Genomic DNA, 55,679 nt, shown 5'->3' with positions numbered 1-55,679 from the left:
ACCGTAAGCTCAGAGCTTGCTGAAACTCAACAAACATTGGAACAACTAAAGCAAGAAGTTGAAGCACAAGCCTATCAGGAGGGGTTTAATTTAGGTCGTGAAGCAGGTTTTGAGGAAGGCAAACGAGCGGGCTATGAACAAGGGTATCTTCTTGGGCAACAAGAAGGGCGAAAGCAAATTGAACAACAACTTAATGATGAAAAATGCAAAGCTGTTCATGCTATCACCAATTTAATCAGTAATTTTCAGCAATCAATTAATGATATTGATGAGTTAATCGTACCTAAATTATTTGATTTAGCGTTAATTGCTGCACAAAAAACAGTAGGCAGTATTGCTAAAGTAAAACAAAAACAGTTAATTCATACGATACAAACATTAGTTGAACAGTGTTCAATTTTGTCCGAACCTATGTCGTTACACCTTAACCCAACCGATTTACAATGGTTAGAACCCATGCTAAATGAAGAAAACCAACAATATCGCTGGCAACTTATTGCTGACCCCAATATTGAAATAGGGGGGTGCAAAATTTTGACTAATACCAATGAAATCGATGCTAGTGTCAATAACCATTGGCAAATTATGTCTGACTGTTTACAAAGGGATAATCATTAACGTGAAATACTCCTCTTCATGGTCGGATAAAATTAACCAAGCAACACAGAAGCTTGAGTCCTTATCTTTAATTCGCCAATATGGACGTTTAGTCAAAGCATCTGGATTAGTTCTTGAAGCGATAGGATTAAAATTACCATTAGGATCTAACTGCTTGGTCGAACGGCAAACAGAAGGGCGAATTGAGCCTGTTGAATGTGAAGTAGTTGGTTTTAACGACCAAACGCTTTATTTAATGCCCTTTGAATCAACGGACGGCATTTTATTAGGCGCACGAGTTTACACCGAACAATATGATCTAACACACTTTAGCCATAAAGTATTGCCTGTAGGCATGGGGTTATTAGGGCGAGTGGTTGATGCCATGGGTAAACCACTAGATGGCAAACCACTACCAGAACATATTGAACATGCAGGGTTAGCCAGCAAATCACTTAATCCATTGCAACGCACACCGATTCACCAAGTATTAGATGTTGGTGTAAGAGCGATAAATGCTTTGTTAACCATAGGGCAAGGGCAACGGATGGGGTTATTTGCCGGATCGGGCGTGGGTAAAAGTGTTTTACTTGGTATGATGGCGCGTTACACACAGGCAGACATTATCGTCGTTGGCTTGATTGGTGAACGGGGGCGAGAAGTGAAAGACTTTATCGAAAATATTTTAGGCGAAGAAGGCTTAGCCCGAGCTGTTGTTGTTGCTGCTCCTGCCGATGTATCTCCTTTATTGCGCTTACAAGGCGCAGCCTATGCTACTAGAATTGCCGAAAGCTTTCGTGATCAAGGTTTTAACGTTTTATTGATTATGGACTCATTAACACGTTATGCAATGGCACAACGAGAAATCGCCTTAGCAATCGGCGAGCCTCCAGCAACTAAAGGCTATCCACCCTCAGTATTTGCAAAATTGCCTGCGCTCGTTGAAAGAGCCGGCAATGATGATAGCGGCAAAGGCGCTATTACTGCCTTTTACACTGTATTGACTGAAGGTGACGATCAACAAGATCCGATTGCCGATTCTGCTCGCGCCATTTTAGATGGGCATATTGTATTATCACGAGCACTTGCCGAGTCAGGACACTATCCGGCCATTGATATTGAAGCCTCAATTAGTCGAGTAATGACTGAACTTACTGCACCAGAAGACGAAAAAAAATCGCGATTATTTAAACAACTGTTTTCAAGCTTTCAACGAAACCGCGATTTAATCAATGTTGGTGCTTATGTAGCAGGTACTGATCCATTATTGGATAAAGCGATAACCCTATACCCCACTATGCAAAAATTTTTACAACAAGGTATTGACGAACACTGCAGTTACCAAGATGCCTATCAACAATTAGCGGCCATTGTTGAACCGCAATTAGCTCGTTAGGAACACTGCGCAATGAATAAAAATTCATCAAAAATTGCTTTTACCACATTAAAAAAACTGGCACAAAAGTCGGTCGACGATTACTTAATAAAGCTCAAAAAAGCGAATGAAAATCAGCAAAATGCACAATCACAACTTAATGTCTTAACTAATTATTATGCTGAATATCAACAAAAATTAAACTCAGCCTTATCTGAAGGTATAAAAGGCAGTGAGTTAAACAATTTTACATTGTTTATTGCTTCTATTGAGCAAGGAATCGAACAACAAAAAAAGTTGTTGTTATCGTTAGATATCAAACAAAAGCAAATTATAAAAAATCTTAATCAATCACAAAAGAGCTTAAACACTTATAGCACTTTACTAAATAAACAGCATAACCAGTATTTACGTCAACAAAATCGTTTACAACAAAAACTGACAGATGAATTTGCACAGCTACAATTAGCAAGGAGAATATTAAATGAATATTAATCTGATTAATGATTTGAACCTGACCTCTTCACGTCAGTCAGAACTTGTTGAAACAGATGTGATGGCTAACGATAATGATGGCTTTCAACAATTATTGCGACTCAGTGAAAATCAAACAGAACAAGGCAAACAAACCCTTAACACAAAATTAGGTAGAACTGATGATGCACACGAAGAAAACGGCAACGATGTCGATATAGTTATCACAGCTATTCACCCTTTTAATATAGCAACGCCAGAACAAACAAATTTAGCTTTGATTGGTGGTGCACAACATAGCGATACATCAATCGAACAAACTCCATTGGTAACGACCGATTTACATAGTGATTTATTGGATAATTTATTACCAGAAAAACCAATCAATGAGCAGGCAACCCAGTTACTTTCTTCTATTTATGACAGCGAAAACTTAATTAATAACGTAACCTCGCAAAACGACGTTATATCATTAACAAATAAAAAAGAAGCAAAATCGGGACTTGCTCATCAACAAGTATCAACAATTGACGATGACATTAATTTTAATGCAAATCCAACAAGCCATAAGCAATATGCTAATAATATGATGCACAAAATGGCGACTTTTCAAAGTCAATTTATTACCACTAATCGCAATAAAGATGCCATCATGAACACAAATCAAGACTCATTTTTGACAAATAATACCAATAATGGACAAAGCCTGTTATTATCGCCAACGCATGCGAGTACAACATTAGCTACAACGTCAATACACTTGCCAACGCAAGTAAATATCACACAATGGCAAACATCATTAGCTGAACAAATTATTATGTTTAACCGCCAAAGCATTCAAACTGCCGAAATAAAATTACATCCACAAGAATTAGGTGCATTGCACATTAAACTTGAAATGAATGATGATAAAATGAACCTCCACATGATGGCAGCTCATCATGTTGTTAAAGGTATGTTAGAATCAGCATTGCCTTTTTTAAAGGTATCATTAGAAGATCAAGGCATCACACTAGAACAAGCTAATATTGGTGATTTTTCAATGATGAACGATTCGCAGCAATCAGCCATGCACCAACAATCCCAAAATAACCAATCACAGAAGGTGATATCGCTTGATGCAACCGATGAGCATATGGAACCAATCTTATTAGAACATCGCTCACTTAGATCAGGGCTTAGTATTCTTGCTTAACGATTAAAATCGTTATTTATTGGTCAATTTTTAAATCTAAATAAAGTAAAGCGCTTAAATAGGTGATGTTTTATTGCCTATTCTTCAAATCGATTTTAAAAATATGATCTATCATTCTTGCCACTATAGCAACTAAATGGATTATAGATCCTTTAAAATATTATAGAGACAAGAATAAATATGCCAACAACAAAAAAAAAATCAAGTATTGTAAATTTAGTTCTTATTCTTATTACGCTATTAGCGATAGGCGTCGCAGCTTATTTATGGTTTCAAAATAGTTCACAAAACACAACTAAAGAGCCTGAAGAGCCCGAAGTCACATCCCCTGTATTTATAACATTAAAACCATTTACTATTTCATTACCCGCTTCGGAAGAACATCTAGACATCAACAAAACCCTTTATATTGGTGTCGTTTTGCGCGTAGCGAATGAAAATCAAAAAACAGTACTATTAGATTATTTACCCGAAGTAAGAAATAACGTTCTGCTTTTAACTTCAAAACAGTATGTTAATACTCTGAAGCAAGAAATAGGTAAAATTGATTTACAAGAACAGATAAAAAATGCCTTATCACGACAATATAATGCAAAGCATTTTGTAAAGATTGATGAAGTGCTATTTACTGATTTTATTATACGGTGATTAACATGTCTGATAAGCATGAATCAACAGCGAGTGTTGATGAGTATGATAACAAGGAACAAATCTTAGATTATTCATCAACAACAAAAGAAAATCCTAAAAAGAATTCAAATTTTGATTCTTCATTTAATGTACCTACATTGGAAAAATCTCCCGATGTAAAACCTTATGATCTATCTGTCAAACATCGCTTTATTCCTGAGCGTTTAACTGCGTTAGAAATCATTAATGAACGTTTTGCTCGGCAATTTCGAATTGGTTTATTTAACCGATTACGCCGCAATACCGACGTGATTGCTTCACCCATTGAGCCGCTTACGTTTAAAGATTTTTCGGATATGTCATCGGCAACTTATTTAAATCTCGTGCACCTTAACCCATTAAGAGGCACAAGCTTGTTTTCATTTTCGCCAGAATTGGTTTTTATTATTGTGGATTCTTTATTTGGTGGTGATGGGCATTCAACTCAAATCGAAACAGAAGGGCGAGAATTTACCCACACTGAACAACAGATCATTAAAAAAGTCTTAGAATTAGCATTAATCATTTACCAAAAATCATGGGTGGATGTCTATGCGATTGAAACCGAATATGTTCGATCTGAAATACAAAGTAAATTTACCAATATTACTAATTCACCTGATGATATTGTCTTAACAAGTAACTTTAAAGTCGAAGTTGGTAATAGCAAAGCAACCTTCTGCGTTTGTATTCCTTATTCTATGGTCGAACCCATCAAAGAGCTTCTTATCAAGCCGCCGATTGAGCAACAAACTTATCAAGATGATAAAGTTTGGATGAGCTCACTAACCAGCGGAATCAAGCAATCAGAGGTCGAATTAGTGGCTAATTTTGCCACTATTCATACAACCGTAGATAAATTATTAGCCCTAAAGACCAATGATGTCTTAATGATCGAAAAACCTACAAATCTTGATGTTACTGTAGGTGGAGTGCCGATAGTAACAGGACATTATGGTAAAACGAACAAACAATATGCAATTCAAGTCGAACAGGTCATTAACCCTGTATTAGAGCAATTGAATGAAGGAGTTTTTAATGACTGATATCAAACAAAATAGTGACGACAAACAATCTACTAGCCTAAATAGCGACGAACTTATTGCCCAAAACGCTATTTTTGAAACGCTATCGCCACAACAAACAGAAGATAAAAAAAACGATATTAACCTGATTCTTGATATCCCCGTAAATTTGAGCGTTGAACTAGGCCGAACAAAAATGGCCATTAAAGATTTATTAAATTTAACGCAAGGATCGGTTATTGCCTTAGATGGTCAGGTTGGTGAGCCATTAGATATATTAATTAACGGCTACTTAATTGCTCAGGGCGAAATTGTGGTTGTTGCTGATAATTATGGTGTACGCATTACCGACATTATTACTCCAGCAGAACGTGTAAGAAGATTGAGTCGCTAATGGCAATCGAACCCCCCCATTTAGCTCAACCTGTAATTGGTGCAACCAGCACCAACACTTTATCGTCTCCTTCTTCTGAATTGAATATTTATACTGAAGTGGGGACATCCATGGGGCTAATGCTCATTGTTGTCATCGGTTTTATATTGTTGCTAGCTTGGTTAGCTAAACGAATGGGTTGGAAAAAAAAGACCCATCAATGGATCGATGTCAAAGCCACATACAACATTACGCCAAAAGAACGCATTATAGTGGTTCACGTTGATAACCAGCTATTAGTGGTTGGGGTGACGCCACAACAAATGACATTACTTCACACCATTGATGAACAGCGCACTCAAAAGCTATTTTCGCAAAGTGAGGTAAGTAAAAAATTGCCATCAAGTAACACATTTCAACAGATATTACAATCTGCGCTAAAAACCAAAAAGGAGTAACACCAAGTGCGGTCAAATTTAATGATTGTGCTAAGCTTATTGTTGTTTAGCTTACCAAGTTATGCTCAAACACCGGTATTACCAGACATAGCACAACCGCTCAGCAGTGGACAAGCTTGGTCATTGCCAGTTGAAACACTTGTCTTTTTAACCTTACTTACTTTTATCCCTGCTATATTACTCTTGATGACCAGCTTTACGCGCATCATTATAGTATTAGGACTGCTACGCAACGCGCTTGGCACACAATCGGCGCCGCCTAATCAAGTCATTTTAGGGATAGCGCTTTTTATGACCTTTTTTATTATGTCGCCCGTTATTGACAACATTTATCAAGATGCGTATATCCCCTATTCACAAAACCAAATCACCATGCAAGAAGGTTTAAGCAAAGCAAGCAAACCATTACAACAATTTATGCTCACCCAAACGCGAGAAAACGACCTAGCACTATTTGTTAATATGTCCCACATCAATGACATCCAAACACGTGACGACATTCCCTTAAAAGTTCTTGTCCCCGCTTTTGTTGTCAGTGAATTAAAAACAGCATTTCAAATTGGCTTTACTATTTTTATTCCCTTTTTAGTGATCGACCTTGTGGTTGCCAGCACACTTATGGCATTAGGTATGATGATGGTACCACCAGCAACCGTATCTCTACCATTTAAATTAATGCTATTTGTATTGGCCGATGGATGGCATCTATTGCTCGGATCGCTAGCGCAAAGCTTTTTTAGTTGAGTCATATCATGTCGCCAGAATACATAAGTACCTTAGCAATACAAGCCATAAAAGTTGCCGCTTCGCTAGCAGGGCCAATACTGCTAGCAGCGTTAGTCACTGGGCTCATTATTAGCTTATTACAAGCAGCAACACAAATAAACGAAATGACATTATCGTTTATACCCAAAATCATCGCAGTAATTGTCGTGTTAATCCTATGGGGGCCAACAATGCTATCGACCATGATTGACTATCTCCAAATCGTCATTACCGATATACCTAATTTAACGCGTTAAAGATAATGGATTTTGACATTAACGTTTTACTTAATATTGACTTCTTTTCTTTGATTCGGGATGGGTTTTTCCCCTTTGTTCGTATTTTAGCACTCATCATGACCGCTCCCCTCTTGGGCGAAAAAGAAATCCCCAACCGTGTCAAAATTGGTCTAGCATTACTGATTACTATTTTATTGCCATCTTCCCCTCTTGATGACAACATCAAAATTTACTCCTTAATGGGAATTGTGATCATCGCTCAACAAATTATGATCGGCGCAGTGATTGGATTTACCATGCAGTTGGCATTTATGGCGATGCGGTTTGCAGGTGAATTAATTGGAATGCAAATGGGGCTAGGGATGGCGACCTTTTTTGACCCCATCGGTGGGCCAGCGACATCGGTATTATCGCGCCTAATCAACGTCATTGCGTTATTAATGTTTTTGCATTTTGATGGCCATTTATGGTTGTTATATGGCATATCAAACAGCTTCGAAATTATTCCCATAGGGCTAATGTCATTACAGGCAAATGGTTATTTGGTAGTGCTTGATGTCAGCAAACTACTATTTATCAACGGCATTATGCTAGCCTTGCCTTTAATGACCTTACTATTAATTGTCAATATATCACTAGGGCTACTTAACCGAATGACACCACAGCTATCAATATTTGTTGTCGGCTATCCAGCAACCTTATTATTAGGGTTATTTATGCTTACTTACTTAATGACAACTCTACCGGCATTTGCCGAGTTTGTTTTTGAACAAATGTTTGAAAGGGTTTCGAGCGTGCTGTGGTATTTGAAGGGATGATGTTGATAACGTATTGAATTAAAAGAAAAAGCTAAAAATAAAAACTTCAATAAAATCAATGCCTTTCCTGACCGTTTTTTATTGGTAATAAATCATATTAAGTTGTTATGTCTAAAAATACTTATATCAATGCCGATAAATCCACATTGATACAGTATTTAACTTGTTGTTTTTATTAAGCCTTTTTAACAAAGCAGGCTTTTAGCATAATTTTCATGCCGTCAACTTTACAATCGATTTCGTGATCGCCTTCGACTAAACGGATACCTTTAGCTTTGGCACCTTTTTTTAGGACAGTTGATGAGCCTTTTAATTTAAGATCTTTGATCAAAATAATATCATCACCATCAGTCAGTAAATTACCGTTACTGTCTTTAACTTGTAATCCATCGTCAGAAGCCACAACTTCGTTTGGATCCCACTCGTGTGCGCATTCAGGGCAAACATAAAAGGTGCCATCGTGATAAGTATGTTCTGATTGGCAAGCAGGGCAATTAGGTATAGATTCCATGGGTTATTATTCTTCCAAATTAAATAAAATGGCGTTTACTATAGCAAAAAATGCTATTAAGTCATAGCACTCACCGTCAAGTTTCCATTAAACGTTTTTATACACAACCCTAACACCAGCATCAAACCCAAAATAAAGTTACGCTAGCTTATTTTCAAACATTACATTTAATCAACAGAACTTATTTAATGACCACTATTTAAAGAGCCCAAAAATCGGTCAGGAAAGGTATTGATTTTATTAAAGTTTTTATTTTATTGCTTTTAAACAAAAAAACACTCCATCAAAACACGCTAACAAAAATCTTAATCTTATTCACTCAACAAAACTTTACAAATTTAAAAAAAACTAGCGTATTATTAACCAATAGGTTACAATTTGAGCGCTTTTCAAGCAAGGAAAAGCTCATTAGTTGAGCGGATAATTATAAAAAATTGAAATAAAACAAAAATTTACTTGACAGGTTAATCAAAATGCGCTACCATAATCGGCATCTGGCATCTGGCATCTGGCCTGCCAAACCTATGCCTTAAATCTTTTTCAATTTCACCGTAGTCTAAATCAGACACAGTTCTTATTTTCATCACCGAGGTTATCGAGCTCATCGCGTTTGACGAAGTCGCCGAATTTATCGCGGTCTTCGGGCTTGGCATTATTGCCAAGGTTATCGTTGTGGTGTTCGTCGGGGTTAAGTTTTTTACTTAGCTTACTTAACCTTTCTAACATCTCTAGCTTCTTTAGCTTGCTTGAGTTACCTAGCTTATTTAGATTACCTAAATTGTCGTTATTATTTGCGCTGCTGCTCTTGTTGTCGTATTCGCAGAGTTCTGTGGCATTAACGGCACATACATCAAGGGAAATAGTGGGTAGTGCGCCGTATTTGACGTTTGATAGAGGTCGGACAAAGGCAACTTCAACAGATAGTTTATTGTCTATTAAGTTGCGGGATGGTAGAAGGTACACACCGGCAACCAATCCATCAAGTGCTACAAATCCAATAGTTTTACCTTATGCAGGAAGTACTTTGGGAGATATAGATATGTTAATCCCATCATCAGTGAATTCAGTGAGTTTAAGTGATTTAGTCACTAGGTATAATTATTGGGGAGATGATGATGGGGATGGACAGGGAGCTAATGGAGTAACGGCTACAGGGAGTATATCGGTATCGTTTAGGGATAAAAATGGCAATACCGTTAGTCGTAGTGATACATTAAGTATTTGTGGTGCTCCTTATAAGGTAACATTAAGAAGTACAGGAGGAAGTTTAACTACCCAGTATGGAGTGCCAAGGATTAGTAGTTTTAGTGGAGCTACGGTGGATTATTATATCAATCCGTATAACACTGTTCCTCGTGTTTGTTACGCAAGGCCGAAATTGTACTTTGGTGGTACTGGTGATAGTGTTGATGGTGTCCGTGACGATTCCAAGTACGCAGGTCCATCTAACATATGGTCTCCTACAAAGGGTTTTTTAGCTCAGTCTAATGATTCATCATCTTACGACCGAAATTTTCCGACAACGGGTGCTGATGGTTTGTATTTTGATTTAAACATAGGTGGAGTCGATGCACGTCAGTTGACGTGGTCTGTTGTCACGAATGGTAGTAGTATAACAGCTACGGTGACAAGTGTAACAGCTAATATGTTATGGATTCCTCGTGCTGATAGAGGAAAAGTTGTCGCACGTGTTAAGCTAAGCGGTCCTAGGACTGATAGTACTCAGAGAGATTCACGTAATCCTAGTCCTCTAGCTGTACCATCTTTACCACAGACATTTGAGGTAGTGGGTAGGGATAGTGGGGGTAATGTGATGGTTAAATATGGATTTGTGTTAAAGCAGTGGTTCGTCTCGCGAGGAAGGCAGGATACTCAATCTAATCAAATATCTTGGTGTAGACGTTTGGGTTATCGTCTTGCTAGGGTTAGGGATTTAACTAACGCGGTGAAAACAAATGGTAATTCTATTTCTGGCGCAGCGCCTAACTCATCTGCTAATAATTACATGCGTCATATAGGTGCAGGATTTTTCACGGAGTGGGGCGCTAGTGGCAGCCTTGAGTACTGGACCAGCGATGCATCAGGTGGAAATGGCTTCTATGTCGGCTGGGAAGAAGGCATCATCTACGATTGGCCTGGGAACGTCGACTACTTCGCTTTTTGCACCACACCTTAACTTTTATTTCTTAGTCCTCAATCCTTAGGCCGCGGGGGCGGTTATGGTGCCAATAGCGGAGAATTTATCAAAGAATAAAGCCCCCGCGTAAGTGGGGTATTCCCTTAGGGTTGCGCAGTTGTGGCAAAGCCACAATCGCGCCGCCCCCGCCGCCGACGCTGAAAGCGTGGTTGGCAATTCTAGTGATTACGCTGTGGCGGTTTAAATTCGTGGTCTATTTATAGTACGGCAAGGTTTCGGACGTTTTGACCTTTGGTGAATAAAATAGCTACAGTGACCACGTCCGAGCAAAGGGAATTAAAGCGAATTCCCTTTGCAATCCCACGCTTTGGCTACAGAATGTGGCCTACGGCTACCCTCCGCCGTCGCTCGGTCTTAACGCACCGTTTGTGGACGCGCTCCAAGCGCACCACAAACTCGCCAAACATCCTTGTTTGGCGTGCTAACCTCGCTCTGTTGTCGGCACATTCTGACGCCGGAATAAGACAACAACATAACCATCGTTTTTGGAATAGGTTATTGTGTTTTTATAAGGCAGTTTTTGTTAAAAAACATCCGGAAAAACTTTAATAAAATTAATACCTTTTCTGACCGATTTTTGGGCGGAAAATCAGGCCTTTTGGGTTGGTGAATAGAATAAATTGGGTGCGTAGGTTTCGGACGTTTTGACCTTAGGTGAACAAAATAGCTACAGTGACCACGTCCGAGCAAAGGGAATTAGAGCGAATTCCCTTTGCAATCCCACGCTTGGCTGCAGAATGTGGTCTACGGCTACCCGACGCCGTCGCTCAGTCTTAACGCACCGGCTATTATCCGTTCCAGACGGAGAATAGCCTCGCCAAACATCCCTGTTTGGCGTGCTGACCTCGCTCTGTTGTCGGTACATTCTGCCGCCGGAACAAGACAAACCGCATAGCTTTCGTTTTTTGCGGAGTGGTATCGTGTTTTATAAGGTGATTTTTGTAAAAAACGCCCCGCCAAAACTATTTTACCTATCAATTCCCTTATACTCTGGCAATAAAGTAGCAAAACCTTTATACTATGCGGTAATTTTTAGTATCTCTAAATTAGTCTTACTAAATCAACCCGTTCTTTAACATCATCAATTGGAAGAAAATTATGCATCCGATGCTTAATATTGCTATTCGCGCTGCTCGTAAAGCAGGCAATGTGGCCATTAAGGCTTATGAAAACCCTAGTTCAATCGAGATCGAAGCCAAAGGCGCTAATGATTTTGCCACTAATGTGGACCGTGCGGCCGAGGCTTTAATTGTGGAAACAATCAAAAAAGCTCATCCTGACCACACTATTATTGCCGAAGAAAGTGGCCTTGTTAAAGGTAATGATGCGGATACACAATGGATAATCGACCCAATTGATGGTACGACCAATTTTATCAAAAATATCCCTCATTTTGCTGTGTCAATCGCGGCGCGAGTTAAAGGTAAAACCGAAATCGCTGTGGTTTATAATCCAATGAGTAATGAGCTGTTTACGGCTGCTCGTGGTAAAGGTGCTCAACTTAATGGTTACCGCATTCGTGTGAGTAATGCCAAAGATTTAGACGGCAGCGTACTGGCAACAGCTTTCCCGTTTAAAGCTAAACAATACAGCGACAGCTATTTTGCCGTTTTGCAAAAGTTGTTTGTTAAGTGTGGCGATTTTCGTCGCGCAGGTTCGGCTGCTTTAGATTTGGCTTATGTTGCCGCAGGTCGTTTAGATGGCTTTTTTGAAATTGGCTTAAAACCATGGGATATCGCTGCTGGTGAGCTGATTTTGCGTGAGGCTGGTGGCGTTATTACCGATTTTGCTGGTGGTAATAATTATATGGTTTCGGGCAATGTTGTGGCTGGTAATCCTAGAATTGTAAAAGATTTATTAGTTTCTACCCAAAACGATTGGCCAGAAAAATTACGTAACTAATTTCCTTTCTTTTTTCACAGGGTTATATAAGCCCTGTGATCACCGCTTTATTTTTGTGCATAACCTTTAATATTCAGTATATACTAACTTTAAACTCGATAAACCATATAAGGTATATATCATGAAAACGGTCCAATATCATTTTATTGTTGAAGATATGAGCTGCGCATCTTGTGTTGGGCGCGTTGAAAAAGCACTCAAAAAAGTCGATGGGGTGATTGATGTTAGCGTTAATCTGGCGACTGAAAAAGCAACGGTTGACGCTGATGCACATGTAAAGCTCGAAAAATTGATGTCTGCGGTTGATAAAGCGGGTTATCATGCGGTTAAAATTACTGAGTCAGCAGGTGATCCACAAAAATCGAAAAAACCATCACCTCACTGGACTATTGTCACCGCTGTAATACTGGCTGTTCCTTTTGTGCTGCCTATGTTATTAGCGCCGTTTGGGATAAATTGGATGATGCCGGCTTGGTTGCAATGGGGGATTGCATCGGTTGTACAATTTGGCTTGGGGGCTAAATTTTATCGAAGTGGCTTTAGTGCGGTTAAAGCAGGGGCTGGCAATATGGATTTATTGGTTGCTATCGGCACAAGTGCTGCGTATGGATTATCAGTTTATCAGGTGATGACTGGCAAGGGTGAACATCTTTATTTTGAATCGTCAGTTATTATTATTACCTTAATTTTGATCGGTAAATGGCTAGAATCAAGCGCTAAACATCAAACCACCCAAGCAATTGCAGCGCTTGGTGCGCTACGGCCTGATGTTGCGTTAGTTAAGCAAGGTGATCAAGAAGTGAGTTTACCCATTAGCCAAGTGAATGTCGGGGATATTGTTATTGTTAAGCCCGGCGAGCGTATTGCGGTTGATGGTATTGTGATTGAAGGCGCATCAAGTAGCGATGAGTCAATGTTAACCGGTGAGAGCTTTCCTGTAAATAAATCCGTTAACGATGTGGTGACAGGTGGTACGATTAATGGTGAAGGCTTATTGCTTGTTCAAACTACAGCTATTCAGGCCGATTCTACGTTATCCAAAATCATTGCAATGGTTGAATCGGCTCAGGCCAAGAAAGCACCGATTCAACGAATTGTTGATCGCATTAGTGCGATTTTTGTGCCGGTGATTTTATTGATTGCACTAGTTACGCTATTGGCTTGGGGAGTGATATTGCATGATTGGCAGCAAGCATTACTTTATGCCGTTGCGGTGTTAGTGATTGCTTGCCCATGTGCGTTAGGCTTGGCAACACCAACCGCGATTATGGTGGGGACTGGGGTGGCTGCTCGCCATGGTATTTTAATTAAAGATGCCGAAGCGTTAGAAACGTTGCACAATGTTAATACGGTCGCATTTGATAAAACCGGTACTCTCACCATAGGTAAGCCTGAATTAGTCGAAATGGATATTATAGGTAGTGAGACGCCCGATCAAATTTTATCGCTAGCCGCATCATTACAAGCCGGTAGTGAGCATCCACTTGCTAAAGCCATTTTAAGTAAGGCTAAAGAGTATGGTTATGCTCAAAATATTACCTCGGTAGCGGGATCGGGGGTGATGGCAACTGTTGATAATACGCAGTATTATTTAGGTAGCTTGCGATGGATGAAATCATTAAATGCCTATTTTGTTGGCATGGACGATAAGATTAATGAGTTAGCCAGTAAAGGTTACACCATTTCATTTTTAGCTAAACAGCAATTAGAAGGTAATGTGGTGATATTAGCGCTATTTGGTTTTGCTGATGTAATCAAGCCAGAAGCGAAAACCGCCATTGAAGCGTTGCATCAGTTAAATGTAAAAAACGTTATGTTAACTGGGGATAACCAGAAAGCGGCGAATTACGTTGGGCAGCAGTTAGGCTTGGATAAAGTCATTGCTGAAGTGTTACCGCAAGATAAAGCCAATTATGTTTATCAATTACAAAAAGAAAGTCATGTTAATACCCATCATCGAGTGGCAATGGTGGGGGATGGGATTAATGATGCGCCAGCATTGGCGGCTGCGGATATTGGTATTGCGATGGGCACGGGTACCGATGTGGCTATGCATGCAGCAAGTATTACCCTTATGCGTGGTAATCTGTTTTTAATTGCTGATGCAATCGATATTTCGCGCCGAACCTATAATAAAATCAAACAAAATCTATTTTGGGCATTTTTCTATAATTTGATTGGCATTCCGCTAGCGGCATTCGGTTTTTTAAATCCAATGATAGCTGGTGCCGCTATGGCATTAAGTAGCGTGAGTGTGGTTACTAATGCGTTGTTACTTAAATGTTGGAAAGCAAGAGCTTAATCTTGTAGGGTAATCGTTAGGATTTTAATTTTTACACTAAGGCGGCTAATTACCGCCTTAGTTATTTGTGCGTTTGACTGTATAGATAATTAAATTAGGCTAAAACTGATTTGTGTGCCTTTCCCTTGTTCGGTAATAAACACGCCAACCGCGCAGATCAGTTGTTCATTATAGTAAATCAATGGGATTCGTGTACGCATCCACGGTGGAATGTTATGTTCTTGCCATAGCTTTTTTATTGATCGTGAACCATGGCGATTGATAATTTGAAATTGTCCTTGAGCATGAAATCGTACAGTGACTTGTTCATCTGCATGGGGTAAACGGCAAGATAAATCAGTTTGATAATTAGCCTGTAATTGACCAATACTATCAGGAAGAATTAAGGGCAAAGCCAAATCCCAATTAAGGATTTGTTGTTCAATATCTTGATATAACGGTAATAAATAGAGTTGATTTTGATAGCGACGAATTTGCTTGTCGTGTAGTATGAATTTAGGATTGGCATCTTCTTTTGCTAGCACAACCGTTTGCCAAATGAGTGCTAATTGTTTTTGGCTTGGCATAGTGATTTGTTGGGATCGTAGCCACATGCGCATTATAGCATTGCGTTTATATTCTGAACACGCCATTAAAGGCGCTAGATTTAGCTGTCCTTGTTGGCTAACCATCTGTTGAAAATCAGCCAATAATAATTCATTAATTAACGCTTCTTGCTGCTGACATAATTCAGCACTGCGTGCCACCATTTGCGAAAAATGTGGCCAACGTTGATTCAATGTTGGTAAGACCTTTAAGCGTAAAAAATTGCGGTCATAACGATCATCTTGGTTACTTTCATCTTCTATCCAGTTGAGTTGATGCTGATTAGCATAAGTTTCAATTTGTGCGCGTGAAATGGTTAATAAAGGGCGAAGATGTTGCTGATTTTCCTGTGGCATGGCAGCTAGCCCCGCTGGACCACTCCCGCGTTTTAATGCTAAAAGGAATGTTTCGCATTGATCATCAAGGTGTTGTGCAGTGCATAACGTTTCATCATCTGTTAAGTGACGATAGATAGCTTGGTAACGTGCGTTTCTGGCTTGTTCTTCGATGTTTCCTGCGCTAGGGTCGAGTTTGACTTTTTCAATGATTAGCGGCACTTGCCATGCTTGGCATTGTTTTTGGCAATGCATTGCCCAGTTGTCAGCATTGTTGCTTAAACCATGGTGAATATAGATCGCTCTTAGCTTTAAATCAGGTAACAATTGCTGTTTGAGTGCAACTAGCGCATCCATTAATACGGTTGAATCAACACCACCACTATAAGCAACCAGTAGTGCTTTGTGGTGTGTTATTTTATGCATAATTGTTTGTTTGATGCTTTCATCAAACATTGTTGGGTGTGGGTTATTCATCTTCTATTTAATTACACTAAGCTTTGTAATGCATTGGCTTTATTTTTATGTTGTTTGATTCTATCTAAACCAGCAGCAAGATCGGCAATTAAATCATCAGGATCTTCAAGACCTATATGTAGTCGAATAAGTGTTCCTGTAAAGTCTATGCCAGATACAGGTCTAATATTTGCGAGTTCTTCAGGTTGATTGGCTAAAATTAATGACTCAAATCCACCCCATGAATAAGCCATTGAGAAATAAGTTAAGTTATCAAGAAAATCAGACAATTGCACGTCGGTTAATCGATCTTTGAGTATAAATGAAAATAAGCCACTTGCGCCTGAAAAGTCACGTTTAAAAAATTCGTGTCCTTTACAGCTTTCTAATGCTGGGTGATTGACGGTTGCCACTTTTGGATGACTTGCTAGCCATTTTGCTACTTTTAAACCGCTTTCGTGATGTTGTTTTAATCTTATTGCTAATGTGCGTAAACCACGCGCAGCCATATAGGCGGTGTCCGCATCACACATTTGTCCCATTAAGTAAGAACGTTCGCGCAATGTTTCCCAACAGCGCTCGTTAGCAACCGCCGTGCCTATCATGGCATCAGAATGGCCGATAAGATATTTGGTACCGGCTTGTATTGAGATATCAATATCATGCTCTAACGCTTTAAATAAAATACCCGCGCCCCATGTGTTATCTATCATAATGATGATTTCAGGATTAACACTTCGAATGGCTTTAACAATGGCGGGGATGTCTTGAACTTCCATGGTTATTGAACTTGGCGATTCAAGAAACACGACTTTAGTATTTGGCTTAATGTGATTTGCGATATAGCGACCAATTAATGGTGAGAAGTAATCAGTTTGAACACCAAAATCTTTTAAAATGTGTTGGCAAAAATCTTGAGTGGGTTCGTAAACGGCTTCTGATACTAAAATATGATCACCCGTTTTCACAAAAGCCAAAATAGCATTAGTAATAGCTGCTGCACCACATGGATAAAGGTAACAACCGGCACCGCCTTCAATTTCAACCATCGCATCTTGTAGTGCAAAATGAGTCAATGTGCCGCGGCGACCGTAGAATAATGCGCCATTAGCACGGTTTTTTGTGGCTTCTTTTTTGGTTTCAATAGAATCAAAAACGAGTGATGATGCACGTTGAATAACCGAATTAACCGCACCTTGTGTATAACGCTTTTTGCGTCCTGCGTGAACTAATTTTGTTGGTAATGACATAATGATTCCTTTTGCAATTTTATAAATTTTTATATTTTTATAACAGTTAGAATAGCATGCTGCTAAAATAGTAAAAAATAATTTTTGTGAATGCTCACTGACCGATGACACTAATAATTCAACTTGCTAATTTGAATCATACCGAAATTGACTTTTCATTATTGCCTCCACAAATTGTTGCTGAAGCTGATAAATTCAATGATGAACGCAAAAAACAGTTTTTAGTGTGTCGCTCAATATTGGCCAATTTGCTTAAGCAGTACTGTCATATTCCAACTTTACCGGAAATGGTCATTGGCGATAATAGTCGCCCTTGTTTTTTAGAACGTCATTTACCTGACTTTAATATTAGTCATAGCCAAGATGCTGTGGCGGTGGCGATTTCATTAACGGGGATGATTGGGCTCGATATTGAAGTGGCACGCCCGCGCAAAAATTATTTAAACGTGGCTAAAAATTTTTTTGCGGATGATGAATATCAATGGATGCTTAAGCAAGACGATACATTAGCGGCTTTTTGGCAATTATGGACGTTGAAAGAGTCAGCATTAAAACTGTATGCTAAAGGGGTTTGGCAAATAAAATCGGTTAAAGTTAACTTAAAACAGCAGATGATTACAGCGCCTTTTGGGCAAGATTTTTATTATCAATATCGTCAAGTGGGCGATGTTCATCTTTCTGTGAACAGTAATCAACCGATTTCTAAATTGATTTTGTTATCTTAATATAGCCTTTTGCTATTATCTATTAGGGTAAAATAAATCATTGCTATTTATTAAACTAAATAGATATCTTGGATTATTTTTCTATTGCGTGCGTTTAATTGATATTCCTGTGATAACCAATTGTCAATGGTATCGTAACGTGTTTTAATTGCGTCAAATGCGGCCGTTAAATACTCTTTTTTGGCGGCAAAAATTAATTTGCGGTTTTCAAATTCCTCAGGAGTAATCTTATGTTGGTATTGGCGTAATAGATTTTCACGATAATCTGACAATAGTTGTTCAGTCAATAAATAATCTTGCATGATAGCTTCTTCACTCACACCTAAAGCAAACAGCGTTAATGCGACGCCAACACCCGTACGATCTTTCCCCACCGCACAATGTTGCACTAGTGGTTTACCTTGTGAGTTTAGTAGGATTGATGAAAGTTGTTGGTAAGCTGGATTATTAAATGGGAGTAGTTGATAAAGCTTAACCATAAAATCAAATGGCGCATTTTTTTTAAGTGTTTGGTGGGTATTGCCTAGATCGCTTGTTAAACTTGCGGTGACTGTATCGCTCAAAGGGTTAGCAGGTACATTAATATAATGAGTGTTTTGCCATAATTTATCTGGATTTCGGGCAATTTCATCAGGATCGCGATAGTCTAAAATATAATGCAGGTTTAACTCATTAGATAAAAAAGTCTGTTCTTCTGGCGTGATCAGTGAAAATGCACCAGAACGGTATAGCATGCCAGAGCGAATATGACGACCATCAGTTGTTTTGATTCCACCTAAATCGCGAAAATTAATCCCATTTTTTATTTGTACAACGGTTGTCATCATTCACCCTTATTTATTCTTAACTTCGCTTGCTATATTAACATGTTTCTGATTAGAATTAAGCCACTGTTTTGGCTTAACTCATAATTAAGGTATTTATTATGTCGACGTTATCTATTTTACTTTCTGATCAATCAGCTCCAACGCAATGGGGAAAGGATGCTCTTCTGAGTTTTTCCGATAATATTATTACTATTCACTATAAGTCGGAACATCGCTTAGGTGCAATTCAACGCGCAGGAAGAAAGCTAGATAACCAAGGGATAAGTTCAGTTAAATTAAGTGGTGAAAATTGGGATCTTGAAGCTTGTTGGCATTTTTGGTTAGGTTATCGTAATGCCAAAAAAAGTACCAAGGTGACTTGGCCAAAACTCAATAGCAAAGATAAGCAAGAACTAAAAAATCGCTTAGCGATTATTGATTGGTGTCGGGATATTGTTAATGAGCAAGCCGAAACATTAAGTCCGTTAGCACTAGCAACCCAAAGTGCAAAATTGGTTAGTGCTTATTCATCTGATATCACTTATAACATCATTTCAGGCGAGGCTTTAAAAGAGCACGATTATATGGGGATTTATACGGTAGGTAAGGGGTCAGATAGGCCGGCTACGTTACTTGAGCTTGATTATAATCCTACTAAAGATCCTAACGCACCTATTATCGCTTGTTTAGTCGGCAAGGGAATTACATTTGATTCGGGTGGTTATAGCTTAAAACCAAGTAGCTTTATGGAGTCTATGCGTTCAGATATGGGCGGTGCAGCATTAGTAACAGGGGCTTTAGCGCTAGCGATTGCACGAGGGCTACATCATCGCATCAAACTCTATTTATGTTGTGCCGATAATTTAGTCAGTGGCAATGCATTTAAACTTGGCGATATTATTCGTTATCGTAATGGCAAGACGGTTGAAGTTGATAACACCGATGCCGAAGGACGCCTTGTTTTAGCTGATGGTTTGATTTGTGCCGATAATGACAAACCTCATTATATTATTGACTGCGCAACGCTCACTGGTGCTGCTAAAATTGCAGTGGGAAACGATTATCAATCCCTGCTCTCTTTTGATGATAATTTTGCTAATCAATTGTTAGCAAGTAGCAACTTGGAACATGAAGCGTTCTGGCGATTACCTTTGGCAGAATTTCACCGTTCTCAATTTCCGTCATCGTTTGCTGATATGGCAAATTCAGGGTTACCTAATACCGCAGGAGCAAGTACTGCAGCGGCTTTTTTATCACATTTTATTAAAAATTATCAGCAAAATTGGTTACATATTGATTGCTCTGCAACATTCCGCAAAAGCGCTACAGCATTATGGGCAACAGGTGCAACAGGCGTTGGGGTTAGAACAATTGCTAATTTACTTAGCAAACTTAAATAAGACCGAAAAAAAACCACTTGAAAAAGTGGTTTTTTTATTTCGATATTATCAATTAGTTAATTGCTTTCAATAACAGTCGCTTTTTTAATGTAAATTGGCTCAACGGGTACATTTTTATGTGGCCCTACGCGTTTAGTTGGCACATTAACAATTTTGTCAACGACTTCCATTCCTTTAATCACTTTACCAAATACAGCATAACCATATTGCTCTGGAGATTGGTAATTAAGAAAATCATTGTTAACGACATTGATAAAGAATTGGCTAGTAGCACTATTTACTTCACTGGTTCTTGCCATTGCAATGGTGCCGCGATCATTTTTTAAACCGTTATCCGCTTCATTTTTGATGGGTGGGTTATTATCTTTGAATTTTAGTTGATCATCAGCACCACCACCTTGAACCATAAATCCAGGAATGACGCGATGGAAAGTTAAATTTTCATAAAATCCACTATTAACGTAATCAAGAAAGTTTTTAGTGGTAATTGGGGCATGTTCGCTATCTAGTTCAATTTCAATATCGCCCATGCTAGTTTGTAATAACACCTTAGTATCTGCTAACGCAACAGTAGAAAGCAAAGTTAGTAATATTGTAATAAATAATAGTTTGATTTTTTTCATATATTAATTCCTTGAATCTAGGTGTGAGGCTGATTATACCGAATATTTAATTATTTTGAATAATTATTATGAAAAATCAGATAATTTTTTGTGTTGTAGATCGTAGAAGTATTTAATTGTATGCAGTTACAAAATTAGTTTGCCCTATTATATTTGTATTTCTTGATAAGAAAAACAAAAGTCAGTGGTTTATAAAAAATGTTTTTTTATGACTTCAGTTTTTATATTGAAATGTCATATTACCTGAAATTATTTTTACAAATAAGTATGTGATACTATGCGATGCATTTTATGTGATATGCCTTTATCTTTGCCCCATCAGGGTATTTGTAGCCAATGTGTTAAAAATCTACCTAAATTTAATAAGGTCTGTCATCAGTGCTGTTTGCCGCATTCTTTGTCGACTGATATATGTTATCGTTGCCGTACAAAAAAACCGTACTGGGATGAGCTTATTGCTGTTTCTGAATATATTAATCCGCTGAAAAAGTTGATTCATCATTTAAAATTTTATAACAAAATTGAACTAAATATGGCATTAGCAAGATTAATGTTTTTGGCTTGGTATCAACGGCGAGAAATGGATGCTTTAATTAAACCTGATTTGGTCACTTGTGTGCCGTTACATCATATTCGTTATTGGTCTCGTGGTTTTAATCAAGCTGAGTTATTAGCCAAGCCTATTGCTAGATGGTTAAATCGTGACTTTTATCCTCATTTGTTGTCTCGAAAGAAAAGAGGATTAGATCAAAAAAAGCTGACTCTTACTGAACGAATCTCTAATGTCGAAACGCTTTTTATGTGCAATCAAGATCTTTCACACAAATCGGTCATGCTTATTGATGATATTGTAACAACTGGTAATACAATTAATGCCATTAGCCAGCAACTGAAAAAATGCGGTGCAATACGTGTTTATGTCGTTTGTTTATGCCGTACAGTATTGTAAAATCTTAAACACCCTCTATAATAACCAAGAAAGTTAGTCAACTATTATTATAAATGATGTTAGGTCTGTTTATTGCCTAATTACATTGAAGTGAGGGATTATGTCTATTATCACTATTTCTGAATCAGCTCAACAGCACTTTAAAAAATTGCTAGCTAATCAACCCGATGGAACTCAAATTCGGGTATTTGTTATTAATCCCGGTACGCCAAGCGCAGAATGTGGTGTTTCGTATTGTCCGGCTGATACAGTAGAAGATGGCGACATAGAAGAAAAGTATGCTGATTTTTCAGTTTATATAGATGAAATTAGTGCACCATTTCTAGAAGAAACTGTTATCGATTATGTAACAGATGAATTAGGTTCGCAGTTAACATTAAAAGCACCAAATTCAAAAATGAAAAAAGTGGCAGACGATGCCCCACTCATTGAGCGTGTTAATTATGCAATTCAAGCGCAGGTTAACCCACAATTGGCTAGCCACGGTGGGCATGTGAGTTTAGTTGAGTTGACCGAAGATAATTATGTTATATTACAATTTGGTGGTGGTTGTAATGGTTGTTCAATGGTCGATTATACTTTGAAAGAAGGTATTGAAAAACAATTAATGGCAGAGTTTCCTGAACTGGCTGGTGTAAAAGACATCACTGAACATCAAGCCGGAGCGCATTCTTTTTGTTAGAAATAGCTGAAAATAATTTTTATTTAAACCTTGCTTATTACTAAGATTAAGTCATAATCGATAAACGTTTGCCATTTGATATTGTGATGGAGTTTTATGAATCAAGTTAGTATTATTTCAGATCTTATCGTTTGGATTGAAAAAAATTTGGAACAACCATTATCTATTGATCATGTTGCACAAAAATCAGGTTATTCTAAGTGGCATTTACAACGTATGTTTAAAGATGTAACAGGTCAAGTTCTTGGTACTTATATTCGTCATCGTCGTTTAACTTATGCCGCACTCGCTTTGCGTATGACAAGTAAACCAATTTTAGATATTGCGATGCAATATCGTTTTGATTCCCAGCAAACTTTTACCCGATCTTTTAAAAAACAATTCAATGAAACTCCAGCAAGTTACCGTAGGGGGGAATTTTGGGATCCTACAGGGTTAACACCGGCTATTGAGCTTAATAAAAACCGGCTTTCATTGCCCGAGCCAAAATTTGTGAATATGCCTCAAAAAACTTTTTGGGGTATCACTTTTAAGAATAATTGTAATTTGAGTCAATTATTAGATGAAGAAAATAAGCTAAGATCGCAATTTTTTTATAATTATATATCTCGCTGTAACCATAAAAGTGAAAATCTACCAGACAAAATTTATGCTTTTAGTCGTATATTGAAAAGCAAAGATAATGCTAATGAACAAGAGCTTTTTTATACCATTGCTTTAGATCATAATAATAATCTTGAAAATATTGAACAGGTTGTGAGTGAAGGTGGCTTGTATCTTTGTTTTAAATATATTGGTTCTCCTGATGAGTTTAGTGATTTTATTTCGCAAGTGCATTTAGCCGCCATGCCAGCATTAAAAGTACGTTTGCGTAGCTCTAGTTGTGTAATTGAAATTCATCATAACCATCATGATGGCACCGCCGAATCGGTTAAGGATATTACAAGTATGGAGTGTGATTATTGTGTGCCGGTTGTGGCAGAGAGTAACGTCAATATCCAATCAAATTTATCGTTATAACCAGAAGTATACAATTTGTTGATAGATATTGACTGGTCGGTTTAATTTACTGATTTTAACAAAATATTTTCTAACCATTTTTTGAATTCAGGCGTCGCTTCTTTAAGACTATTAGATCCTCTAGTGACTGTTGCAATACCAATTTTCAGTTGCTCTTTAAGTTGTCGCTGATTGATTGAACCATCAAGTAGTGAATGTACAATTTTGACACGAGTAATTAAAGCATTGCGTTCATCAGCGGTCATTAATAGCTTTAATATATCAAGTGAATAGCCATCGTTAAATGCTTGGTGTAATATTTCAACTGTGTCTTTCCATTCGTTAGTTTTCATTATAATCACCATTAATATTGTTTATTAAATTCATTTGAATTAAGAATATTGACATCTTTTTGCCCTAAAATTATTTGATAAATATAATCATATACCAATACATTTTTCACATAATTACGCGTTTCAGTAAACGGTATGCTATCAATAAATGCAACAGCATCCAGTTTTCCATGACTATTATTAAGCCATCTTTTTACACGATTAGGGCCTGCATTATAAGCTGCTGAAGACAATATACGATTATTTTCATTTTGTAGATAAACAGTGTTTAAATAGGAAGTACCTAATTCTATATTTGTTTTAGGATCAAACAATTGTGTAGACGAAACATAAGTGACTGAATTAACTTTTTTGGCTGTTTCTTTAGCTGTAGCCGGCATTAATTGCATTAATCCTCGAGCACCTGCAGGTGATTTGACTGTAGTGTCAAGTGCACTTTCTTGACGAGAAATAGCTAAAGCATAAGATAACGCAATCGCTTTGTCTTTTAATGCGTTGTTATATAAGTCTTTGTACATAATTGGTAAACGTTCAGTCCAGTTATTCCAAAGCTTGCCAACAATAGTTGCTTGAATACTAAGATCACCCCAGCCTTTTTGTAAGGCATATTGAGCTAATGTTAAATATTCATTTTTATTGGTTTGCTTATTTAGCATATATCGCCATTCGTTGCTTGATTCTGATGCCATACCAAAATAGTATAATTCGTTAATCCTTTTTACATAGGGTTGATTATCATATTTAGCTTTTAGTGTTGATATTTCAGATGGTGTAATCTTTTCAGATTGGTTGTTGAGCGAATAAGGCTGGTTAAGTGTTTGTGCACTTATCATGCCATAAAATCCACGTTTAGTTGTTAGTGTTTGTAAAATTTGGTTAGCTTCATTTTTTTGATTTTTACTGAGTAATACTCGAGCTTGCCAATATTGCCATTCTTCTTTTAATTGATCTTCTGGCGATAATTGTGCTATCCAATAAGCAATATCAGTAAAGTTATAGTTATCGATAGCAAGGCGAATACGTTTTTCGACTAATGTTGTATCATGATATTTGGCAATATAGTTATCACGCCATTTAATTTGTTCATCAGTTGCAGAATCATTAAAGTAGCTGTTGGCCAAACTTTTTTGTAACGCAACTTGCTCCACTTCATTTAAAGCCTGCTGTTTAACCAATTTTGGCAATAATGATGCAGCTAAGTTCATATCTGCTTTTACTAAGCGAGAAAATGATGCTAAGACAATCTTTTTAGTGAAAGAGCTAGCTTTAATATTTTTTGAAAAAGCTTCTAATTTTTTAGGATTATCAAGTACAGCGAGTAAATTACTTTTGATTGTTTTGTACTTGTCATCAAGTAAGTTAGCTAGATATTTGGCTAATTTTAAATTATTTGCTTCAATAGCTAGTTCAATACGTGATAATACTAAATTGGCTGTTAGCTTACCTGCTTGATCCCATGCATCGAGTAATGGATCGCACGCAGAAGGAAGTTCTTTACCGGTCACCCAAAGGGATTCAATAGCGTTAAAGGCCGCCTCGTTATTTCCTTGCTGTAGTAATGCATATTGATAGCGACAATTAGATAGTGTGGAATTATCTTTGGGGAATGCAATGATTGCATTCCAATCTTGACGATTGCTTAATTCCGTTAGATAAGATTGTGTTAATGAAGCCGTTAACGGAAAGTCTTTATATTGGTTGACAAAATCACTTACCATTTGCGGTGGAACTAATCTAATATTATTCTGAAAAAACTGAATGGCAGCATAAGGGTATAAAGGATAATCTTTTATGGCGGTGAGCAATGTTTGCTGTTCTTCAAAAGTCAGTGATTGATAAGAATCAAGCCATTTTTGATAATTTTCTCGTAGAGTCTTTTGAGAATCAGCGGCGTAAGTATTGCTGGTGAACAGTAGGCCTATTACTAAAAAATAACGTAAAACTAATTTCATTCTTTAATCCTTATAAGAATTCATTTTATTAGATTAGCATATTAAGCTATGATTCGTCGATGATGAACTACACCTTAATTCCTACTAAAACACTCAACTAAATACTTGACTAAATTAAAAGGATATATACAATAAGTGTTAATAAATATAGGGGAATAATCAATGAAACTGACATCAAAAGGACGATATGCGGTGACGGCAATGCTTGATGTTGCTCTACACGCTGATTCAGGACCGGTATCACTTGCTGATATTTCAGAGCGTCAAGAAATTTCACTTTCTTATCTGGAACAATTGTTTGCTCGATTACGAAAAAATGGTTTGGTTCTAAGTGTCAGAGGTCCTGGCGGTGGTTATATTCTGAGTCGTTCTATGGATCAAATTGCTATTAGTTCAATTGTTAAAGCTGTCGATGAGACAGTGCATGCAACAAAATGCCATGGGCAAGACGGATGCCAAGGCGGTGTTAGGTGTTTAACTCATACACTATGGAATGATTTAAGTGAACGAATTGAGGACTTTTTAACTAGTATTACACTGAGCGAATTGGTCAATAATAAAGAAGTTAAAGCCGTAGCTAATCGACAAAGTAATATACAACACCTTCAAATTAATTAATAAAATACAATATACAATACAGAATTTGTCATTGGGAGTAATTAATGAAACTACCTATTTATATGGATTATGCAGCGACAACGCCTGTAGATCCTAGAGTTGCTGAAAAAATGATGCAATATTTAACGCCAGACGGTATATTTGGTAATCCGGCATCTCGTTCCCACAAATTTGGTTGGCAAGCTGAAGAAGCGGTTGATATTGCACGTAATCAAATAGCTGATCTTATTGGAGCTGATTCTCGCGAAATCGTTTTTACATCAGGTGCAACTGAAGCCGATAATTTAGCAATCAAAGGTGCTGCTCATTTTAATCAAGCCAAAGGTAAGCACATTATTACTTGTAAAACTGAGCACAAGGCTGTGCTTGACACTTGTCGCCAACTTGAGCGAGAAGGTTATGAAGTGACTTATTTAGCACCAGAATCTAATGGTATACTCGATTTAGATAAACTTGCAGCAGCAATGCGCAGTGATACAACTGTTGTATCAATTATGCATGTTAATAACGAAACAGGTGTAATACAAAACATTGAAAAAATTGGCGAGATGTGTCGTGAACGAGGTATTGTTTTTCATGTTGATGCAACACAATCTGTTGGTAAATTACCCATTGATGTAGCCAACTTAAAAGTTGATTTGATGTCATTTTCGGGCCATAAGATTTATGGACCAAAAGGTATTGGTGGGCTTTATGTAAGACGTAAACCACGTGTGCGCATTGAAGCACAAATGCACGGCGGTGGTCATGAACGTGGGATGCGCTCAGGTACTTTACCTGTACACCAAATCGTGGGTATGGGCGAAGCATACCGTATTGCAAAAGAAGAGATGGCGACCGAAATGCCACGCTTATTAGCTTTAAAAAATCGTTTATGGGATGGTTTAAAAGATATTGAAGAAGTCTATCTTAATGGATCTTTAGAACATGGAGTGCCAAATATCTTGAATGTAAGCTTCGCTTATGTTGAAGGTGAATCATTGATGATGGCTTTAAAAGATTTAGCCGTATCATCAGGTTCAGCTTGTACATCTGCAAGTTTGGAACCTTCTTATGTACTTCGAGCATTGGGTCTTAATGATGAGCTTGCACATAGTTCAATTCGTTTTTCATTTGGGCGATTTAGTACTGAAGAAGAAGTTGATTACGTCATTAAATTAATTAAAGATTCTATAGATAAACTAAGAGATTTATCGCCACTTTGGGAAATGTTTAAAGATGGCGTTGATTTAACAAAAATTAAATGGTCAGCACATTAAAATTAGGAGTAAATTATGGCATATAGTGAAAAAGTTGTTGATCATTATGAAAACCCACGTAATGCTGGTTCATTTGATCAAAATGATCCTAATGTCGGTAGCGGTATGGTTGGCGCGCCAGCGTGTGGGGATGTGATGCGTTTACAAATCAAAGTGAATGATAATGGGATTATTGAAGATGCTAAGTTTAAAACTTATGGTTGTGGTAGTGCAATTGCATCAAGTTCCTTGGTTACAGAGTGGATAAAAGGTAAATCATTAGACGAAGCAGGAGCGATCAAAAATACGGATATTGCTAAGGAACTTGCTTTACCTCCAGTAAAAATTCATTGTTCGATTTTAGCGGAAGATGCAATTAAAGCAGCTATTGAAGACTATAAAACGAAAAAAGGACAACGCTAATGGCAATCACATTGACTAATAGCGCAGCTAATCGTGTCCAAGCTTTCCTTGCTAATCGAGGAAAAGGTGTTGGGTTACGATTAGGTGTTAAAACATCAGGTTGTTCTGGTATGGCGTATGTTTTAGAGTTTGCCGATGTGATTAATGATGATGATAGTGTCTTTGAAGATAAACAAGTCAAAGTTATCGTGGATAAAAAGAGTTTAGTCTATATTGATGGTACTGAACTTGATTTTGTTAAAGAAGGATTAAACGAAGGTTTCAAGTTTAATAATCCCAATGTGCAACACGAATGTGGTTGCGGTGAAAGCTTTAATGTGTAATTGGACACAATAATTATGGTTAATTACTTTGAGCTATTTAATTTGCCGGTTCAATTACCTGTGAATATAGCTGAGCTAACAACTCATTATCAGCAATTGCAAAGGCAATATCACCCAGATAATTTTGCTGTTGCAACCGATAATGATAAAGTGGCAATTGTTCAAAAATCAGCAACCATTAATGATGGTTACCATACGTTAAAAAATCCAATCAAAGCTGCCGAGTATTTTTTATCTCTACAAGGTTTTGATGTGGCAACTGAACAAAATATTATTCATGATGCCGATTTTTTAATGGAGCAATTTGTTTTACGTGAAAAGCTTGATGAAATCGAGAGCAAAGGGAATTTTGAATTATTAGATGATTTTCATGATGAAATTGTTGCGCGTCAAAATACAGTTTATAACGAATTATTACAATTTATTACTAATCAAAATTGGTCAGCTGCACTTAATCAGATCTATAAAATCCGCTATCTTGCTAGGTTGATTGAACAAATCGAAAAGTTACAAGAAAAGCAATTTGATTTATAATTTAAAATAAGTAACGTATCGATAGAGATAGATTAAATGGTATTATTACAGATCAGTGAACCAGGACAAACTCCACTACCACATCAGCGTCGCCTTGCGGTGGGGATTGATCTTGGCACAACGAATTCATTAGTAGCAACGGTTAGAAGTGGACAAGCAGAGGTATTGCCTGATTTAGAAGGTAATTCACTGTTGCCATCTGTTGTGCATTATGGTGTTGATCATGATGATAACCCCATTATTACGATTGGAAAAAATGCCAAAGACAACGCCGTTAATGATCCGCAAAATACAGTCAGCTCTATTAAACGATTAATGGGGCGAAGTTTATCTGATATAGACTTATCACATTTTCCTTATACTTTTTCACAAACTGAAAATGGTGTTCCTTTATTAAATTTGCCTAATGATCAAGTCAATCCAATACAAGTTTCATCAGAAATTCTGACAGCTTTAGCTGAGCGAGCAAAAGAGAGCTTGCAAGGTGAAATTGATGGTGTAGTTATTACTGTGCCTGCCTATTTTGATGATGCACAACGGCAAGCAACGAAAGATGCTGCAAAATTAGCTGGCTTGCATGTATTGCGTTTACTTAATGAGCCTACAGCTGCTGCTATTGCCTATGGTTTAGATTCAGGAAAGGAAGGTGTTATCGCTGTTTATGATTTAGGTGGTGGTACTTTTGATATTTCTATTTTGCGCTTAAATAAAGGTGTTTTTGAAGTCCTAGCAACCGGTGGTGATTCTGCACTTGGTGGTGATGATTTTGATCGGTTACTAGCTGACTATATAAAGAGGGAATTAGGGTTAGTTAATAATATAGACCCTTATATTAATCAAAAAATCAGTAACCAAGCGACTGAAATAAAGATTTTACTGAGTCGTCAAGATTCGGCTGTATTGTCGCTTGATAATCAGTCATTGACTATTACCCGCCAGCAATTTGAACAATTAATTGAGCCATTGGTTAAACGTACTTTGGCTGTTTGTCGCCGAGCGTTAAAAGATGCCGAGATTAGTGTGGATGAAGTGGTTGAAGTTGTTATGGTTGGTGGCTCAACTCGCGTGCCGTTAGTACGACAATCAGTCGCGAATTATTTTAAAACACATCCGTTAACATCTATTGATCCGGATAAAGTAGTTGCTATTGGTGCAGCTATTCAAGCTGATATTTTAGTTGGAAATAAACCTGATTCGGATATGTTATTGCTTGATGTGATCCCATTGTCGTTAGGCATTGAAATCATGGGCGAATTGGTTGAAAAAATTATTCCACGTAATAGTACGATCCCGTGTGCAAGGGCTCAAGAATTTACCACTTTTAAAGATGGTCAAACTGCGATGATGATTCATGTTTTACAAGGAGAACGTGAAAGTGTTGCTGACTGTCGATCGTTGGCTCGTTTTACATTGCAAGGTATCCCACCAATGCCAGCCGGCGGCGCGCACATTAGGGTGACTTTTCAAGTTGATGCCGATGGTTTATTAAATGTTACAGCAATGGAAAAATCGACGGGTATTGAAGCCACTATCCAAGTAAAACCTTCATATGGATTAACTGATAATGAAATTGCTGATATGATTCAAGATTCCATCAGTAATGCAGAGCAAGATAAACAGATTCGAATGCTTGCTGAACAAAAAGTTGAGGCTGCTAGAGTGCTTGAAAGCTTACAAAGTGCCTTAGATAAAGATGCTGACTTATTAAATGAAAAGGAACTGAACCTGATTTTAGCAGCTAAGCATCAATTACAAGTAGCGAGTGAATCAGATAATAGTTACGCAATTGAAAAGCAAATAAAAATTGTAGATAACGTGACACAAGATTTTGCTGCCAAGCGAATGGATAGGTCTATTCGTCATGCTTTAACTGGTCATAAAATTGATGATATTTAACTAACGAGATTATTATGCCAAAAATTACTTTTTTACCGAATGCCGATCTTTGCCCAGATGGAAAAACTGTTGAGGCACAAGAAGGCGAATCTATTTTAGAAGTGGCATTGCGCAATGATATTGAAATTGAGCATGCGTGTGAAATGTCATGTGCTTGTTCTACATGCCATTGTATTGTTCGCAAAGGGTTCGATTCTTTAGAAGAAAGTGATGAGCAAGAAGATGACATGCTAGACAAAGCGTGGGGTGTTGAACCTCATAGCCGTTTAAGTTGTCAAGCTCGTGTCACGAATCAAGATCTAGAGGTCGAAATTCCTAGATATAGCCTTAATCATGCCAAAGAAGATCATTAACTCGTTATCATAATAACGAATGATTACCCACTATATAAAAATAAATATTAAATCTGGTTAGTTGATTGAAATTTGATACCGATAAATCAATAACCAGAAAAATCGCTTTATCTTTAAATCTAAATATCTGTATTTATTTCTTGCCGTTAGTTAACTAAAGGAGTATAATCTATCCACTTTGTTTATTGCCTTTATATAAGCAAATGATAAAAAGATATAATCGTTATGTAGAAAATAGCTAATTATATCAACAATACTCCCGATCTGGGGGTTACGAAAAAGAACGGATTACACTCTCCTGTCAATCGAAACAGGGCAAGAGGAGTAGTCTTTTGTTATAACTTTTAAATAATGGAGCTCTGGTCTCATGTCGAACCAAAGAATCCGTATCCGGTTAAAAGCGTTTGATCATCGTTTGATTGATCAATCAACTGCTGAAATTGTAGAAACTGCGAAGCGCACTGGTGCGCAAGTTCGTGGTCCTATTCCATTACCGACACGCAAAGAGCGTTTTACTGTATTGATTTCTCCGCACGTTAATAAAGATGCGCGTGATCAATACGAGATTCGCACTCATAAACGTCTAGTTGATATTGTTGAGCCAACTGAAAAAACAGTTGATGCTTTAATGCGTCTAGATCTTGCTGCCGGTGTTGATGTGCAGATCAGTTTAGGTTAATCCTAAGCTGAATGATTGAGAGGTCGAAACAATGATTGGTTTAATCGGTCGTAAAGTAGGAATGACACGTATCTTCACTGAAGAAGGTGTTTCTATTCCTGTCACCGTAGTTGAAGTTCAAAGCAACCGTGTTACTCAAGTTAAAACACTTGATAATGATGGTTATCAAGCTATTCAGGTTACTACTGGCAGCAAAAAAGCAAGTCGCGTAAACAAGCCTGAAGCAGGTCATTTCGCTAAGGCTGGCGTTGAAGCTGGTCGTGGTCTATGGGAGTTTCGTTTTGAAGAAGGCGAATTTACTGTAGGTCAAAGTATTAACGTTGATATTTTCACAGACGTTAAAAAAGTTGATGTTACTGGAACATCTAAAGGTAAAGGTTTTGCTGGCGTAACTAAACGTTGGAATTTCCGTACTCAAGATGCAACTCATGGTAACTCTTTGGCACACCGTGGTCATGGCTCTATCGGTCAAAACCAAACTCCAGGTAAAGTGTTCAAAGGTCGTAAAATGGCAGGTCACTTAGGTAATGAACGTGTAACCGTTCAAAACTTAGATATTGTACGTGTTGATGCTGAACGCAATCTTTTATTAATTAAAGGTGCAGTTCCTGGCGCAATCAATAGTGACGTAATTGTTAAACCGGCAATCAAGGCTTAACGTCGAGGAGATAGAGATGGAATTAGTAGTAAAAGACGCGCAAGCGCTTTCTGTTTCCGAAACTACCTTCGGACGTGAGTTTAATGAAGCGTTAGTTCATCAAGTAGTTGTTGCTTATGCATCTGCTGCTCGTCAGGGCTCTCGCGCACAAAAAACTCGTGCAGAAATCGCTGGTTCAGGCAAAAAACCATGGCGTCAAAAAGGCACAGGTCGTGCTCGTGCAGGTTCTGTTAAGAGCCCAATTTGGCGTAGTGGTGGTGTGACATTTGCAGCAAAACCACAAGATCATAGCCAAAAAGTTAACCGTAAAATGTATCGTGGTGCATTAAAGAGTATTTTCTCTGAATTAGTGCGTCAAGAACGTTTAGTTGTGGTTGAAACATTTACTGTTGAAGCACCTAAGACTAAATTATTAACTCAGAAATTAAATGATATGAACCTTAATGATGTTCTTATTATCGCTTCTGAAGTTGATGAAAATCTTTTCTTAGCAGCACGCAACTTACATAAAGTTGATGTGCGTGATGTGGCAGGTATTGATCCAGTTAGTTTGATTGCATTTGACAAAGTGGTTATCACTGTTGATGCTGTTAAACAAGTAGAGGAGATGTTAGCATGATTCGTGAAGAGCGTCTGCTTAAAGTCCTGCGAGCACCACATGTTTCTGAAAAAGCATCTATTTCAATGGAAAAAACAAATACATTAGTATTGAAAGTTGCTAAAGATGCTACTAAGAGAGAGATTAAAGCCGCAGTTGAACAACTATTTGAAGTTAAAGTAGATGACGTTAATACTCTTGTTGTTAAAGGTAAAGTTAAACGTCGTGGTCAACAAATCGGTCGCCGTAGCGACTGGAAAAAAGCTTACGTTACTTTAGCAGAAGGTCAAAATTTAGACCTTGCTGGCGTCGCTGAGTAATTCGGAGGAGTAAGAACAATGGCAGTTGTTAAGTGTAAACCTACATCTCCGGGTCGTCGCCACGTTGTTAAAGTGGTTAACCCAGAGTTGCATAAAGGTAAGCCTTATGCACCGTTGCTTGATTCAAAAAGCAAAACTGGTGGTCGCAATAATAATGGTCGTATCACTACCCGTCATATTGGTGGTGGTCATAAACAACATTATCGTATTGTCGATTTTAAGCGTAATAAAGATGGTATTCCAGCAGTTGTTGAGCGTTTGGAATATGATCCAAACCGTAGTGCAAATATTGCATTGGTTTTATATAAAGACGGTGAACGTCGTTATATTTTAGCGCCTAAAGGCTTAAAAGCAGGTGATCAGATCCAATCTGGTGTTGATGCATCGATTAAAACAGGTAACTGTTTACCAATGCGCAATATTCCAGTAGGTTCTACCGTGCATAATATTGAAATGAAACCAGGTAAAGGCGGACAACTTGCTCGCTCTGCTGGTAGTTATGTTCAAATCGTTGCGCGTGATGGTGCTTATGTAACATTACGTCTACGTTCAGGTGAAATGCGTAAAGTATTATCTGATTGCCGCGCCACTGTTGGTGAAGTGGGTAATTCAGAGCATATGCTTCGCGTATTAGGTAAAGCGGGTGCATCGCGTTGGCGTGGTATTCGTCCTACTGTTCGTGGTACAGCAATGAACCCGGTAGACCATCCACATGGTGGTGGTGAAGGTCGTAACTTTGGTAAACATCCTGTGTCTCCATGGGGTCAAAAAGCCAAAGGATTGAAAACGCGTAGCAACAAACGTACTGATAAGTATATTGTTCGCCGTCGCAATAAGAAATAATTAATATAGAGGATTAGCTATGCCACGTTCTCTCAAGAAGGGTCCTTTCATTGACCTACACTTGCTGAAGAAGGTAGAGAAAGCGGTGGAAAGCGGGGACAAGAAACCAATTCGTACTTGGTCCCGTCGTTCAACGATCTTTCCTAATATGATCGGATTGACCATCGCTGTCCATAATGGTCGTCAGCACGTTCCAGTTTATGTTTCCGACGAAATGGTTGGTCATAAATTGGGTGAATTCGCGCCGACTCGTACTTATCGCGGTCACGCAGCCGATAAGAAAGCTAAGAAGAAATAAGTAGGAGAAAGAGATGGAAACAATTGCAAAGTACCGCCACGCTCGTTCTTCTGCACAAAAAGTTCGCTTAGTTGCAGATCTTGTTCGCGGTAAGAATGTGTCTCAGGCACTAGATATTTTAACGTACACCAATAAAAAAGCGGCTGTACTTGTTAAAAAAGTATTAGAGTCTGCTATTGCTAATGCAGAGCATAACGATGGTGCTGATATTGATGATCTAAAAGTTGCGAAAATTTTCGTAGATGAAGGCCCAACCATGAAGCGTATTATGCCTCGTGCGAAAGGTCGTGCAGATCGAATTTTGAAGCGTACGAGTCACATCACCGTGATCGTTTCAGATCGCTAGGCTGGAGAATAGCAATGGGTCAAAAAGTAAATCCAAATGGTATCCGTTTAGGCATCGTCAAGCCTTGGACATCTACATGGTATTCGGGTACAAAGACATTCGCTGATAATTTAGAAAGTGATTTTAGAGTGCGTGAATTCTTGAACAAAGAATTAGCACAAGCGTCAATCTCTAAGATTGTGATCGACCGTTCAGCAGAAACTAACGTTCGTATTACTATCCACACTGCTCGTCCGGGTATTGTGATTGGTAAAAAAGGCGAGGACGTTGAAAAATTACGTAATGCCGTAGCTTCTATTGTCAATAAATATAAAGACAAAAGAGAAAAACGTGATGTTGCAGTACAAATTAATATTGCTGAAGTTCGTAAACCAGAACTTGATGCAAAATTAGTTGCTGATAGTATCACTTCTCAATTAGAACGCCGTGTTATGTTCCGTCGTGCTATGAAACGTGCGGTTCAAAATGCAATGAAGGCGGGTGCTAAAGGTATCAAAGTTGAAGTAAGTGGTCGTTTAGGCGGCGCTGAAATTGCTCGTAGCGAATGGTATCGTGAAGGTCGTGTACCTTTACACACATTACGAGCGGACATCGACTATGGTTTGTCTGAAGCATTAACTACCTATGGTATTATTGGTGTTAAAGTGTGGATCTTCAAAGGTGAGATCCTTGGTGGTATGGCTGCCGTTGAACAAGCAGAAAAACAACCTGCTGCTCAACCGAAAAAGCAGCGAAAAGGCCGAAAACAATAAGGAGCGTCGCTGATGTTACAACCAAAGCGTACAAAATTCCGTAAAGTGCACAAGGGCCGCAATCGTGGTCTTGCTGTAAGTACTGATGTTAGTTTCGGTACATTCGGTCTTAAGGCTGTAGGTCGTGGTCGTTTGACTGCGCGCCAGATCGAAGCAGCACGTCGTGCAATGACTCGTGCAGTTAAGCGTCAAGGTAAAATCTGGATTCGAGTTTTCCCTGATAAACCAATTACCGAAAAACCACTTGCAGTGCGTATGGGTAAAGGTAAGGGTAACGTTGAATACTGGGTTGCTCAGATTCAACCAGGTAAAGTCCTTTATGAAATGGACGGTGTACCGGAAGAAGTTGCTCGTGAAGCATTTGCGTTGGCAGCTGCAAAACTGCCAATTAAAACCACCTTTGTGATTAAGACGGTGATGTAAATGAAAGCAAAAGAGCTACGCGAAAAAAGCGTTGAAGAGTTAAATACTGAACTTCTTAATTTATTACGTGAGCAATTTAACTTACGTATGCAATTAGCTGGAGGTCAGTTAACACAGACTCATATGTTAAAACAAGTGCGTCGTAATATTGCACGTGTTAAAACGTTATTAACTGAGAAGGCGGGTGCGTAATATGACTACTGAAGTAAAAATTCGTACTCAGCAAGGTCGTGTTATTAGCGACAAAATGGATAAATCTATTACTGTTGCTATTGAACGTAAAGTGAAGCATCCGTTATATGGTAAGTTCATTAAACGTACGACTAAATTGCATGTACATGATGAAAACAACGAGTGTGGTATTGGTGATACTGTAGAAATTAAAGAGTGTCGTCCATTATCAAAAACCAAATCTTGGACTCTTGTTCGAATCGTTGAAAAAGCAGTTATCTAATCTTTTTTGATTAAAAACTGTACATAATATAATAAACGGCTGAGTGGCCGTTTATTTTATGCTATCCATTTTATTTGAGTGGTGTTATACTATGCGCCCTCACGTAAGTGGGTTTTTGGTTGTCTATTCTTATCCATGGTAGTTGAGGTGGATGAAGGTAGATTAGACAATAATTTATTTATACGGAGCATTAAAATGATCCAAGAACAGACAAGGCTAGATGTTGCCGATAACTCTGGCGCACGTAGTGTAATGTGTATCAAAGTTCTCGGTGGATCGCACCGTCGTTATGCAGCGGTTGGTGATATCATCAAAGTTACCATTAAAGAAGCAATTCCACGTGGTAAAGTTAAAAAAGGTGATGTGCTTAAAGCTGTTGTAGTGCGCACTAGAAAAGGTGTTCGTCGTCCTGATGGATCTGTCATTCGTTTCGATCGTAACGCTTGTGTTATTTTAAACAATAACAGTGAGCAACCGATTGGTACGCGTATTTTTGGACCGGTCACTCGTGAACTTCGTTCTGAGAAGTTTATGAAGATCATTTCATTAGCACCAGAAGTACTGTAAGGAGCGGGTAATGGCAGCGAAAATCCGTCGAGAAGATGAAGTTATCGTGTTAACCGGTAAAGATAAAGGTAAACGCGGTAAAGTAAAAAGCGTTTTGTCTACAGGCAAAGTGATTGTTGAAGGTATTAATTTGGTGAAAAAACATCAAAAACCAGTACCTGCATTAAATCAAGAAGGTGGAATTGTTGAAAAAGAAGCAGCAATTAATGTTTCTAACGTAGCAATTTTCAACCCAGCTACAGGCAAAGCAGATCGCGTAGGCTTTCGTATTGAAGACGGCAAAAAAGTCCGTTTTTATAAGTCTACTAATGAATTAATCAATTAAGTAATTTGGAGTGTACGATGGCGAAACTGCATGATTACTACAAAGCACAGGTAGTAAATAAACTGCAAGAACAGTTTGGCTACAAATCTGTCATGCAAGTCCCTCGGATCGAAAAGATCACCTTGAATATGGGTGTGGGTGAAGCAATTACTGATAAGAAATTATTAGATAATGCGGTTGCAGATTTAGCTGCAATCAGTGGTCAAAAACCACTTGTCACAAAAGCACGCAAATCAGTTGCTGGTTTTAAAATCCGTCAAGGGTATCCTATTGGTTGTAAAGTCACTTTACGTGGCGAACGTATGTGGGAATTTTTTGAACGTCTAGTTTATATTGCTCTTCCTCGTACTCGAGATTTTCGTGGTTTAAGCGCAAAATCTTTTGATGGTCGTGGTAACTATAGCATGGGTGTTCGTGAGCAAATCGTTTTCCCTGAAATCGATTATGATAAAGTTGATCGTGTTCGTGGTTTAGATATTACTATCACAACAAGTGCACAATCAGATGAAGAAGGCCGAGCTTTATTATCTGCCTTTAACTTCCCATTTCGTAAGTAAGGTAGGGCATAATGGCTAAACAATCAATGATTGAACGCGACAAGAAACGCGTAAAGCTAGCAGAAAAATATTTTGCAAAGCGTCAAGAATTAAAAGCGATTATCTCTGATCTTAATGCATCAGATGAAGATCGTTGGAATGCAGTGCTTAAATTGCAAACGCTTCCTCGTGATTCTAGTCCATCACGTCAACGTCGTCGTTGTCGTCAAACTGGTCGTCCTCATGGCGTCCTTCGTAAGTTTGGTTTAAGCCGTATTAAGGTTCGTGAGTCAGCCATGCGTGGTGAGATTCCTGGTCTTAAAAAGGCAAGTTGGTAATCAGGGGAGTGTTATAGATGAGCATGCAAGATCCTATAGCAGATATGTTGACCCGTATTCGTAACGGTCAATCTGCGAATAAAGTTGCAGTCACCATGCCTTCCTCTAAGCTAAAAGTGGCAATTGCCAATGTGCTAAAAGAAGAAGGTTATATTGGGGACTATAAAGTTGTTGGTGACACTAAGCCAGAATTGGAAATCACTTTAAAATATTTCCAAGGCAAAGCTGTTGTAGAAAGTATCAAACGTGTTAGCCGTCCAGGTTTACGTATTTATAAACGTAAAGATGAATTACCAAAAGTTATGGCTGGACTAGGTATTGCGGTTGTTTCTACTTCTAAAGGTGTTATGACTGATCGTGCAGCACGCCAAGCAGGTCTTGGTGGTGAAATTATCTGCTACGTAGCGTAAGGGAGAAAAAGATGTCTCGTGTTGCAAAAGCACCTGTCGTTGTTCCTGCTGGCGTAGAGGTAAAACTCAATGGTCAGGTAATTACGATTAAAGGTAAAAATGGCGAGTTATCTCGCACAATAAATAATGCTGTTGTGATTAATCAAGAAGAAGGTCAAATTAAATTTGCTCCTCGTGATGGATTTGCAGATGCTTGGGCTCAAGCTGGTACTGCTCGTGCATTGATTAACGCAATGGTTATTGGTGTTACTGAAGGTTTTACTAAAAAACTTCAGCTAGTTGGTGTCGGTTATCGTGCACAAGTAAAAGGTAATGCAATTGGTTTATCTCTTGGATATTCACATCCAATTGAACATCAATTACCTGCAGGTGTAACAGCTGAATGTCCTTCTCAAACTGAAATCGTACTAAAAAGTGCTGATAAACAGTTAATTGGACAAGTAGCTGCTGATATCCGTGCTTATCGTCGTCCTGAGCCTTATAAAGGTAAAGGTGTTCGTTACGCAGATGAAGTTGTGCGTACTAAAGAAGCTAAGAAAAAGTAAGGTAACACTATGGATAAGAAATCAGCTCGTATCCGTCGTGCAACTAAAGCGCGTCGCAAGATGCATGAACTACTTGCAACTCGCTTAGTGGTTCATCGCACTCCGCGTCATATTTATGCGCAGATTATCGCACCAAACGGATCAGAAGTACTGGCAGCCGCTTCTACATTAGAAAAAGCTATCAGTGAAAGTTTAAAATACACCGGAAACAAAGATGCAGCAGCAGCGGTTGGTAAAGCAATTGCTGAACGTGCATTAGCGAAAGATATCAAAGAAGTTTCATTTGATCGTTCGGGTTTCCAATATCATGGTCGAGTTCAGGCGCTAGCAGATGCTGCTCGCGAAGCTGGCCTACAGTTCTAAGGTAGGAGTTAAAGATGTCAAACATCGAAAAACAAGCTGGTGAACTGCAGGAAAAACTAATCGCAGTTAACCGAGTTTCTAAAACCGTAAAAGGTGGTCGTATTTTTAGTTTTTCTGCACTAACAGTTGTTGGTGACGGTAATGGCCGCGTAGGTTTTGGATATGGTAAAGCACGTGAAGTGCCAGCAGCAATTCAAAAAGCAATGGAAAAAGCACGTCGTAACATGATTAACGTTGCTTTAAATAACGATACTTTACAGCATCCTGTTAAAGGTGCTCACACAGGTTCTCGTGTTTATATGCAACCAGCGTCAGAAGGTACTGGTATTATCGCCGGTGGTGCAATGCGTGCTGTTTTAGAAGTTGCAGGTGTTCGTAACGTTTTAGCTAAGGCATATGGTTCTACTAACCCAATTAATGTGGTTCGTGCAACAATTGATGGCTTAGAAAATATGAAATCACCTGAAATGGTTGCTGCTAAGCGTGGTAAAACCGTCGAAGAAATTTTGGGGTAATTAGCCATGGCAAAAACAATTAAAATTACACAAACCCGTAGTTCTATTGGTCGTCTACCGAAGCATAAAGCGACGTTAGTTGGTCTTGGATTACGTCGTATTGGTCATACTGTTGAGCGTGAAGATACACCTGCGATTCGCGGTATGGTAAACCAAGTTTATTACATGGTTAAAGTAGAGGAGTAATAGTAATGCGTTTAAATACTTTATCTCCTGCTGAAGGTTCAAAGCATGCACCAAAACGTCTAGGCCGAGGAATCGGTTCTGGTTTAGGTAAAACAGGTACTCGTGGTATTAAAGGTCAAAAATCTCGTTCAGGCGGTGGCGTTCGTCGCGGTTTTGAGGGTGGTCAAATGCCTTTATATCGTCGCTTACCTAAATTTGGTTTTACCTCTCGTAAAGCTCAAGTTACAGCTCAAGTTCGTCTTTCAGATCTAATGAAAGTTGAAGGCGATATTGTTGACCTAAATAGCTTAAAAGTTGCAAATGTGATTAACTCACAAATTGAATATGCAAAAATCATGTTATCTGGTGAAGTAACTAAACCAGTAACTGTTCGTGGTATTCGTGTAACTAAAGGTGCTAAAGCTGCAATTGAAGCTGCTGGCGGAAAAATTGAGGAATAAGTAGAAAGATGGCAAAGCAACCAGGATTAGATTTTCAAAGTGCACGAGGTGGCAGTGGTGAACTCAAAAGGCGTTTGATGTTTGTGCTTTTAGCGCTTATTGTTTTTCGTCTTGGTTCTTACATTCCTGTTCCTGGTATTGATACTAAAGCGTTATCGGACTTACTAACACGAGCATCATCAAATGGTCTTGTGGGTATGTTCAATATGTTCTCTGGTGGTGCTTTAAGCCGTGCTTCAATTTTTGCTTTAGGGATAATGCCTTATATTTCTGCATCAATTATTGTACAGTTATTAACGGCAATTAGCCCTAAATTAGCAGAATTAAAGAAAGAAGGTGAATCTGGTCGTAAAAAAATTAGTCAGTACACTCGTTATGGCACATTAGCTTTAGCGATTATACAGGCTGTTGGTATTGCGACTGGTTTACCGAATATTCCTGATTATGGTCACGTTGTGATTAATCCAGGATTTTCTTTCTATTTTATTGCATCGGTTAGCTTAGTTACTGGCACTATGTTTCTTATGTGGTTGGGTGAGCAGATTACTGAACGAGGTGTAGGTAATGGTATTTCAATCATTATCTTTGCAGGTATCGTGGCAAGTCTTCCTCATGCTATTTATGAAACAATTGAACAAGCTCGCTCTGGTTCATTGCATCCGATTTTATTATTAGTTGTTGCTGCATTAGTGGTCGGTGTAACTTATTTTGTTGTGTTTGTTGAGCGTGGTCAACGACGAATTGTTGTTAATTATGCACAACGACAACAAGGTCGTCGTGTTTACGCTGCGCAAAGTACGCATTTACCATTAAAGATTAATATGGCAGGCGTTATTCCTGCAATATTTGCTTCAACAATTGCTATGTTACCATCAATGATGGCTGCTTGGTTCCAAGGAGATGGTGAAGGATGGAGATATATTATGGTACTTATCAATCAATATTTCTCTCATGATCAACCGTTATACATAATCTTTTTTGCAGTAGCGATTATTTTCTTCTGTTTCTTCTATACAGCATTGGTTTTCAATCCTAGAGAAACAGCAGATCAGCTTAAAAAATCTGGTGCATTTATTCCAGGTATTCGTCCAGGTGAACAAACATCTAAGTATATTGACAAAGTAATGACTCGTTTAACGCTAATTGGCGCAATCTACATTACTTTTGTATGTTTGGTTCCAATGTTTATGACAAGCGCGATGAAAGTTCCTGTTCAGTTTGGCGGAACATCTTTATTAATCGTTGTTGTTGTAATCATGGATTTTATGGCACAAGTACAGACTTTAATGATGCCAAATCGTTATGAGTCAGTGTTAAAGAAAGCGAACCTTAAAGGCTACGGCCGATAAGTTAGCCAGAAGTTACGGAGAAAAACATGAAAGTTCGTGCTTCAGTCAAGAAATTATGCAGAAATTGTAAAATCATCAAACGTAATGGCATTGTTCGTGTTATTTGCGTTGAAGGTAAACATAAACAACGTCAAGGTTAATTTATTTAACTGGAAAGTTGTGCTTTTGCATATTTTACTTGCCAAAGTATAGTAAAGCTGGCTAGAATAGCCAGCCTAGATTTATTTGTGAATTCACTGTTTGAGTATCCTGAAAACGGGCTTTTCAGTATGGTGAATTCACTAAACATTAACAATAAAGGAGTGCATAGTGGCCCGTATAGCAGGCATTAACATTCCTGATCAACAACATGCTGTAATTGCTTTACAAGCTATTTATGGTATCGGAAGTACCCGCGCTAAGACAATTTGTGCTGAAGCTGGTATTGCTGAACATGTGAAGATCAGAGAACTATCTGAAGATCAGATTGAAAAGTTACGTGAACAAGTCGCTAAATTCACAGTTGAAGGTGATTTACGTCGTGAAGTAACTATGAGTATCAAGCGTTTATTAGACCTTGGTTGTTATCGTGGCATGCGTCACCGTCGTGGACTTCCAGTCCGTGGTCAACGCACAAAGACTAACGCTCGTACCCGTAAGGGACCGCGTAAGCCAATCAAGAAATAATTGAGGTATAATTAAATGGCAAAGACACCTGTTCGTACACGTAAACGTGTAAAAAAGCAAGTTTCTGATGGTATAGCTCATATTCATGCATCATTCAACAATACAATCGTAACTATTACCGATCGTCAAGGTAATGCGTTAGGTTGGGCAACCGCTGGTGGTTCTGGTTTCCGTGGCTCTCGTAAATCAACACCTTTTGCAGCTCAAGTGGCCGCAGAACGTTGTGCTGAAGCCGTCAAAGATTACGGAATTAAGAATCTAGAAGTTATGGTTAAAGGACCTGGTCCTGGTCGTGAGTCAACAATTCGTGCATTAAATGCAGCGGGTTATCGCATCACTAACATTACTGATGTTACTCCGATTCCTCATAACGGTTGTCGTCCACCAAAGAAACGTCGTGTTTAATTTTTTATTAAACATTGAATGTTTAGGATTATTGGAGAAATAAAATGGCAAGATATTTGGGACCAAAACTCAAATTAAGTCGCCGTGAAGGTACAGATTTATTCCTTAAGTCTGGCGTCCGAGCGATTGATAGTAAATGTAAATTAGAACAAGCTCCTGGACAGCATGGTGCGCGTAAACCGCGTTTATCCGATTATGGTGTTCAGTTACGTGAAAAACAAAAAGTTAGACGTATTTATGGAATTTTAGAACGTCAATTCCGTAATTACTACAAAAGTGCAGCGCGTATTAAAGGCAACACTGGTGAAAACCTACTTGGTCTTTTAGAACGTCGCTTAGATAACGTTGTTTATCGCATGGGATTTGGTGCAACTCGCGCTGAAGCTCGTCAATTAGTTAGTCATAAAGCTGTTCTTGTTAATGGTCGCGTTGTGAACATTGCATCTTATCAAGTATCACCTGAAGATGTGATTAGTGTTCGCGAAAAATCAAAAAAACAAGCACGTATTAAAGCCGCTTTAGAGCTAGCTGAACAACGTGAAAAACCAACATGGTTAGAAGTTGATGCTAGCAAAATGGAAGGTGTGTTTAAACGCTTACCAGAACGTTCAGATTTATCAGCTGACATCAACGAACATTTGATCGTCGAACTTTACTCTAAGTAAAGTTTAGCACTTAAGAGAGGACATAATGCAGGGTTCTGTAACAGAGTTTTTAAAACCTCACCTAGTTGATGTTGTTCAATACAGTCAGACACATGCCAAAGTGACTTTAGAGCCGCTTGAGCGTGGTTTTGGCCATACTTTAGGTAATGCACTACGCCGCATTTTATTATCATCTATGCCGGGATATGCAGTAACCGAAGTTGAAATTGACGGTGTTCTGCATGAGTACAGTACTAAAGAAGGCGTTCAAGAAGATGTACTTGATATCCTGCTTAATTTGAAAAAATTAGCAGTACGTGTACATACTAAAGATGATGTTATGCTGACTTTAAATAAATCAGGTATTGGTGCAGTAACCGCATCAGATATCACTCATGATGGTGATGTTGAAATTGTTAATCCTGATTTAGTAATTTGTCATCTTACTGATGCCAATGCTTCAATTAGTATGCGTATTCGTGTACAACGAGGACGTGGTTATGTCCCTGCTTCTGCTCGCGTTAAGTCAGAAGATGAAGATCGACCAATTGGTCGTCTGTTAGTTGATGCATGTTATAGTCCTGTAGAGCGCATTGCATATTCTGTTGATGCTGCTCGTGTGGAACAACGTACGGATTTAGATAAACTAGTTATCGATATGGAAACCAATGGTACTATCGATCCTGAAGAATCTATTCGTCGTGCATCGACTATTTTGGCTGAACAACTTGAAGCTTTCGTTGATTTACGTGATGTACGTCAACCAGAAGTTAAAGAAGATAAACCGGAATTTGATCCAATTCTATTACGTCCAGTAGATGATTTGGAATTAACTGTTCGGTCTGCTAATTGCTTAAAAGCAGAAGCAGTTCATTATATTGGTGATTTAGTACAACGTACTGAAGTTGAGTTACTTAAAACCCCTAATCTTGGTAAGAAATCACTTACTGAAATTAAGGACGTACTCGCATCTCGTGGTTTATCTTTAGGCATGCGTCTTGAGAACTGGCCACCAGCAAGTATTGTTGAAGACTAAGATAAAATTTATATAAGAAGGATAAAGTTATGCGCCATCGTAAAAGTGGTCGTCAACTGAACCGAAATAGCAGCCATCGTCAAGCAATGTTTCGTAACATGACTAGTTCACTTGTTGAACATGAAATCATCAAAACTACATTGCCTAAAGCAAAAGAGTTGCGTCGTGTTGTTGAACCGTTAATTACGCTAGCCAAAAGCGATAGCGTAGCTAATCGCCGTTTGGCTTTTGCTCGTATCCGTGATAAAGATACAGTTAAAAAATTATTTTCAGATTTAGGTCCACGTTTTGCTACCCGTCCTGGTGGTTATGTACGTATTTTAAAATGTGGTTTCCGTGATGGAGATAATGCTCCAATGGCTTATATCGAGTTAGTTGATCGTCCTGCAGTAGAAGCAGAAGCAACAGCTGAATAGTTTTAAATCATTGTGAACTAAAACCGGCTTTGTGCCGGTTTTTTATTTTCTAAATTTATATTCATTATACCTTGATTGACTAATTGATAAGCTTATATAAGATAGGCTATCAATCCATCCACTTGCTACTATCAATGGCAATACCATGCATGATTACCTGTTGGATAGTCAAATTATTAAATAGCAGTGATTGATGGACGATTCAAATGTTATTAATAATGAGGTGGTGGTGTTTCTTCAGATAAATTAGCAATATTTGATGGTTGCGTTGCTTGTAGCTTTTGGGACAATAAAACCAACTGTTCTTTTAATTTACTCACATCAGCTTGAAGATTGGTAACCATCTGATTAAGTTCTTCAATGGTGACTTCTTGAAAAGCGACTTTGGTTTCAAGTAATTCTAATTGTTTATTCATAGCATAGATTCATATATAAGTTAGTCGATCAAGTTACATTGTAAGTAAAAACAGCTACGAAATCCATCCGCGTTCAGCAAAAGAGACATATTCGCCCTTACCAATAACAATATGATCTATAACTCGAACATCAATTAATTCACAAACTTCTTCTATTTTTTGAGTAAGATGACGATCTGCTTGACTGGGCTCCGCCATACCTGAGGGATGATTATGGGCTAAAATTAATGCGGCTGCATTATGTTGTAATGCTCGTCTTGCTACTTCGCGTGGGTGTACTTCTACACAATTATAGGTACCGACAAACATCTCTTCTGACGAAATGACATGATGTTGATTATCTAAAAAAATCACCATAAAAATTTCACGATCTTTATTGGCTAATCGACTTGCTAAATAGTGGTGTGTGACAGATGGTGAAGAAAGTGAATTTTCGTGCGTCATTTTCACTTTCAAATAACGGGATGAGAGTTCAACAACTGCTTTTAGCTGCGTATATTTAGCCGTGCCTAGGCCATGTTTTTGGCAAAAATCACGATGACTTGCATTAATTAAATTATACAAAGAGCCAAAATCATTTAATAGATTTTGTGATAATTCCAAAACAGGCGAATTATGAGTGCCTGTCCGTAAAAATAAAGCCAACAGTTCAGCATCACTTAATGTTTCGACACCAAATTTCAACAGCTTTTCACGCGGCATTAATTGGGAACGTTCTAAGGACATTGTACTTTTATTTTATTTAATGACTAAAAGTAAATTATTAATAGATTGGCTAATTAGATAAACTCAATAAAGAAAATATTACGACTTATTTCACAAAAAACTAACCAGTTTTGCACAAAAAGAAAAAGCGCTGTATAGCGCTTTTTAATATCAATAAGTGATAAAAACTAGTGACAGCCACATCCGCCATGGCCACCGCCACAGCAACCGTGAGCTTCATCATCATCATCGTGATCATGACCGCCACAACCGCAGCTACCGTGCCCATGATCGTGACCGTGAGCACCATGAATATGACCGTGTGCGATTTCTTCTTCTGTTGCATCACGAATAGCGAGAACTTCGACATTAAACTGCAGATCTTGTCCTGCTAACATATGATTACCGTCAACTGTCACCGTATCGCCATCAATGGCCGTGATTTCAACGGGTAAAGAGCCGTGATCGGTATCAGCAAAAAATCGCATACCGACTTCTAGCTCATCAACACCAACAAACACATCGCGTGGAACATTTTGGACCAGTGCATCATTAAAATCACCATAAGCGTTAATGATTTCGACATCAAATTTATCGCCAACTTGATGGCCTTCTAATGCTTTTTCTAAATCTTGTAATAAATTACCGGCACCTTGTAAATATTCAAGCGGTGCAGCAGCTGTAGCTTCATCAACTAACACACCATCTTTAGTGCGCACTTGGTATGCTAAACTGACTACTTTATTTTTTGCTATTTTCATTTTTTCTCCAACAGACTTGTATTGAGCAAATTACTTTAGATTTTAGCGGAAAAAAGAAGTTATGTATTCTAAATTTTCTATTTCGCCCAAAACTAACAAAAGAATAACATAACGCAGTAAGATAATAATTGGTTATTTATTATCATTAAAAAAGGCATCAAAATAATGGTTGATGCCTTTTTTGAGTTTTAAAAATTAATCTTATTTAAGTTCTAACTCATTCATTGCCGCAATGCTAAATCCACCGTCGACATGAATGACTTCACCGGTAATACCTGAAGCTAAATTAGAACATAAAAATGCCGCTGAATTACCCACATCTTCGGTTGTCACAGTACGACGAATTGGCGTGACTGATTCGCAGTGAGATAGCATCTTTTTAAAGTCCTTAATGCCAGATGCTGCAAGCGTACGGATTGGACCAGCAGAAATACCATTAACACGAACACCCTCAGGCCCCATTGCATTTGCCATATAGCGCACATTGGCTTCTAATGATGCTTTAGCAAGACCCATCACATTATAATTAGGGATTGCACGTTCAGCACCAAGGTAAGAAAGTGTTACTAATGCTGAATTTGGATTTAGCATTGAACGACATGCTTTAGCCATAGCCACAAAGCTATAAGAGCTAATATCGTGAGCAATAGCAAAACCTTCACGGGTAACGGCATTAACATAATCGCCATCTAATTGATCACCTGGTGCGAAAGCGATAGCATGAACAAAACCATCGAATTTATCCCATGTTTTTGCAAGTTCAGTAAATAGTTCAGTAATGCTTTCATCGTGCGCGACATCACAAGGTAGCACGATTTTTGAACCAAAATCAGCGGCAAACTCCTCAACACGACCTTTTAATTTATCGTTTTGGTAAGTAAAAGCAAGTTCAGCACCTTCACGATGCATTGCTTGTGCAATACCGTAAGCAATTGAACGGTTACTTGCAACACCAGTAACGAGTATACGTTTACCTGTTAAAAATCCCATAAATTATTCCTCTAATGTTTTCACTATATAGTCTAGGATGGTGACGATTATATGTTGATCAAGTCAACTTCGCCACAATAAATTCAATTTTAGCAAATTGCTTTCAATTAAAAACAAAGTGATCAACGATGGTTTACAACCTTAATAACCAACCATCACCGTTAGATTGCCGTGTCTAATCGGTATTAAGTTTTTCGCCAACAGAAAACCAAGATTGACGTGAGTTTAACAAATCTTGTGCCGACATCGGCTTTTTCCCTGCAGGTTGTAAAAGCGTCATATTCAAAGCATGTTGGCTAGTGGCAATACAAATACCATTTTTATTGGCTTGCAAAATCGTCCCCGCCGGCTGTTTTGAGTCCATTTTCACAACATGAGCTTGCCACACCTTAACCGATTCACCGTTAACATCAAAAAAACTAACAGGCCATGGATTAAAAGCCCGAACGCAACGCTCAAGTTGCTCGGCAGGCAAATTCCAATCGAGTTTAGCTTCTTGCTTTGATAATTTTTCGGCATAAGTTGCTTGTGACGGATCTTGCTTTTCGGGTTGGATTTTTTGTTCAGTAATGAGCGCCAACGTATCGAGCAACGCTTGCGGTCCTAATTGTGCCAGTTTATCGTATAGTGATGCACTGGTATCGGTTTGCTCGATTGGACAGGTCAGCTTATATAACATATCACCCGTATCAAGCCCTGCATCCATCTGCATAATGGTAATACCTGTTTGCTCATCGCCTGCCCAACATGCACGCTGAATTGGTGCTGCACCACGCCAACGGGGTAATAACGAACCGTGCACATTTAGACAGCCTAATCTAGGCATATCCAATACTGCTTGTGGCAAAATCAACCCATAGGCAACCACAATCATAATATCGGCATTGAGATCAGCAATGATTTTTTGATTTTCTTCTTTTTTAAGGGTTACAGGTTGATAAACGGGCAGATTATATTCCATTGCGAGTTGCTTAACAGGGCTAGCCGTCAGCTTATTGCCACGCCCCGCTGGACGATCGGGTTGGGTAAAAACGGCAATCACATTATGTTCAGAACCAACAAGCGCCTTTAAATGAGTGGCGGCAAAATCGGGGGTACCGGCAAAAATAATATTTAATGGTTTAGTGGCATTAGGCATAAGTATTGTATCCATAATCGAAAAATAACACTAATTATACCCGAAACTTAATTAAGAATCTTTAAGCAAAAGGGGATGGTTTAGTTTAGGGGGAGTGGTTTCGGAGGTTTATGATTAAGTGATCAAAATGGCGACAAAGGCCTGACCGAATCAGGGAATTAAAACGAACATCCTAACGCCCATGCTTGGGTTGCAAATGTGGCCAATGGCCAAACTCACTTTGCTATCGGCATATTCTGATGCCGGAGCAAGGCAAACAACATAACCTTGGGGTGTTTTTGTGCGTTGTTTTTTTGTTAAAAAACAACGCAATTACCACTCAAAAATCGGTCAGGAAAGGTATTGATTTTATTGAAGTTTTTGTTTGGTGTTTTTTAGCCAAAAAACACCGACAAAAGCTTAACCTTATACATCTAACAAAATTTTACAAATATTTAATAAAAAAGTAGCGCACCATCAATCAAACGGTTATAATTTAAACGCTTTCAAAGCAAAGGGGGAAGCTCATTAGTTGAGCAATTAGTTATAAAAATTCAAATAAAACAAAAATTTACTTGACAGGATGATCGAAATGCGTTACCATGTATGGCATCTGGCATCTGGCATCTGGCATGCCAAACCTACGCCCTAAATCTTTTTCATTTTTGCTGTAGTCTAAATCAGACTCAGTTCTTATTTTTATCACCTAAATTATCAAAATCATTGCACTTAGTGAAGTCGCCGTGTTTATCGGCAGGGTTATCGCCAAGGCCGAGACACTTATCTTTTCTATCTAAATTGCCAGACTTACTTAAATTATTTAGATTACCTAAATTGCCGTTGTTTTTTGTGTTGCTACTCTTATTGTCGTATGCGCAGTGTTCTATGGCGTTGACGGCAAATACATCAAAGGAAATAGAAGGTAGTGCACCGTATTTAACGTTTGATGGTGGGCAGACAAAGGCAACGGATACAGACAGCTTTTTGTCAATAGAGTTGCCGGATGGTAGATTTATCACGCCTTCAACTAACACATCGAGTGCTACAAATCCGATAAGGTTACCTAGTGGTAATTATACATTTAATGATATTCATACGGTATTGCCGTCGGGAACAACATCTATTAGTTTAAATAGTCTAATAACACAAGGGAAGTGGGGAGATGATGATGGAGATGGACAGGGAGCAGGTGGAGTAACAGCATCAGGGAGTATATCGTTAGCAATAAAGGATAAAGATGGCACTACGGTTAGTCGTGGTGATACATTAAGTAAATGTAGTGCCCCTTATAAGATAACCTTAAGTAGTACAGGGGGTAGTTTAACTACACAGTATGGTGTACCAAATATTAGTACATTTATTGGAGGCAGTGTAGAGTATTACATCAAGCCGGATTCTTCTGGTGGTTGTTACTTTGTGCAATCGGTCAGGCCGAATCTAAACTATGGCATAGGCGTCTATGCTGGTCCATCTAACATATGGAGTTCTACTAAGGGCTTTTTAGTTCAGTCTACAAATCCATCATCTTACGATCGAAATTTTCCTACAACGGGTGCTGATGGATTGTATTTTGATTTGGATATAGAAGGTATTGACGCAAGTCAGTTGAATTGGACAGTTAACACAAGTGGCAGTCTAGGTGCAACGGTGAGTTGGACAAGGCCGCTAACAGGGACATTCACAGACCCTTTGGGAAATACTGTCCAAGCCGATCAATGGATTACTGATAAATCCAAGAATGTAACACGGGTAACGTTGCATGGTCCTAAAGTTGATAGTGCTCAAATAAGTTCAAGTAGTCCAGGTTCATTAGAACGTCCATCTTTGCCACAGACATTTGAGTTGGTGGGTAGGGATAGTCAAGGTAATGAGATTCGTTATGGATTTGTGTTGAGGCAGTGGTTCGTCAATCGGGGTAATAAAGGTGGTACCGTTTCAGATCAAACAGCATGGTGTAATAGTTTGGGTTATCGTTTGCCACAGGTTAAGGATTTAACCAATGCAGTCAAAACAAGTAATCCTCCTATTTCTGGCGCAGCACCTAGTTCATCAGGTAATTATTACATGCGTCACATAGGTGCAGGATTTTTAACGGAGTGGGGCTTAGTGTCCTCCTACGCTGATGCGGGCTTCTTCATCACCTACTTCTGGTCAAGCGACGTCAAAGGTAGCAATGGCTTCTATATCTTATCGTCCTACGGCATGGTCTTCGGCTCCAGTGTTAGAACCAACTTCTTTGCTGTTTGCACCACACCTTAGCTTTTATTTCTTAGTCCTTAATCCTTGGGCCGCGGGGGGGATGGTGCCTGAGAGGACAATATAAAAAAGAATAAAGCCCCCTGTAAGTTGGGGCATTTTCCCTTAGAGTTGCGCTGTTGCGGCGAAGCCACAATCGGCGCCCCCACCACCCACACTAAAAGCGTGGCTGGCGTGGGGGCAGGGGGAAATAAATAAGAATAACCAAGCAGTTGGTGGATAAGTGTTTGTTGTGTACTTTGAAATAGTGGTGTTAATTTAACGAATGGAATCAATTAAAACTTGGCATAATATGCCTAACAGTAAAATTAGCACTACTAGCACAGCACTTATTCATCACCCAAGACTTTCAACCTAAAATTGTCATGCAAGCTTGCTGATAAAAGGGAAGAAAGTTAGGGGGATATGGCTAAATCAGCAACATACGCATCTAGGTTGCAACTTCCCGACTGGGGTGTGAATGGCTTTTGATTTTAGTTATACACCAACTGACTTGGCCCTCAAAACAAAGTTAAAAAACAACTCCACGGCAATCTATAAAAATAACATAGTAAAAATCGGTCAGGAAAGGTATTGATTTTATTTAAATTTTTATTTAATGTTTTTTATTCAAAAAAACATCACCAAAACCATTCCCCAAAACACGCCACCAAAAGCTTAACCGCCCGCAATTAACAAAACCTTAAAATTTTTAACAAAAAAACTAGCACATTATTAATCAACCGGTTATAATTTCATCGCTTTTAAAGCAAGGGAACGCTCATTAGTTGAGCGGATAATTATGAAAAATGTAAATAAAACAAAAAATTACTTGACAGGATAATCGAAATGCGTTACCATTTATGGCATCTGGCATCTGGCATCTGGCCTGCCAAACCTACGCCCTAAAACTTCTTAATTTTCACGGTATTCAAAACCGAGCTCAATTCTTATTTTCATCACCGAGGTCATTTCGCGTAGCGAAATCTGCGTTGTTCTTTGCGTCATTGTTGTTGTTGTCGTATTCACAGGGTTCTGCGGCATTAACGGCGTATACATCAAGGTATATCGTGGGTAGTGCGCCGTATTTAACATTTGACAATGGTCGAACAAGGGCCACATCAACGGATAAATTGTTGTCAATTCGGTTGCAGGATGGTCGGGTAATCACGCCGTCTACTAATACATCAAGTGTATCAAATCCAATAGAATTGCCTTATTCAGGGAATACTTTGGATGATATAGATATGATAGTCCCGTCACCGGTTAGTTCAGTGAGTATAAGTGATTTAATCACTCGATATAATTATTGGCGTGATGATGATGGGGATGGACAGGGAGCTAATGGAGTAACGGCTACAGGGCGTATATCGGTATTATTTACGGACAAAAATGGCAATAGAGTTAATCGTAACGATGCATTAAGTAAATGTAAGGCTCCTTATAGGGTAGCTTTAAGTAGTGCAGGGGGATATTTACAAACACAGTACGGTGTTCCTAATAGAACCAGTTTTAGTGGAGCTGCGGTGAATTATTATATTAATCCGTATAACAGTGCTGCTCGTGTTTGTTACGCAAGGCCGAATCTCGACTATGGCATACGCAGTTACGCCGGCCCAGCTAACATATGGTCTCCTACAAGGGGTTTTTTAACTCAGTCAGATGACTCATCCTCTTACGCCCGAAACTTTCCGACAACGGGTGCTGATGGATTGTATTTTGACTTAGAGATGCCTTCTGGAATAGATGGAAGGCAGTTGACGTGGTCTCCTGTTACTCGTGGTGCAATAACGGCTACAGTGACAAGTGTAACAGCTAATGATGATTGGATTCCTCGTGCTGATAGGAGAAAAGTTGTCACACGTGTTAAGTTAAGTGGTCCTAGGGCAACTGGTGCTCAAATATACTCAAATAATCCTAGTCCTCTAGATGTACCCTCTTTGCCACAGACATTTGAGTTAGTCGGTAGGGATAGTCGAGGTAATGAGGTGAGGTATGGATTTGTGTTAAAGCAGTGGTTCGTCCATCGGGGTGATAAACAGGATACTAAGTCTAACCACTCATCTTGGTGTAGTCGTTTGGGGTATCATTTGCCACAAGTAAAGGATTTAACCAATTCAAACAATAGCTTAAGCGCCTCACCATCCTCATCTGGTGATACTTACATGCGTTACATAGGTGCAGGTTTTTTCACGGAGTGGGGCCACATGGGCCGCTACGCTGATGCGGGCTTCCTTTCCCACGGCTACTGGGCGAGTGACGCGCCAGGTACCCTTGGCTACTATGTCACCTCGAACCTCGGCATCGTCGGCAACGACGCTGTTCCCTACAGCGGTGCTGCTGTTTGCACCGCACCTTAGTTTTTAGCGTTTAGTCCTTAATCCTTGGTCCGCGGGGCGGTTATGGTGCCTGAGAGGACAATCTAACAAAGAATAACGCCCCCGCGCAAGTTGGGGCGTTTTCCCTTAGGGTTGCGCTGTTGCGGCGAAGCCACAATCGCGCCGCCCCCCCGCCGACGACGCTGAAAGTGTCGATGGCAATTCTAGTGATTACGCTGTGGCGGTTTAAGTTTGTGGTCTATTTATAGTACGGCAAGGTTTCGGACGTTTTGACCTTAGGTGAACAAAATAGCCACAGTGACCACGTCCGAGCAAAGGGAATTAAAGCGAATTCCCTTTGCAATCCCACGCTTTGGCTGCAGAATGTGGCCTTCGGCTACGCTACTCGTATCATCCTGATACTCGCCTCTTCGAGGCCACCTTCGCTATGCTCAGGTGTTCAAATTTGTTCCAGACAAATTTGTCCGCCGTCGCTCGGTCTTAACGCACCGTTTGTGGACGCGCTCCAAGCGCACCACAAACTCGCCAAACATCCCTGTTTGGCGTGCTAACCTCACTCTGTTGTCGGCACATTCTGACGCCGGAACAAGACAAACAGCATAACCTTTGGTGTTTTTTTTGTGAGTTGTTTTTGTGTAAAAAAGCAATGAAATTGCATCAAAAAAGTGGTCAGGAAAGGTATTGATTTTATTGAAGTTTTTATTTTTCTGTTTTTAAGATAAATCAATCACTTACACAACCTAAGCAAAGCGCCGACATACAACAAATCAACAAAACCACAAATAGCACCCTAATAACAGCAATTTAACCGCTCCAAACCCTTTTTTTAACGACAATTTAAAATTAAATAAAATCAACACATTAAAAAACAGCTCAAAAAAAGGGTTTTCAAAGATGAAATTGTTGTTTATCTTTATACAGCAAGATTTATCAAATCTTGAGTTCTACTTTAACGCCGTGTAGGTGGTTTAGAAATGCGGAAGATAAAAAATTTTATTTCAGGTCGGCCTTAACGCCGTGTAGGCATTTAATTCAAATAAAATCAACAATATAATTATAAAAACACAACAATCTTCCCAAAAACGATGGTTATGTTATTTGTCTTATTCCGGCGTCAGAATGTGCCGACAACAGAGCGAGGTTAGCACGCCAAACAGGGATGTTTGGCGAGTTTGTGCTGCGTCGGGAACGCATCACAAACGGTGCGTTAAGACCGAGCGACGGCGGAGGGCAGCCGCAGGCCACATTCTGCAGCCAAAGCGTGGGTTGTTAGGGAATTCGCTTTAATGAACTGCCCCCCAAAAGTTGGATTGTTTAAATCTACTTTTGGGAACAAAATTATGGCCAAAAAATATCCATTCGATTTTAAAAAACAAGTCATTGAACATTATTTTAAGAGTAATGATGGTTATGGTTTAACCGCTTGGCACTTTCAAGTGCCTGTCGGTACAGTGGAGTCGTGGGTAAAGTTATATAAAAGAAAAGGCATTGAAGGACTAAAACCCGTCACAAAACCAAGGTATTTTTCTCCAGATTTTAAATACAAAGTGGTCAGGTATTTTATAGACAATCATCTTTCACAAAATCAAGCTGCTTTGGCGTTT

Annotated in this window: 69 protein-coding genes (1 of these 69 running past the window's edge); 57 read left to right on the top strand and 12 right to left on the bottom strand. The window is 38.8% G+C overall.

What is annotated here, in order from left to right; genetic code table 11:
- From ACYH9I_RS06415 to fliR, 11 genes are all read left to right on the top strand, one after another.
- Positions 1 to 618, top strand: the 3' portion of a protein-coding gene (locus ACYH9I_RS06415; protein WP_483559739.1) for a flagellar assembly protein FliH. Its footprint begins 171 nt before the window's first position; the window shows 618 of its 789 coding nt (coding positions 172-789); its start codon lies off the left edge, out of view; its stop codon occupies positions 616 to 618.
- Between the two features lie 31 nt (positions 619 to 649).
- Positions 650 to 1,993: a flagellar protein export ATPase FliI gene (fliI, locus tag ACYH9I_RS06410; protein WP_483559819.1), complete on the top strand. Its 1,344-nt coding sequence runs from the start codon at positions 650 to 652 to the stop codon at positions 1,991 to 1,993.
- Positions 1,994 to 2,005: 12 nt separating this feature from the next.
- Entirely contained in the window at positions 2,006 to 2,467 is a 462-nt protein-coding gene (gene fliJ, locus ACYH9I_RS06405) for a flagellar export protein FliJ (protein WP_091347862.1), read from the top strand.
- On the top strand, positions 2,457 to 3,641 hold the full coding sequence (locus ACYH9I_RS06400) for a flagellar hook-length control protein FliK (protein WP_483559737.1): 1,185 nt from the start codon (positions 2,457 to 2,459) through the stop codon (positions 3,639 to 3,641). Before fliJ ends, ACYH9I_RS06400 begins: the two co-directional genes overlap by 11 nt.
- Positions 3,642 to 3,821: 180 nt before the next feature.
- A complete protein-coding gene (locus ACYH9I_RS06395) occupies positions 3,822 to 4,289 on the top strand; it encodes a flagellar basal body-associated FliL family protein (RefSeq protein ID WP_483559736.1) in 468 nt (155 codons plus the stop codon).
- Positions 4,290 to 4,294: 5 nt separating this feature from the next.
- Positions 4,295 to 5,356 (top strand): flagellar motor switch protein FliM, encoded by a 1,062-nt coding sequence (gene fliM / locus ACYH9I_RS06390; RefSeq protein WP_483559734.1) that lies wholly within the window; start codon positions 4,295 to 4,297, stop codon positions 5,354 to 5,356.
- Positions 5,349 to 5,729: a flagellar motor switch protein FliN gene (gene fliN, locus ACYH9I_RS06385; protein WP_483559733.1), complete on the top strand. Its 381-nt coding sequence runs from the start codon at positions 5,349 to 5,351 to the stop codon at positions 5,727 to 5,729. Before fliM ends, fliN begins: the two co-directional genes overlap by 8 nt.
- Positions 5,729 to 6,166 (top strand): flagellar biosynthetic protein FliO, encoded by a 438-nt coding sequence (fliO, locus tag ACYH9I_RS06380; RefSeq protein WP_483559731.1) that lies wholly within the window; start codon positions 5,729 to 5,731, stop codon positions 6,164 to 6,166. The genes fliN and fliO overlap by 1 nt, the downstream gene beginning before the upstream one ends.
- Positions 6,167 to 6,187: 21 nt before the next feature.
- On the top strand, positions 6,188 to 6,910 hold the full coding sequence (gene fliP / locus ACYH9I_RS06375; protein ID WP_483559817.1) for a flagellar type III secretion system pore protein FliP: 723 nt from the start codon (positions 6,188 to 6,190) through the stop codon (positions 6,908 to 6,910).
- Positions 6,911 to 6,918: 8 nt separating this feature from the next.
- Positions 6,919 to 7,188: a flagellar biosynthesis protein FliQ gene (fliQ, locus tag ACYH9I_RS06370; RefSeq protein WP_091347846.1), complete on the top strand. Its 270-nt coding sequence runs from the start codon at positions 6,919 to 6,921 to the stop codon at positions 7,186 to 7,188.
- A 5-nt stretch (positions 7,189 to 7,193) separates the two neighbouring features.
- A complete protein-coding gene (gene fliR, locus ACYH9I_RS06365; protein ID WP_483559729.1) occupies positions 7,194 to 7,988 on the top strand; it encodes a flagellar biosynthetic protein FliR in 795 nt (264 codons plus the stop codon).
- Between the two features lie 175 nt (positions 7,989 to 8,163).
- Here the strand turns inward: fliR and ACYH9I_RS06360 are convergent, their stop codons facing one another.
- Positions 8,164 to 8,499: a zinc ribbon domain-containing protein YjdM gene (locus tag ACYH9I_RS06360; RefSeq protein ID WP_483559727.1), complete on the bottom strand. Its 336-nt coding sequence runs from the start codon at positions 8,497 to 8,499 to the stop codon at positions 8,164 to 8,166.
- Between the two features lie 610 nt (positions 8,500 to 9,109).
- Here ACYH9I_RS06360 and ACYH9I_RS06355 point away from each other — a divergent pair.
- From ACYH9I_RS06355 to ACYH9I_RS06345, 3 genes are all read left to right on the top strand, one after another.
- Entirely contained in the window at positions 9,110 to 10,675 is a 1,566-nt protein-coding gene (locus ACYH9I_RS06355) for a hypothetical protein (RefSeq protein WP_483559725.1), read from the top strand.
- A gap of 1,119 nt (positions 10,676 to 11,794) precedes the next feature.
- Positions 11,795 to 12,598, top strand: coding sequence for an inositol-1-monophosphatase (gene suhB / locus ACYH9I_RS06350; RefSeq protein WP_174787092.1), 804 nt, complete (start codon positions 11,795 to 11,797; stop codon positions 12,596 to 12,598).
- 121 nt (positions 12,599 to 12,719) lie between these two features.
- On the top strand, positions 12,720 to 14,900 hold the full coding sequence (locus ACYH9I_RS06345) for a heavy metal translocating P-type ATPase (RefSeq protein WP_483559724.1): 2,181 nt from the start codon (positions 12,720 to 12,722) through the stop codon (positions 14,898 to 14,900).
- Positions 14,901 to 14,989: 89 nt separating this feature from the next.
- Here the strand turns inward: ACYH9I_RS06345 and tilS are convergent, their stop codons facing one another.
- Together tilS and metC are read right to left on the bottom strand one after the other, a co-directional pair.
- Positions 14,990 to 16,276, bottom strand: a complete 1,287-nt coding sequence (gene tilS, locus ACYH9I_RS06340) for a tRNA lysidine(34) synthetase TilS (protein WP_483559815.1) — start codon at positions 16,274 to 16,276, stop codon at positions 14,990 to 14,992.
- A gap of 32 nt (positions 16,277 to 16,308) precedes the next feature.
- Positions 16,309 to 17,526, bottom strand: coding sequence for a cystathionine beta-lyase (gene metC / locus ACYH9I_RS06335; RefSeq protein WP_483559722.1), 1,218 nt, complete (start codon positions 17,524 to 17,526; stop codon positions 16,309 to 16,311).
- A 104-nt stretch (positions 17,527 to 17,630) separates the two neighbouring features.
- On the opposite strand from metC, the gene ACYH9I_RS06330 reads away from it, so the two are divergent.
- Entirely contained in the window at positions 17,631 to 18,251 is a 621-nt protein-coding gene (locus tag ACYH9I_RS06330) for a 4'-phosphopantetheinyl transferase family protein (RefSeq protein WP_483559721.1), read from the top strand.
- Positions 18,252 to 18,301: 50 nt separating this feature from the next.
- On the opposite strand, the gene ACYH9I_RS06325 is transcribed toward ACYH9I_RS06330, so the two are convergent.
- The gene (locus ACYH9I_RS06325; RefSeq protein WP_483559719.1) at positions 18,302 to 19,075 is read right to left on the bottom strand and encodes a tyrosine-protein phosphatase; all 774 of its coding nucleotides are present in this window, start codon (positions 19,073 to 19,075) and stop codon (positions 18,302 to 18,304) included.
- A gap of 101 nt (positions 19,076 to 19,176) precedes the next feature.
- Between ACYH9I_RS06325 and pepB the strand changes: the two genes are divergently transcribed.
- Positions 19,177 to 20,457 (top strand): aminopeptidase PepB, encoded by a 1,281-nt coding sequence (pepB, locus tag ACYH9I_RS06320; protein WP_483559718.1) that lies wholly within the window; start codon positions 19,177 to 19,179, stop codon positions 20,455 to 20,457.
- Between the two features lie 56 nt (positions 20,458 to 20,513).
- Here the strand turns inward: pepB and ACYH9I_RS06315 are convergent, their stop codons facing one another.
- Positions 20,514 to 21,080, bottom strand: a complete 567-nt coding sequence (locus ACYH9I_RS06315; RefSeq protein WP_483559716.1) for a peptidylprolyl isomerase — start codon at positions 21,078 to 21,080, stop codon at positions 20,514 to 20,516.
- Positions 21,081 to 21,357: 277 nt separating this feature from the next.
- On the opposite strand from ACYH9I_RS06315, the gene ACYH9I_RS06310 reads away from it, so the two are divergent.
- The 3 genes from ACYH9I_RS06310 (at position 21,358) to robA (ending at position 23,731) form a co-directional block, all read left to right on the top strand.
- Entirely contained in the window at positions 21,358 to 22,029 is a 672-nt protein-coding gene (locus tag ACYH9I_RS06310) for a phosphoribosyltransferase family protein (protein ID WP_483559714.1), read from the top strand.
- A 100-nt stretch (positions 22,030 to 22,129) separates the two neighbouring features.
- Complete coding sequence (gene nfuA, locus ACYH9I_RS06305; RefSeq protein ID WP_180214359.1) at positions 22,130 to 22,711, top strand: Fe-S biogenesis protein NfuA; 582 nt, start codon at positions 22,130 to 22,132, stop codon at positions 22,709 to 22,711.
- Positions 22,712 to 22,807: 96 nt separating this feature from the next.
- Positions 22,808 to 23,731, top strand: a complete 924-nt coding sequence (robA, locus tag ACYH9I_RS06300; protein ID WP_483559713.1) for an MDR efflux pump AcrAB transcriptional activator RobA — start codon at positions 22,808 to 22,810, stop codon at positions 23,729 to 23,731.
- Between the two features lie 41 nt (positions 23,732 to 23,772).
- Here the strand turns inward: robA and trpR are convergent, their stop codons facing one another.
- Complete coding sequence (gene trpR / locus ACYH9I_RS06295) at positions 23,773 to 24,063, bottom strand: trp operon repressor (protein WP_483559711.1); 291 nt, start codon at positions 24,061 to 24,063, stop codon at positions 23,773 to 23,775.
- 11 nt (positions 24,064 to 24,074) lie between these two features.
- Positions 24,075 to 26,015, bottom strand: coding sequence for a murein transglycosylase (sltY, locus tag ACYH9I_RS06290; protein ID WP_483559709.1), 1,941 nt, complete (start codon positions 26,013 to 26,015; stop codon positions 24,075 to 24,077).
- Between the two features lie 162 nt (positions 26,016 to 26,177).
- Between sltY and iscR the strand changes: the two genes are divergently transcribed.
- From iscR to rplQ, 35 genes are all read left to right on the top strand, one after another.
- Complete coding sequence (gene iscR / locus ACYH9I_RS06285) at positions 26,178 to 26,633, top strand: Fe-S cluster assembly transcriptional regulator IscR (RefSeq protein WP_160403052.1); 456 nt, start codon at positions 26,178 to 26,180, stop codon at positions 26,631 to 26,633.
- Positions 26,634 to 26,677: 44 nt separating this feature from the next.
- Positions 26,678 to 27,892, top strand: a complete 1,215-nt coding sequence (locus ACYH9I_RS06280) for an IscS subfamily cysteine desulfurase (protein WP_483559707.1) — start codon at positions 26,678 to 26,680, stop codon at positions 27,890 to 27,892.
- A gap of 15 nt (positions 27,893 to 27,907) precedes the next feature.
- A complete protein-coding gene (iscU, locus tag ACYH9I_RS06275; RefSeq protein WP_483559706.1) occupies positions 27,908 to 28,294 on the top strand; it encodes a Fe-S cluster assembly scaffold IscU in 387 nt (128 codons plus the stop codon).
- Positions 28,294 to 28,617 (top strand): iron-sulfur cluster assembly protein IscA, encoded by a 324-nt coding sequence (iscA, locus tag ACYH9I_RS06270; protein ID WP_483559704.1) that lies wholly within the window; start codon positions 28,294 to 28,296, stop codon positions 28,615 to 28,617. Before iscU ends, iscA begins: the two co-directional genes overlap by 1 nt.
- 15 nt (positions 28,618 to 28,632) lie before the next feature.
- On the top strand, positions 28,633 to 29,151 hold the full coding sequence (hscB, locus tag ACYH9I_RS06265) for a Fe-S protein assembly co-chaperone HscB (RefSeq protein ID WP_483559702.1): 519 nt from the start codon (positions 28,633 to 28,635) through the stop codon (positions 29,149 to 29,151).
- Positions 29,152 to 29,187: 36 nt separating this feature from the next.
- The gene (hscA, locus tag ACYH9I_RS06260; protein ID WP_483559700.1) at positions 29,188 to 31,047 is read left to right on the top strand and encodes a Fe-S protein assembly chaperone HscA; all 1,860 of its coding nucleotides are present in this window, start codon (positions 29,188 to 29,190) and stop codon (positions 31,045 to 31,047) included.
- Between the two features lie 14 nt (positions 31,048 to 31,061).
- Entirely contained in the window at positions 31,062 to 31,400 is a 339-nt protein-coding gene (gene fdx, locus ACYH9I_RS06255; RefSeq protein ID WP_065638308.1) for an ISC system 2Fe-2S type ferredoxin, read from the top strand.
- A gap of 367 nt (positions 31,401 to 31,767) precedes the next feature.
- Positions 31,768 to 32,079: a 30S ribosomal protein S10 gene (gene rpsJ / locus ACYH9I_RS06250; protein ID WP_006120582.1), complete on the top strand. Its 312-nt coding sequence runs from the start codon at positions 31,768 to 31,770 to the stop codon at positions 32,077 to 32,079.
- A gap of 31 nt (positions 32,080 to 32,110) precedes the next feature.
- Complete coding sequence (gene rplC, locus ACYH9I_RS06245) at positions 32,111 to 32,737, top strand: 50S ribosomal protein L3 (RefSeq protein WP_483559699.1); 627 nt, start codon at positions 32,111 to 32,113, stop codon at positions 32,735 to 32,737.
- Between the two features lie 16 nt (positions 32,738 to 32,753).
- A complete protein-coding gene (gene rplD / locus ACYH9I_RS06240; RefSeq protein WP_065586696.1) occupies positions 32,754 to 33,356 on the top strand; it encodes a 50S ribosomal protein L4 in 603 nt (200 codons plus the stop codon).
- Complete coding sequence (gene rplW, locus ACYH9I_RS06235; RefSeq protein WP_034885052.1) at positions 33,353 to 33,655, top strand: 50S ribosomal protein L23; 303 nt, start codon at positions 33,353 to 33,355, stop codon at positions 33,653 to 33,655. The genes rplD and rplW overlap by 4 nt, the downstream gene beginning before the upstream one ends.
- An 18-nt stretch (positions 33,656 to 33,673) precedes the next feature.
- Positions 33,674 to 34,498 (top strand): 50S ribosomal protein L2, encoded by an 825-nt coding sequence (rplB, locus tag ACYH9I_RS06230; RefSeq protein WP_091347782.1) that lies wholly within the window; start codon positions 33,674 to 33,676, stop codon positions 34,496 to 34,498.
- A gap of 19 nt (positions 34,499 to 34,517) precedes the next feature.
- Positions 34,518 to 34,796, top strand: a complete 279-nt coding sequence (gene rpsS, locus ACYH9I_RS06225; protein ID WP_024496505.1) for a 30S ribosomal protein S19 — start codon at positions 34,518 to 34,520, stop codon at positions 34,794 to 34,796.
- A gap of 13 nt (positions 34,797 to 34,809) precedes the next feature.
- Positions 34,810 to 35,142 (top strand): 50S ribosomal protein L22, encoded by a 333-nt coding sequence (rplV, locus tag ACYH9I_RS06220; RefSeq protein ID WP_034947997.1) that lies wholly within the window; start codon positions 34,810 to 34,812, stop codon positions 35,140 to 35,142.
- Positions 35,143 to 35,156: 14 nt separating this feature from the next.
- Complete coding sequence (rpsC, locus tag ACYH9I_RS06215) at positions 35,157 to 35,894, top strand: 30S ribosomal protein S3 (RefSeq protein ID WP_025314388.1); 738 nt, start codon at positions 35,157 to 35,159, stop codon at positions 35,892 to 35,894.
- A 12-nt stretch (positions 35,895 to 35,906) separates the two neighbouring features.
- The gene (gene rplP, locus ACYH9I_RS06210; RefSeq protein WP_034911153.1) at positions 35,907 to 36,317 is read left to right on the top strand and encodes a 50S ribosomal protein L16; all 411 of its coding nucleotides are present in this window, start codon (positions 35,907 to 35,909) and stop codon (positions 36,315 to 36,317) included.
- Positions 36,318 to 36,509 carry a 50S ribosomal protein L29 gene (rpmC, locus tag ACYH9I_RS06205; protein ID WP_034902373.1) on the top strand — a complete coding sequence of 64 codons (192 nt, stop codon included), beginning with the start codon at positions 36,318 to 36,320 and terminating at the stop codon, positions 36,507 to 36,509.
- A gap of 1 nt (position 36,510) precedes the next feature.
- Positions 36,511 to 36,771 (top strand): 30S ribosomal protein S17, encoded by a 261-nt coding sequence (gene rpsQ, locus ACYH9I_RS06200; protein ID WP_034911151.1) that lies wholly within the window; start codon positions 36,511 to 36,513, stop codon positions 36,769 to 36,771.
- Between the two features lie 195 nt (positions 36,772 to 36,966).
- Complete coding sequence (gene rplN, locus ACYH9I_RS06195; protein WP_025314392.1) at positions 36,967 to 37,338, top strand: 50S ribosomal protein L14; 372 nt, start codon at positions 36,967 to 36,969, stop codon at positions 37,336 to 37,338.
- A 10-nt stretch (positions 37,339 to 37,348) separates the two neighbouring features.
- Positions 37,349 to 37,663, top strand: coding sequence for a 50S ribosomal protein L24 (gene rplX / locus ACYH9I_RS06190; protein ID WP_065561017.1), 315 nt, complete (start codon positions 37,349 to 37,351; stop codon positions 37,661 to 37,663).
- Positions 37,664 to 37,680: 17 nt separating this feature from the next.
- Complete coding sequence (gene rplE, locus ACYH9I_RS06185; protein WP_065558584.1) at positions 37,681 to 38,220, top strand: 50S ribosomal protein L5; 540 nt, start codon at positions 37,681 to 37,683, stop codon at positions 38,218 to 38,220.
- Between the two features lie 11 nt (positions 38,221 to 38,231).
- Positions 38,232 to 38,537, top strand: a complete 306-nt coding sequence (rpsN, locus tag ACYH9I_RS06180) for a 30S ribosomal protein S14 (RefSeq protein WP_025314395.1) — start codon at positions 38,232 to 38,234, stop codon at positions 38,535 to 38,537.
- Positions 38,538 to 38,554: 17 nt separating this feature from the next.
- A complete protein-coding gene (gene rpsH / locus ACYH9I_RS06175; RefSeq protein WP_065567155.1) occupies positions 38,555 to 38,947 on the top strand; it encodes a 30S ribosomal protein S8 in 393 nt (130 codons plus the stop codon).
- Between the two features lie 11 nt (positions 38,948 to 38,958).
- Positions 38,959 to 39,492 carry a 50S ribosomal protein L6 gene (rplF, locus tag ACYH9I_RS06170; RefSeq protein ID WP_065638311.1) on the top strand — a complete coding sequence of 178 codons (534 nt, stop codon included), beginning with the start codon at positions 38,959 to 38,961 and terminating at the stop codon, positions 39,490 to 39,492.
- Between the two features lie 9 nt (positions 39,493 to 39,501).
- Positions 39,502 to 39,855 (top strand): 50S ribosomal protein L18, encoded by a 354-nt coding sequence (rplR, locus tag ACYH9I_RS06165; RefSeq protein WP_025314398.1) that lies wholly within the window; start codon positions 39,502 to 39,504, stop codon positions 39,853 to 39,855.
- A gap of 14 nt (positions 39,856 to 39,869) precedes the next feature.
- Positions 39,870 to 40,370: a 30S ribosomal protein S5 gene (rpsE, locus tag ACYH9I_RS06160; protein WP_025314399.1), complete on the top strand. Its 501-nt coding sequence runs from the start codon at positions 39,870 to 39,872 to the stop codon at positions 40,368 to 40,370.
- A 6-nt stretch (positions 40,371 to 40,376) separates the two neighbouring features.
- A complete protein-coding gene (gene rpmD, locus ACYH9I_RS06155; protein ID WP_025314400.1) occupies positions 40,377 to 40,556 on the top strand; it encodes a 50S ribosomal protein L30 in 180 nt (59 codons plus the stop codon).
- Between the two features lie 5 nt (positions 40,557 to 40,561).
- Positions 40,562 to 40,996 (top strand): 50S ribosomal protein L15, encoded by a 435-nt coding sequence (gene rplO, locus ACYH9I_RS06150; RefSeq protein ID WP_483559693.1) that lies wholly within the window; start codon positions 40,562 to 40,564, stop codon positions 40,994 to 40,996.
- Positions 40,997 to 41,004: 8 nt separating this feature from the next.
- The gene (gene secY, locus ACYH9I_RS06145; RefSeq protein ID WP_483559691.1) at positions 41,005 to 42,345 is read left to right on the top strand and encodes a preprotein translocase subunit SecY; all 1,341 of its coding nucleotides are present in this window, start codon (positions 41,005 to 41,007) and stop codon (positions 42,343 to 42,345) included.
- 26 nt (positions 42,346 to 42,371) lie between these two features.
- Positions 42,372 to 42,485 carry a 50S ribosomal protein L36 gene (gene rpmJ / locus ACYH9I_RS06140; protein WP_025314403.1) on the top strand — a complete coding sequence of 38 codons (114 nt, stop codon included), beginning with the start codon at positions 42,372 to 42,374 and terminating at the stop codon, positions 42,483 to 42,485.
- A gap of 169 nt (positions 42,486 to 42,654) precedes the next feature.
- Complete coding sequence (gene rpsM / locus ACYH9I_RS06135) at positions 42,655 to 43,011, top strand: 30S ribosomal protein S13 (RefSeq protein WP_091347772.1); 357 nt, start codon at positions 42,655 to 42,657, stop codon at positions 43,009 to 43,011.
- A gap of 15 nt (positions 43,012 to 43,026) precedes the next feature.
- Positions 43,027 to 43,416 carry a 30S ribosomal protein S11 gene (rpsK, locus tag ACYH9I_RS06130; protein ID WP_025314405.1) on the top strand — a complete coding sequence of 130 codons (390 nt, stop codon included), beginning with the start codon at positions 43,027 to 43,029 and terminating at the stop codon, positions 43,414 to 43,416.
- Positions 43,417 to 43,460: 44 nt separating this feature from the next.
- Complete coding sequence (gene rpsD, locus ACYH9I_RS06125; RefSeq protein ID WP_034911134.1) at positions 43,461 to 44,081, top strand: 30S ribosomal protein S4; 621 nt, start codon at positions 43,461 to 43,463, stop codon at positions 44,079 to 44,081.
- Between the two features lie 25 nt (positions 44,082 to 44,106).
- The gene (locus ACYH9I_RS06120; protein ID WP_091347769.1) at positions 44,107 to 45,096 is read left to right on the top strand and encodes a DNA-directed RNA polymerase subunit alpha; all 990 of its coding nucleotides are present in this window, start codon (positions 44,107 to 44,109) and stop codon (positions 45,094 to 45,096) included.
- Between the two features lie 29 nt (positions 45,097 to 45,125).
- Entirely contained in the window at positions 45,126 to 45,512 is a 387-nt protein-coding gene (gene rplQ, locus ACYH9I_RS06115) for a 50S ribosomal protein L17 (protein ID WP_065558593.1), read from the top strand.
- A 212-nt stretch (positions 45,513 to 45,724) separates the two neighbouring features.
- Here rplQ and ACYH9I_RS06110 read toward each other — a convergent pair whose 3' ends face one another.
- The 5 genes from ACYH9I_RS06110 to fmt form a co-directional block, all read right to left on the bottom strand.
- Positions 45,725 to 45,928, bottom strand: a complete 204-nt coding sequence (locus tag ACYH9I_RS06110; RefSeq protein WP_091347767.1) for a SlyX family protein — start codon at positions 45,926 to 45,928, stop codon at positions 45,725 to 45,727.
- Between the two features lie 54 nt (positions 45,929 to 45,982).
- On the bottom strand, positions 45,983 to 46,654 hold the full coding sequence (gene radC, locus ACYH9I_RS06105) for a RadC family protein (protein WP_483559687.1): 672 nt from the start codon (positions 46,652 to 46,654) through the stop codon (positions 45,983 to 45,985).
- 167 nt (positions 46,655 to 46,821) lie between these two features.
- Positions 46,822 to 47,394, bottom strand: coding sequence for a peptidylprolyl isomerase (slyD, locus tag ACYH9I_RS06100; protein ID WP_483559686.1), 573 nt, complete (start codon positions 47,392 to 47,394; stop codon positions 46,822 to 46,824).
- Positions 47,395 to 47,595: 201 nt separating this feature from the next.
- The gene (fabI, locus tag ACYH9I_RS06095) at positions 47,596 to 48,384 is read right to left on the bottom strand and encodes an enoyl-ACP reductase FabI (protein ID WP_091347759.1); all 789 of its coding nucleotides are present in this window, start codon (positions 48,382 to 48,384) and stop codon (positions 47,596 to 47,598) included.
- A gap of 175 nt (positions 48,385 to 48,559) precedes the next feature.
- Positions 48,560 to 49,522, bottom strand: coding sequence for a methionyl-tRNA formyltransferase (fmt, locus tag ACYH9I_RS06090; protein ID WP_483559684.1), 963 nt, complete (start codon positions 49,520 to 49,522; stop codon positions 48,560 to 48,562).
- Positions 49,523 to 50,107: 585 nt separating this feature from the next.
- Here fmt and ACYH9I_RS06085 point away from each other — a divergent pair.
- The 3 genes from ACYH9I_RS06085 to ACYH9I_RS06075 form a co-directional block, all read left to right on the top strand.
- Complete coding sequence (locus tag ACYH9I_RS06085) at positions 50,108 to 51,760, top strand: hypothetical protein (protein WP_483559682.1); 1,653 nt, start codon at positions 50,108 to 50,110, stop codon at positions 51,758 to 51,760.
- Between the two features lie 839 nt (positions 51,761 to 52,599).
- Positions 52,600 to 54,096, top strand: a complete 1,497-nt coding sequence (locus ACYH9I_RS06080) for a hypothetical protein (protein WP_483559680.1) — start codon at positions 52,600 to 52,602, stop codon at positions 54,094 to 54,096.
- A 1,319-nt stretch (positions 54,097 to 55,415) separates the two neighbouring features.
- On the top strand, positions 55,416 to 55,679 hold a 264-nt coding region (locus ACYH9I_RS06075; protein ID WP_483559679.1), incomplete at its 3' end, for a helix-turn-helix domain-containing protein.

This window comes from Gilliamella sp. X-23, from assembly GCF_057063545.1.
The sequence above is the reverse complement of the archived record's forward strand: the minus strand, read 5'-3'. Positions and strand labels throughout refer to the sequence as shown.

Coding starts and splice junctions, on each gene's coding strand:
- rpmJ (WP_025314403.1), top strand. CDS start 42,372: ATGAAAGTTCGTGCTTCAGTCAAGAAATTATGCAGAAATTGTAAAATC.
- rplF (WP_065638311.1), top strand. CDS start 38,959: ATGTCTCGTGTTGCAAAAGCACCTGTCGTTGTTCCTGCTGGCGTAGAG.
- rpsD (WP_034911134.1), top strand. CDS start 43,461: ATGGCAAGATATTTGGGACCAAAACTCAAATTAAGTCGCCGTGAAGGT.
- metC (WP_483559722.1), bottom strand. CDS start 17,526: ATGTCATTACCAACAAAATTAGTTCACGCAGGACGCAAAAAGCGTTAT.
- ACYH9I_RS06280 (WP_483559707.1), top strand. CDS start 26,678: ATGAAACTACCTATTTATATGGATTATGCAGCGACAACGCCTGTAGAT.
- fmt (WP_483559684.1), bottom strand. CDS start 49,522: ATGCCTAATGCCACTAAACCATTAAATATTATTTTTGCCGGTACCCCC.
- fliM (WP_483559734.1), top strand. CDS start 4,295: ATGTCTGATAAGCATGAATCAACAGCGAGTGTTGATGAGTATGATAAC.
- rpmC (WP_034902373.1), top strand. CDS start 36,318: ATGAAAGCAAAAGAGCTACGCGAAAAAAGCGTTGAAGAGTTAAATACT.
- ACYH9I_RS06360 (WP_483559727.1), bottom strand. CDS start 8,499: ATGGAATCTATACCTAATTGCCCTGCTTGCCAATCAGAACATACTTAT.
- rplQ (WP_065558593.1), top strand. CDS start 45,126: ATGCGCCATCGTAAAAGTGGTCGTCAACTGAACCGAAATAGCAGCCAT.
- rpsC (WP_025314388.1), top strand. CDS start 35,157: ATGGGTCAAAAAGTAAATCCAAATGGTATCCGTTTAGGCATCGTCAAG.
- fliQ (WP_091347846.1), top strand. CDS start 6,919: ATGTCGCCAGAATACATAAGTACCTTAGCAATACAAGCCATAAAAGTT.
- rpsS (WP_024496505.1), top strand. CDS start 34,518: ATGCCACGTTCTCTCAAGAAGGGTCCTTTCATTGACCTACACTTGCTG.
- iscR (WP_160403052.1), top strand. CDS start 26,178: ATGAAACTGACATCAAAAGGACGATATGCGGTGACGGCAATGCTTGAT.
- radC (WP_483559687.1), bottom strand. CDS start 46,654: ATGTCCTTAGAACGTTCCCAATTAATGCCGCGTGAAAAGCTGTTGAAA.
- rplX (WP_065561017.1), top strand. CDS start 37,349: ATGGCAGCGAAAATCCGTCGAGAAGATGAAGTTATCGTGTTAACCGGT.
- ACYH9I_RS06080 (WP_483559680.1), top strand. CDS start 52,600: ATGGCATCTGGCATCTGGCATCTGGCCTGCCAAACCTACGCCCTAAAA.
- ACYH9I_RS06120 (WP_091347769.1), top strand. CDS start 44,107: ATGCAGGGTTCTGTAACAGAGTTTTTAAAACCTCACCTAGTTGATGTT.
- rplO (WP_483559693.1), top strand. CDS start 40,562: ATGCGTTTAAATACTTTATCTCCTGCTGAAGGTTCAAAGCATGCACCA.
- ACYH9I_RS06400 (WP_483559737.1), top strand. CDS start 2,457: ATGAATATTAATCTGATTAATGATTTGAACCTGACCTCTTCACGTCAG.
- fdx (WP_065638308.1), top strand. CDS start 31,062: ATGCCAAAAATTACTTTTTTACCGAATGCCGATCTTTGCCCAGATGGA.
- ACYH9I_RS06110 (WP_091347767.1), bottom strand. CDS start 45,928: ATGAATAAACAATTAGAATTACTTGAAACCAAAGTCGCTTTTCAAGAA.
- ACYH9I_RS06310 (WP_483559714.1), top strand. CDS start 21,358: ATGCGATGCATTTTATGTGATATGCCTTTATCTTTGCCCCATCAGGGT.
- fliP (WP_483559817.1), top strand. CDS start 6,188: ATGATTGTGCTAAGCTTATTGTTGTTTAGCTTACCAAGTTATGCTCAA.
- rplR (WP_025314398.1), top strand. CDS start 39,502: ATGGATAAGAAATCAGCTCGTATCCGTCGTGCAACTAAAGCGCGTCGC.
- hscA (WP_483559700.1), top strand. CDS start 29,188: ATGGTATTATTACAGATCAGTGAACCAGGACAAACTCCACTACCACAT.
- rpsJ (WP_006120582.1), top strand. CDS start 31,768: ATGTCGAACCAAAGAATCCGTATCCGGTTAAAAGCGTTTGATCATCGT.
- ACYH9I_RS06330 (WP_483559721.1), top strand. CDS start 17,631: ATGACACTAATAATTCAACTTGCTAATTTGAATCATACCGAAATTGAC.
- fliR (WP_483559729.1), top strand. CDS start 7,194: ATGGATTTTGACATTAACGTTTTACTTAATATTGACTTCTTTTCTTTG.
- rplC (WP_483559699.1), top strand. CDS start 32,111: ATGATTGGTTTAATCGGTCGTAAAGTAGGAATGACACGTATCTTCACT.
- fabI (WP_091347759.1), bottom strand. CDS start 48,384: ATGGGATTTTTAACAGGTAAACGTATACTCGTTACTGGTGTTGCAAGT.
- rplP (WP_034911153.1), top strand. CDS start 35,907: ATGTTACAACCAAAGCGTACAAAATTCCGTAAAGTGCACAAGGGCCGC.
- nfuA (WP_180214359.1), top strand. CDS start 22,130: ATGTCTATTATCACTATTTCTGAATCAGCTCAACAGCACTTTAAAAAA.
- rpsE (WP_025314399.1), top strand. CDS start 39,870: ATGTCAAACATCGAAAAACAAGCTGGTGAACTGCAGGAAAAACTAATC.
- trpR (WP_483559711.1), bottom strand. CDS start 24,063: ATGAAAACTAACGAATGGAAAGACACAGTTGAAATATTACACCAAGCA.
- rplB (WP_091347782.1), top strand. CDS start 33,674: ATGGCAGTTGTTAAGTGTAAACCTACATCTCCGGGTCGTCGCCACGTT.
- ACYH9I_RS06395 (WP_483559736.1), top strand. CDS start 3,822: ATGCCAACAACAAAAAAAAAATCAAGTATTGTAAATTTAGTTCTTATT.
- robA (WP_483559713.1), top strand. CDS start 22,808: ATGAATCAAGTTAGTATTATTTCAGATCTTATCGTTTGGATTGAAAAA.
- rpsN (WP_025314395.1), top strand. CDS start 38,232: ATGGCTAAACAATCAATGATTGAACGCGACAAGAAACGCGTAAAGCTA.
- suhB (WP_174787092.1), top strand. CDS start 11,795: ATGCATCCGATGCTTAATATTGCTATTCGCGCTGCTCGTAAAGCAGGC.
- rpsH (WP_065567155.1), top strand. CDS start 38,555: ATGAGCATGCAAGATCCTATAGCAGATATGTTGACCCGTATTCGTAAC.
- rplD (WP_065586696.1), top strand. CDS start 32,754: ATGGAATTAGTAGTAAAAGACGCGCAAGCGCTTTCTGTTTCCGAAACT.
- sltY (WP_483559709.1), bottom strand. CDS start 26,015: ATGAAATTAGTTTTACGTTATTTTTTAGTAATAGGCCTACTGTTCACC.
- pepB (WP_483559718.1), top strand. CDS start 19,177: ATGTCGACGTTATCTATTTTACTTTCTGATCAATCAGCTCCAACGCAA.
- rplW (WP_034885052.1), top strand. CDS start 33,353: ATGATTCGTGAAGAGCGTCTGCTTAAAGTCCTGCGAGCACCACATGTT.
- ACYH9I_RS06315 (WP_483559716.1), bottom strand. CDS start 21,080: ATGAAAAAAATCAAACTATTATTTATTACAATATTACTAACTTTGCTT.
- tilS (WP_483559815.1), bottom strand. CDS start 16,276: ATGTTTGATGAAAGCATCAAACAAACAATTATGCATAAAATAACACAC.
- rplV (WP_034947997.1), top strand. CDS start 34,810: ATGGAAACAATTGCAAAGTACCGCCACGCTCGTTCTTCTGCACAAAAA.
- rpmD (WP_025314400.1), top strand. CDS start 40,377: ATGGCAAAAACAATTAAAATTACACAAACCCGTAGTTCTATTGGTCGT.
- fliO (WP_483559731.1), top strand. CDS start 5,729: ATGGCAATCGAACCCCCCCATTTAGCTCAACCTGTAATTGGTGCAACC.
- fliJ (WP_091347862.1), top strand. CDS start 2,006: ATGAATAAAAATTCATCAAAAATTGCTTTTACCACATTAAAAAAACTG.
- hscB (WP_483559702.1), top strand. CDS start 28,633: ATGGTTAATTACTTTGAGCTATTTAATTTGCCGGTTCAATTACCTGTG.
- rpsQ (WP_034911151.1), top strand. CDS start 36,511: ATGACTACTGAAGTAAAAATTCGTACTCAGCAAGGTCGTGTTATTAGC.
- slyD (WP_483559686.1), bottom strand. CDS start 47,394: ATGAAAATAGCAAAAAATAAAGTAGTCAGTTTAGCATACCAAGTGCGC.
- secY (WP_483559691.1), top strand. CDS start 41,005: ATGGCAAAGCAACCAGGATTAGATTTTCAAAGTGCACGAGGTGGCAGT.
- ACYH9I_RS06085 (WP_483559682.1), top strand. CDS start 50,108: ATGGCATCTGGCATCTGGCATCTGGCATGCCAAACCTACGCCCTAAAT.
- rpsK (WP_025314405.1), top strand. CDS start 43,027: ATGGCAAAGACACCTGTTCGTACACGTAAACGTGTAAAAAAGCAAGTT.
- rplN (WP_025314392.1), top strand. CDS start 36,967: ATGATCCAAGAACAGACAAGGCTAGATGTTGCCGATAACTCTGGCGCA.
- rplE (WP_065558584.1), top strand. CDS start 37,681: ATGGCGAAACTGCATGATTACTACAAAGCACAGGTAGTAAATAAACTG.
- ACYH9I_RS06325 (WP_483559719.1), bottom strand. CDS start 19,075: ATGACAACCGTTGTACAAATAAAAAATGGGATTAATTTTCGCGATTTA.
- fliN (WP_483559733.1), top strand. CDS start 5,349: ATGACTGATATCAAACAAAATAGTGACGACAAACAATCTACTAGCCTA.
- iscU (WP_483559706.1), top strand. CDS start 27,908: ATGGCATATAGTGAAAAAGTTGTTGATCATTATGAAAACCCACGTAAT.
- iscA (WP_483559704.1), top strand. CDS start 28,294: ATGGCAATCACATTGACTAATAGCGCAGCTAATCGTGTCCAAGCTTTC.
- ACYH9I_RS06345 (WP_483559724.1), top strand. CDS start 12,720: ATGAAAACGGTCCAATATCATTTTATTGTTGAAGATATGAGCTGCGCA.